This window comes from Streptomyces sp. NPDC107517 (assembly GCF_055582645.1).
Genome location: NZ_JBVJPM010000001.1, coordinates 226,744 through 284,012, shown reverse-complemented (window position 1 = coordinate 284,012; position 57,269 = coordinate 226,744). Strand labels below are relative to the sequence as shown.

Annotated in this window: 48 protein-coding genes (2 of these 48 only partly in view); 18 read left to right on the top strand and 30 right to left on the bottom strand. The window is 72.0% G+C overall.

The features are described 5' to 3' along the window. Positions 1-525: the 3' portion of a prolyl oligopeptidase family serine peptidase gene (locus tag ACZ67T_RS01195; RefSeq protein WP_469980832.1), read on the top strand. The gene continues 1,557 nt to the left of window position 1, outside the view; the window shows 525 of its 2,082 coding nt (coding positions 1,558-2,082); the start codon falls outside the window, past its left edge; it ends in the stop codon at positions 523-525. 45 nt (positions 526-570) lie between these two features. Here the strand turns inward: ACZ67T_RS01195 and ACZ67T_RS01190 are convergent, their stop codons facing one another. Beyond that, positions 571-1,356 carry a pentapeptide repeat-containing protein gene (locus tag ACZ67T_RS01190; RefSeq protein ID WP_469981348.1) on the bottom strand — a complete coding sequence of 262 codons (786 nt, stop codon included), beginning with the start codon at positions 1,354-1,356 and terminating at the stop codon, positions 571-573. Between the two features lie 314 nt (positions 1,357-1,670). Here ACZ67T_RS01190 and ACZ67T_RS01185 point away from each other — a divergent pair, with 314 nt between their 5' ends. From ACZ67T_RS01185 to ACZ67T_RS01175, 3 genes are all read left to right on the top strand, one after another. Then, positions 1,671-2,462: an alpha/beta fold hydrolase gene (locus tag ACZ67T_RS01185; RefSeq protein ID WP_469980831.1), complete on the top strand. Its 792-nt coding sequence runs from the start codon at positions 1,671-1,673 to the stop codon at positions 2,460-2,462. Then, complete coding sequence (locus tag ACZ67T_RS01180) at positions 2,459-3,769, top strand: cytochrome P450 (RefSeq protein ID WP_469980830.1); 1,311 nt, start codon at positions 2,459-2,461, stop codon at positions 3,767-3,769. Before ACZ67T_RS01185 ends, ACZ67T_RS01180 begins: the two co-directional genes overlap by 4 nt. Before the next feature lie 109 nt (positions 3,770-3,878). Further along, complete coding sequence (locus ACZ67T_RS01175) at positions 3,879-4,340, top strand: hypothetical protein (protein WP_469980829.1); 462 nt, start codon at positions 3,879-3,881, stop codon at positions 4,338-4,340. Between the two features lie 19 nt (positions 4,341-4,359). Here ACZ67T_RS01175 and msrB read toward each other — a convergent pair whose 3' ends face one another. The 4 genes from msrB to ACZ67T_RS01155 form a co-directional block, all read right to left on the bottom strand. Continuing rightward, positions 4,360-4,767: a peptide-methionine (R)-S-oxide reductase MsrB gene (gene msrB / locus ACZ67T_RS01170; RefSeq protein ID WP_376251070.1), complete on the bottom strand. Its 408-nt coding sequence runs from the start codon at positions 4,765-4,767 to the stop codon at positions 4,360-4,362. Between the two features lie 13 nt (positions 4,768-4,780). Next, positions 4,781-6,175: a UDP-N-acetylmuramate--L-alanine ligase gene (gene murC / locus ACZ67T_RS01165; protein WP_469980827.1), complete on the bottom strand. Its 1,395-nt coding sequence runs from the start codon at positions 6,173-6,175 to the stop codon at positions 4,781-4,783. Positions 6,176-6,290: 115 nt separating this feature from the next. Next, positions 6,291-6,764: an indole-3-glycerol phosphate synthase gene (locus ACZ67T_RS01160; protein WP_469980825.1), complete on the bottom strand. Its 474-nt coding sequence runs from the start codon at positions 6,762-6,764 to the stop codon at positions 6,291-6,293. 144 nt (positions 6,765-6,908) lie between these two features. Next, a complete protein-coding gene (locus tag ACZ67T_RS01155) occupies positions 6,909-7,682 on the bottom strand; it encodes a pyrimidine reductase family protein (RefSeq protein WP_469980824.1) in 774 nt (257 codons plus the stop codon). 37 nt (positions 7,683-7,719) lie between these two features. Between ACZ67T_RS01155 and zapE the strand changes: the two genes are divergently transcribed. Further along, complete coding sequence (gene zapE, locus ACZ67T_RS01150) at positions 7,720-8,811, top strand: cell division protein ZapE (protein ID WP_469980823.1); 1,092 nt, start codon at positions 7,720-7,722, stop codon at positions 8,809-8,811. A gap of 16 nt (positions 8,812-8,827) precedes the next feature. On the opposite strand, the gene ACZ67T_RS01145 is transcribed toward zapE, so the two are convergent. Then, entirely contained in the window at positions 8,828-9,370 is a 543-nt protein-coding gene (locus ACZ67T_RS01145; RefSeq protein ID WP_469980822.1) for a hypothetical protein, read from the bottom strand. Positions 9,371-9,548: 178 nt separating this feature from the next. Here ACZ67T_RS01145 and ACZ67T_RS01140 point away from each other — a divergent pair, with 178 nt between their 5' ends. The 3 genes from ACZ67T_RS01140 to ACZ67T_RS01130 all read left to right on the top strand — a co-directional run bounded on the left by ACZ67T_RS01140 (position 9,549) and on the right by ACZ67T_RS01130 (position 13,029). Continuing rightward, positions 9,549-10,949 carry an alkaline phosphatase PhoX gene (locus ACZ67T_RS01140; RefSeq protein WP_469980820.1) on the top strand — a complete coding sequence of 467 codons (1,401 nt, stop codon included), beginning with the start codon at positions 9,549-9,551 and terminating at the stop codon, positions 10,947-10,949. Between the two features lie 154 nt (positions 10,950-11,103). Beyond that, positions 11,104-11,976 carry a polyphosphate kinase 2 family protein gene (locus ACZ67T_RS01135; protein ID WP_469981347.1) on the top strand — a complete coding sequence of 291 codons (873 nt, stop codon included), beginning with the start codon at positions 11,104-11,106 and terminating at the stop codon, positions 11,974-11,976. A 189-nt stretch (positions 11,977-12,165) separates the two neighbouring features. Beyond that, on the top strand, positions 12,166-13,029 hold the full coding sequence (locus tag ACZ67T_RS01130) for an ABC transporter substrate-binding protein (RefSeq protein ID WP_469980818.1): 864 nt from the start codon (positions 12,166-12,168) through the stop codon (positions 13,027-13,029). 248 nt (positions 13,030-13,277) lie between these two features. On the opposite strand, the gene ACZ67T_RS01125 is transcribed toward ACZ67T_RS01130, so the two are convergent. The 20 genes from ACZ67T_RS01125 to ACZ67T_RS01030 form a co-directional block, all read right to left on the bottom strand. Then, the gene (locus ACZ67T_RS01125) at positions 13,278-14,171 is read right to left on the bottom strand and encodes a peptidoglycan-binding protein (protein ID WP_469980817.1); all 894 of its coding nucleotides are present in this window, start codon (positions 14,169-14,171) and stop codon (positions 13,278-13,280) included. Next, positions 14,171-15,730, bottom strand: a complete 1,560-nt coding sequence (locus ACZ67T_RS01120; RefSeq protein ID WP_469980815.1) for a DUF6519 domain-containing protein — start codon at positions 15,728-15,730, stop codon at positions 14,171-14,173. Before ACZ67T_RS01120 ends, ACZ67T_RS01125 begins: the two co-directional genes overlap by 1 nt. 53 nt (positions 15,731-15,783) lie before the next feature. Next, positions 15,784-17,943 carry a hypothetical protein gene (locus tag ACZ67T_RS01115; protein ID WP_469980813.1) on the bottom strand — a complete coding sequence of 720 codons (2,160 nt, stop codon included), beginning with the start codon at positions 17,941-17,943 and terminating at the stop codon, positions 15,784-15,786. Then, entirely contained in the window at positions 17,943-21,710 is a 3,768-nt protein-coding gene (locus tag ACZ67T_RS01110) for a putative baseplate assembly protein (RefSeq protein WP_469980812.1), read from the bottom strand. Before ACZ67T_RS01110 ends, ACZ67T_RS01115 begins: the two co-directional genes overlap by 1 nt. Then, a complete protein-coding gene (locus tag ACZ67T_RS01105) occupies positions 21,707-24,820 on the bottom strand; it encodes a putative baseplate assembly protein (protein ID WP_469980810.1) in 3,114 nt (1,037 codons plus the stop codon). The genes ACZ67T_RS01110 and ACZ67T_RS01105 overlap by 4 nt, the downstream gene beginning before the upstream one ends. Next, positions 24,817-25,209 carry a GPW/gp25 family protein gene (locus ACZ67T_RS01100; RefSeq protein ID WP_469980809.1) on the bottom strand — a complete coding sequence of 131 codons (393 nt, stop codon included), beginning with the start codon at positions 25,207-25,209 and terminating at the stop codon, positions 24,817-24,819. The genes ACZ67T_RS01105 and ACZ67T_RS01100 overlap by 4 nt, the downstream gene beginning before the upstream one ends. After that, a complete protein-coding gene (locus ACZ67T_RS01095; RefSeq protein WP_469980807.1) occupies positions 25,206-25,541 on the bottom strand; it encodes a hypothetical protein in 336 nt (111 codons plus the stop codon). Before ACZ67T_RS01095 ends, ACZ67T_RS01100 begins: the two co-directional genes overlap by 4 nt. A 19-nt stretch (positions 25,542-25,560) precedes the next feature. Next, entirely contained in the window at positions 25,561-26,097 is a 537-nt protein-coding gene (locus ACZ67T_RS01090) for a phage baseplate assembly protein V (protein WP_469980805.1), read from the bottom strand. Between the two features lie 30 nt (positions 26,098-26,127). Then, the gene (locus tag ACZ67T_RS01085; RefSeq protein WP_469980803.1) at positions 26,128-27,267 is read right to left on the bottom strand and encodes a hypothetical protein; all 1,140 of its coding nucleotides are present in this window, start codon (positions 27,265-27,267) and stop codon (positions 26,128-26,130) included. After that, the gene (locus ACZ67T_RS01080) at positions 27,260-27,613 is read right to left on the bottom strand and encodes a hypothetical protein (RefSeq protein WP_469980802.1); all 354 of its coding nucleotides are present in this window, start codon (positions 27,611-27,613) and stop codon (positions 27,260-27,262) included. The genes ACZ67T_RS01085 and ACZ67T_RS01080 overlap by 8 nt, the downstream gene beginning before the upstream one ends. A gap of 11 nt (positions 27,614-27,624) precedes the next feature. Beyond that, positions 27,625-28,311, bottom strand: coding sequence for a hypothetical protein (locus ACZ67T_RS01075; protein ID WP_469980800.1), 687 nt, complete (start codon positions 28,309-28,311; stop codon positions 27,625-27,627). After that, entirely contained in the window at positions 28,308-28,859 is a 552-nt protein-coding gene (locus ACZ67T_RS01070; protein ID WP_469980799.1) for a hypothetical protein, read from the bottom strand. Before ACZ67T_RS01070 ends, ACZ67T_RS01075 begins: the two co-directional genes overlap by 4 nt. Before the next feature lie 99 nt (positions 28,860-28,958). After that, a complete protein-coding gene (locus tag ACZ67T_RS01065) occupies positions 28,959-35,636 on the bottom strand; it encodes an eCIS core domain-containing protein (RefSeq protein WP_469980798.1) in 6,678 nt (2,225 codons plus the stop codon). Further along, the gene (locus tag ACZ67T_RS01060; protein WP_469980796.1) at positions 35,633-35,953 is read right to left on the bottom strand and encodes a hypothetical protein; all 321 of its coding nucleotides are present in this window, start codon (positions 35,951-35,953) and stop codon (positions 35,633-35,635) included. The genes ACZ67T_RS01065 and ACZ67T_RS01060 overlap by 4 nt, the downstream gene beginning before the upstream one ends. Then, positions 35,944-37,905 carry an ATP-binding protein gene (locus ACZ67T_RS01055; RefSeq protein ID WP_469981346.1) on the bottom strand — a complete coding sequence of 654 codons (1,962 nt, stop codon included), beginning with the start codon at positions 37,903-37,905 and terminating at the stop codon, positions 35,944-35,946. The genes ACZ67T_RS01060 and ACZ67T_RS01055 overlap by 10 nt, the downstream gene beginning before the upstream one ends. A gap of 33 nt (positions 37,906-37,938) precedes the next feature. Next, positions 37,939-38,772, bottom strand: a complete 834-nt coding sequence (locus ACZ67T_RS01050) for a Pvc16 family protein (RefSeq protein WP_469980794.1) — start codon at positions 38,770-38,772, stop codon at positions 37,939-37,941. A 60-nt stretch (positions 38,773-38,832) separates the two neighbouring features. Next, positions 38,833-39,558 (bottom strand): hypothetical protein, encoded by a 726-nt coding sequence (locus ACZ67T_RS01045; protein WP_469980792.1) that lies wholly within the window; start codon positions 39,556-39,558, stop codon positions 38,833-38,835. Next, positions 39,551-40,279, bottom strand: coding sequence for a T4 family baseplate hub assembly chaperone (locus ACZ67T_RS01040; RefSeq protein ID WP_469980790.1), 729 nt, complete (start codon positions 40,277-40,279; stop codon positions 39,551-39,553). The genes ACZ67T_RS01045 and ACZ67T_RS01040 overlap by 8 nt, the downstream gene beginning before the upstream one ends. A gap of 80 nt (positions 40,280-40,359) precedes the next feature. Further along, positions 40,360-40,884 (bottom strand): phage tail protein, encoded by a 525-nt coding sequence (locus tag ACZ67T_RS01035; RefSeq protein ID WP_469980789.1) that lies wholly within the window; start codon positions 40,882-40,884, stop codon positions 40,360-40,362. A gap of 34 nt (positions 40,885-40,918) precedes the next feature. Further along, on the bottom strand, positions 40,919-42,784 hold the full coding sequence (locus ACZ67T_RS01030) for a phage tail sheath subtilisin-like domain-containing protein (protein ID WP_469980787.1): 1,866 nt from the start codon (positions 42,782-42,784) through the stop codon (positions 40,919-40,921). 641 nt (positions 42,785-43,425) lie between these two features. On the opposite strand from ACZ67T_RS01030, the gene ACZ67T_RS01025 reads away from it, so the two are divergent. From ACZ67T_RS01025 to ACZ67T_RS01000, 6 genes are all read left to right on the top strand, one after another. Further along, a complete protein-coding gene (locus ACZ67T_RS01025) occupies positions 43,426-43,620 on the top strand; it encodes a hypothetical protein (RefSeq protein WP_469981345.1) in 195 nt (64 codons plus the stop codon). A 57-nt stretch (positions 43,621-43,677) separates the two neighbouring features. Beyond that, the gene (locus ACZ67T_RS01020) at positions 43,678-44,460 is read left to right on the top strand and encodes a peptidyl-tRNA hydrolase (protein WP_469980785.1); all 783 of its coding nucleotides are present in this window, start codon (positions 43,678-43,680) and stop codon (positions 44,458-44,460) included. Between the two features lie 372 nt (positions 44,461-44,832). Further along, positions 44,833-46,158 carry an MbnB/TglH/ChrH family RiPP precursor modification enzyme gene (locus ACZ67T_RS01015; protein ID WP_469980784.1) on the top strand — a complete coding sequence of 442 codons (1,326 nt, stop codon included), beginning with the start codon at positions 44,833-44,835 and terminating at the stop codon, positions 46,156-46,158. Between the two features lie 103 nt (positions 46,159-46,261). Then, on the top strand, positions 46,262-47,005 hold the full coding sequence (locus ACZ67T_RS01010; protein ID WP_469980783.1) for a DUF4142 domain-containing protein: 744 nt from the start codon (positions 46,262-46,264) through the stop codon (positions 47,003-47,005). Positions 47,006-47,117: 112 nt separating this feature from the next. Continuing rightward, on the top strand, positions 47,118-47,888 hold the full coding sequence (locus ACZ67T_RS01005; RefSeq protein ID WP_329569393.1) for a TIGR04222 domain-containing membrane protein: 771 nt from the start codon (positions 47,118-47,120) through the stop codon (positions 47,886-47,888). Between the two features lie 150 nt (positions 47,889-48,038). After that, complete coding sequence (locus tag ACZ67T_RS01000) at positions 48,039-49,631, top strand: alpha/beta hydrolase (RefSeq protein WP_469980781.1); 1,593 nt, start codon at positions 48,039-48,041, stop codon at positions 49,629-49,631. Positions 49,632-49,706: 75 nt separating this feature from the next. On the opposite strand, the gene hemQ is transcribed toward ACZ67T_RS01000, so the two are convergent. Together hemQ and hemG are read right to left on the bottom strand one after the other, a co-directional pair. Then, the gene (hemQ, locus tag ACZ67T_RS00995) at positions 49,707-50,426 is read right to left on the bottom strand and encodes a hydrogen peroxide-dependent heme synthase (RefSeq protein ID WP_469980780.1); all 720 of its coding nucleotides are present in this window, start codon (positions 50,424-50,426) and stop codon (positions 49,707-49,709) included. A 4-nt stretch (positions 50,427-50,430) separates the two neighbouring features. Continuing rightward, positions 50,431-51,897: a protoporphyrinogen oxidase gene (gene hemG, locus ACZ67T_RS00990; RefSeq protein ID WP_469980778.1), complete on the bottom strand. Its 1,467-nt coding sequence runs from the start codon at positions 51,895-51,897 to the stop codon at positions 50,431-50,433. A 148-nt stretch (positions 51,898-52,045) separates the two neighbouring features. On the opposite strand from hemG, the gene ACZ67T_RS00985 reads away from it, so the two are divergent. Beyond that, positions 52,046-53,038: a DUF4349 domain-containing protein gene (locus tag ACZ67T_RS00985; RefSeq protein ID WP_469980776.1), complete on the top strand. Its 993-nt coding sequence runs from the start codon at positions 52,046-52,048 to the stop codon at positions 53,036-53,038. 27 nt (positions 53,039-53,065) lie between these two features. Then, a complete protein-coding gene (locus ACZ67T_RS00980) occupies positions 53,066-54,445 on the top strand; it encodes an FAD-dependent oxidoreductase (protein WP_469980775.1) in 1,380 nt (459 codons plus the stop codon). An 86-nt stretch (positions 54,446-54,531) separates the two neighbouring features. Here ACZ67T_RS00980 and ACZ67T_RS00975 read toward each other — a convergent pair whose 3' ends face one another. Together ACZ67T_RS00975 and hemE are read right to left on the bottom strand one after the other, a co-directional pair. Then, positions 54,532-54,888: a hypothetical protein gene (locus tag ACZ67T_RS00975; RefSeq protein WP_469980773.1), complete on the bottom strand. Its 357-nt coding sequence runs from the start codon at positions 54,886-54,888 to the stop codon at positions 54,532-54,534. A gap of 136 nt (positions 54,889-55,024) precedes the next feature. Then, the gene (gene hemE, locus ACZ67T_RS00970; protein ID WP_469980772.1) at positions 55,025-56,092 is read right to left on the bottom strand and encodes a uroporphyrinogen decarboxylase; all 1,068 of its coding nucleotides are present in this window, start codon (positions 56,090-56,092) and stop codon (positions 55,025-55,027) included. A gap of 152 nt (positions 56,093-56,244) precedes the next feature. Between hemE and ACZ67T_RS00965 the strand changes: the two genes are divergently transcribed. Both ACZ67T_RS00965 and ACZ67T_RS00960 read left to right on the top strand, forming a co-directional pair. Next, positions 56,245-56,880, top strand: coding sequence for a DUF3000 domain-containing protein (locus ACZ67T_RS00965; protein ID WP_469980770.1), 636 nt, complete (start codon positions 56,245-56,247; stop codon positions 56,878-56,880). A 385-nt stretch (positions 56,881-57,265) separates the two neighbouring features. Further along, positions 57,266-57,269: the 5' portion of a response regulator transcription factor gene (locus ACZ67T_RS00960; protein ID WP_100591261.1), read on the top strand. It continues 659 nt past the right edge of the window; the window shows 4 of its 663 coding nt (coding positions 1-4); the start codon lies at positions 57,266-57,268; its stop codon lies off the right edge, out of view.

Sequence of the window (57,269 nt, the reverse complement as noted above, 5' to 3'; positions counted from 1 at the left end):
CGCGGCGACATCCTGACGCACGCCCTCGACGACCAGGTCTGTGCCGTGCAGGCGGCCGGGGCGCAGTTCCCCGACCTCGATCTGACGCGGGTCGCGATCCGCGGCTGGTCGTTCGGCGGGTTCCTGGCAGCGGGCGCCGTGCTGCGCAGGCCCGACGTCTTCCACGCGGCGGTCGCGGGCGCGCCGCCCACCGACCAGCGGCTGTACGACACGCACTGGAAGGAGCGCTATCTCGGCCACCCCGACGAGGAGCCCGAGAACTACGAACGCTGCTCCCTGATCGCCGACGCGCACCTGCTGCGCCGGCCGCTCCTGCTGGTGCACGGGCTCGCCGACGACAATGTGGCGGTCGCGCACACCCTGCGCCTGTCGGCGGCGCTGCTCGCGGCGGGCCGCAGCCACCAGGTGCTCCCCCTGCCGGGCGCGACGCACATGGTCACGCAGGAGAGCGTCGCGGAGAATCTGCTCCTGTTCCAGCTCGACTTCCTGAAGAAGTCCCTGGGGTCCGACGCTCCGGGGCTCTGATCCCTGCTCCCCCAGGACTGCGACGACTCGCCGAGAGGCGTGCGCCTACCAGTGCGCGGGGCGGCTCAGGGTGGCCGGGATCCTGGTCGAGCCGTCCCCGCGGGCCGCGTTGACCTGCGCCTGCGTGAGGAAGATGCTGCCGGTCAGATCGGCGCCCTGAAGGCGCGCGTCGCGCAGGTCGGCCCCTATGAGGTCGGCCTCGCGCAGGTCGGCGCCGCGCAGGTCGGCCGCTATCAGGTAGGCGCCGCGCAGGTTGGCACCCCGCAGATCGGCGCCCTTGAGACGGGCGCCCATCAGGTCGGCGCCCCGGTGGTTCTTCTTCCGGCCGGGCACGGCCGCCCGTACGAGTTCGCTGACCTTCAGGAGGGTCTCGCTGACCTCGCCGCGGAGGGTGGGGACGTCGGCCGCGGAGAGGGTGGCGGCGTCGGCGCGGGTGAGCTCCTCGATCCCGTCGAGGGCGCGCCGCACGTCCACGTGCGCCGGGCGGGCCCGGTCGAGCTCCAGCGCCTCGGTCAGGTACCAGAGCAGTTCGTGCAGTTGGCGCATGACGGGGAAGACGTCGAACATCGTGCGCGCGGTCCCGCGCGACGTACGCCAGTCCTCGCCGCCGAACGTGACCTGTGACACCTGCTGACCGGCGCCGAAGCAGTCGAAGACCGTGCAGCCCGAGTAGCCCTTGTCGCGGAGCGTGGTGTGGATGCCGCAGCGGAAGTCGTCCTGGAGGTTGTGGCACGGCCGGCCCGCGGCCTTGTCCGCGGCGAAGTCGGAGGACTTGGCGAAGGGCAGCGCGACACAGCACAGCCCGAAGCAGTTCCCGCAGTCGGCGCGCAGATCGAGCCGGCGCCGGTGCCCGGCCTCCGCAACGGCGCCGGTGCCCGGGGCGGAAGTGCCCTGGACGGTTGCGGTGCCCGGGACGGCCGCGTCGGACGCCACGGCCTCAGGACGGTTCTCGCGCTTCTGGGACAACGGGCCCGGTCTCCTACGTGGTGTCTGTTCGACGGGTACGGCGTCGTCGCCCGTGCCCGGATGGAGCCTCATTGTCCCCGGTGCCGCCGCGCGCCCTTGTGCGCCCCTGGGGTGGCGGGCCACGGTGGTGCGGCGCAGGCAGGGACCGCTCGTCCCCTCACCGACCGTCAGGAGTCACCGTGGCCTCCTTCGTCCTCCCGCATGAGCTGCACGGCACGGGACCGCACAAAGTGGTCGCCGTGCACGGCTGGTTCGCCGACCGCGGCGCCTACACCCCGCTGCTGGCCGACCTCGACCGCTCCGCCTTCCAGTACGCCTTCGTGGACCTGCGCGGCTACGGCGAGGCCAGGGACGCGGGCGGTGCCTACACCACGGCGGAGGCCGCCACCGACGTGATCGCACTTGCGGACCGACTCGGCTGGGAGCGGTTCTCGGCGATCGGCCACTCGATGGGCGGGAGCGTCGCCCAGCGGATCCTGGCCGCCGCGCCCCACCGGCTGCGCAGGCTGGTCGGCGTCTCGCCCGTCCCGGCGTGCGGGCTGCCGCTGCCGCCCGAGCAGTGGGACCTCTTCGCCGGCGCGTCCCACGCCCCGGAGAACCGCCGCGCCATCCTCGACATCACGACCGGCGGCGCACGCCCGGCCGCCTGGCTCGACCGGATGGTGGAGCGGTCGCTGGAGGTCAGCGATCCGAAGGCGTTCCGGGCCTGGCTGGACTCCTGGGCCGGCGAGGACTTCCACACCCGGGTGGAGGGCACCACGGTCCCCGCGCTCGCCGTCACCGGGACGCTCGACCCGGCGCTCTCGGCCGACCTGATGCGGGCCACCTGGATGAGCTGGTACGCCCGCGCCGAACTGACCGAACTCCCCGCGTGCGGCCACTACGCGATGGACGAGACACCGCTCGCCCTGATCCGGACAGTGGAGGACTTCCTGAGGGCGGACGGGCCGGACGACGAGGCGCACGTATGACGGAACCGACCAGTGCGCCGCCCACCGCGGACGCCTCGGACACTCTGGATGTCCCGGCGGATGTCCCGGACATCCCGGACGTCTTCGACCCGCGCCGGTACGCGCGGGGCATCCCCCACGACAGCTACCGCACGCTCCGCGACCACCACCCCGTCGCCTGGCAGGAGGAGCCGGAGGTGCTGGGCTGGCCCGCGGGCCCCGGGTTCTGGGCCGTCACGCGCCATGCCGACGTGGTCCGCGTCCTCAAGGACACGGCGACGTACTCGTCGTGTCTGGGTGCCACGCAGATCCGCGACCCCGACCCGGCGGACCTGCCGTTCATCCGCTCCATGATGCTCAACCAGGACCCGCCGGACCACGGCCGGCTGCGCCGCCTCGTGAGCCGCGCGTTCACCCCGCGGCGCGTGGACCGCTTCGCCGCGCTCGCCCGCGACCGGGCCCGTGCCCTGCTCACGGCGGCCGTCGCGGCCCCCGGCCCCACCATCGACCTGGTCTCGGCGGTCACGGACGACTACGCCCTCCTGAACCTCGCCGACCTCCTGGGGGTCCCGGACTCCGACCGCGGCCTTCTGCTGCACTGGACGCAGCGCGTCATCGGCTATCAGGACCCGGACGAGGCGGACGAGCCCGTTCTCGACGCCGACGGCAGGCCGGTCAACCCGCGCTCCCCCGCGATGCTGCGCGACATGTTCGCCTACGCTCGCTCGCTCGCCGCGCACAAGCGGACCCACCCGGCGGACGACGTCATGACGGTCCTGGCCACCGACCCCGACCTGGCGGCGGCCGAACTGGAGATGTTCTTCTTCCTGCTCACGGTCGCCGGCAACGACACGGTGCGCAGCGCGGCCCCCGGCGGCCTTCTGGAGCTGGCCCGGGCGCCGAAGGCGTACGGTCTGCTGCGCGACGGGAAGGCCGACCCGGCGACGGCGGTGGACGAGCTCCTGCGCCGCCACCCGCCGGTCCTCACGTTCCGCCGCACCGCCGCCCGCGACACGATCCTGGCGGGCCGCCGAGTCCGCGCGGGTGACAAGGTCGTCGTCTTCCACGCCTCGGCCAACCACGACGAACGCGTCTTCGACGACCCGCACCGGCTCGACCTCGCCCGCAGCCCCAACCCGCACGTCTCGTTCGGGGACGGTCCGCACGTCTGCCTGGGCGCGCACTTCGCGCGCCTGCAGCTGCGGGTGCTGTACGAGGAGACCTGTCGGGCCCTGCCGGTGCTCGAGCCGGCGGGCCCACCACGGCGGCTGCTGTCGAACTTCATCAACGGTGTGAAGGAGCTCCCGGTCGCCACGGCCCCCGGCTGACGTCTCTCCCCGGTCTCTCGTGGCCCGGTCACCCGCCGGGCCCGGTACCGTGGGGGAGGAACGATCTCGTGGGCCTCCTGGCGGGCTGCGTGAACCCAGGAGGAACCAGATGACGACGAACCGCGGACGCAAGCACGTGATCCGGAGCCGGATGACGTCGACCGGAGAGTCGTACGTCGTCGCCGCGAAGAACCTCAAGGCGATGAAGGACATGGGCGCCACCGCGGAGGCCGTGCGCACCCAGCGCTGGCGGCCCGCGGACTCCCTCGACGTCCCCTGCCCCTGCGGCGGCACGTGCGAGCCCGGCGAGAAGTGCGACCGCTGTCACGCCCGCCACCGCCACGTGGGCCGCGCCCCCGGCAGCCTCACGGACGTCGAGACGTGGATGGACAAGTACGACTGCATGGGCTGCGCGTCCTCGTACACGCTGACCGTCGTCCTGCCCGGCCGCCCGTGGGGCATCGCCGAGACGGTGGTCCAGGGCGGCTCCGCGGAGCCGGAGGTCCGGGCCCGCGTCTTCCCCGGCGTCGTCCACCCGATGATGCGCCCGGAGACGCCGGCGGAGGACTGAGCCTCCGCCGGGGCCGCGGTCAGCCCGCTTCCGGCGCCAGCTTCAGCGAGATCGAGTTGATGCAGTACCGCTGGTCCGTCGGGGTGGGGTAGCCCTCGCCCTCGAAGACGTGGCCGAGGTGCGAGCCGCAGCGGGCGCAGCGCACCTCGGTGCGGACCATGCCGTGCGAGCGGTCCTCGATCAGCTCGACGGCGTCCGTGTCCTTCGGGTCGAAGAAGGACGGCCAGCCGCAGTGCGACTCGAACTTCTCGCCCGAGGTGAAGAGCTCCGCGCCGCACGCGCGACAGGAGTAGACACCCTTGGTCTTGGTGTCCGTGTACTCACCGACGAAGGCGGGCTCGGTGCCGGCCTGGCGCAGTACCGCGTACTCCGCCGGGGTCAGTTCCGCGCGCCACTCCTCGTCCGGCTTTTCGACGTCGTACGACATTCAGCTCAGTCCTTCACTTGGCGAGGCGGTCCAGGATCTGCGGGCCGAGCTCCGTGACGTCACCCGCGCCCATGGTCAGAACAAGGTCGCCCGGCTTGACCATTCCCGCGATCACGTCGGGCACGGTCGCCTTGTCCTGAACGGCGTCCACGTCGGCGCCCGCGGCGCGGGCCGCGTCGATGATGAGGCCGCTGGTGATGCCGGGGATCGGGTCCTCGCGGGCCGGGTAGATGTCCAGGACCACGGACGCGTCGGCGAGGGCGAGGGCCTCGCCCATCTCCTTGCCGAGCTCCTGGGTGCGGGAGAAGAGGTGGGGCTGGAAGACGACGAGGATCCGGGAGCCCCCCGCGGCCGAGCGCATCGCCTCGAGGTCGGCGGACATCTCGGTGGGGTGGTGCGCGTACGAGTCGATGACCTGTACGCCGTTCTCCTCGCCCTTGAGCTGGAGGCGGCGCTTGACTCCGGTGTACGACTTCAGGGCCGCGGCCAGGTTCCGGGAGGGGATGCCGAGCGCGACGCCGGCGGCGAGCGCCGCGACCGCGTTGTGCGCGTAGTGGCGGCCGGGGACCGAGACGGTGAAGGTGAGCAGCTTGCCGTCGAGGAGGACGGTGACCTCGCTGGTCAGACCGCGCGGAGTGACCTTGTGGATGCGGACGTCGGCCGCCTCCGACTCGCCGTACGTGACGACCTTGAGGGACGTCGTGTCGCGCAGCCGGCGGGTGAGCTCGACGGCGCCGGACTGGTCCGCGGCGATGACGAGCGTGCCACCGGGGACGATCTTGGAGGCGAAGGTCTCGAAGGACTCGTAGATCTCGTCCATCGACGCGTAGTTGGCGTGGTGGTCGAGCTCGACGTTGAGGACGATGGCGACCTCGGGCGCGTACTTGTGGAAGCTGCGGTCCGACTCGTCGGCCTCGGCGACGAAGATGTCGCCCTCGCCGTGCAGCGCGTTCGAGCCGGGGGCGTCGAGGTCGCCGCCGATGGCGTACGAGGGGTCGAGGCCCAGGGAGGACAGCGACACCGCCAGCATCGACGTGGTCGTCGTCTTGCCGTGCGTGCCGGCGACCGCGATGGGGCGCAGGCCCTCCATGAGGGAGGCGAGCGCGTCGGAGCGGTGGACGACGGGAATGCCGAGCTCGGCGGCGCGAACCAGCTCGGGGTTGTCGGCGCGGATCGCGGAGGAGACGACGACGCAGGTGGCGTCCGGCGCCAGGTGCCCGGCGTCGTGGCCGATGTGGACGGTGGCGCCGATCGAGCGCAGCGCCTCCGCCGTGGCGGACTCCCGGGAGTCACTGCCGGCGACCTGGGCGCCGCGCTGCGTGAGGATCTTCGCGATGCCCGACATTCCGGCGCCGCCGATGCCGATGAAGTGCGGTCGGTCCATGGCGGTGGGCAGGCCGGGTGCCATTGATTTCTCCCTGGGACGGTGTGCTGCTGCGTGCCCACTGCGGCGGGCAGGCTCAGCCTACTTTCTCCGTGCACCCCGCCCGCGCAACCCTGCACCGCCCCGGCGGCGAGCGGGCCTAGGCCTTGCTGTACGAGAAGAGCTTCAGCACCGGAACGCCCACCTTGTGCCGGGCGCGCGAGGCCCAGTCGCGGTGGAAGAACTCCTCCACGTAGTGCGGGTCGGTCAGGACGATGACCTCGTCGGCGCCGATCTCGTCGACGAGGGACTTCAGGGCGTCCAGGGGGTGGTCCTCGACGAGGCGGCCCACTGCCTCGCAGCCGGCCTGGTGGAGTGCGGTGAGGGAGACCTGGAGCGCTTGTTCGCCGGGTTCCGTGGCGTCCTGGCCCTCGGGTACGTCCCCTTCCTTCGCCGCGTCGTCGAGCTCCCCCATGGCGACGTCGTCGATCGCCCGCAGCAGGCGGTCGGCCTGGTCGCCGCGGGGCTGGAGCAGCACATGGAAAGCGACTTCCTCGTCACCGTGCAAGGTGGTGACGAACTCCACGTCGGCGGACGTCAGGGCCTTCTCGATCATCAATACGCTCGTGAACACGACAGGCGCCCTTCTTCTCTCCTCCGTGGGCCGTCGACTCTCGACCGGTCCCTGCGGAAACCATCCTGCCCCGTGGCCGCACGGGGTCTGCGAGATTTAGTGTGCCCAGCGGAAGGTAAACGGAACGGCACATTCCGCTGATTGTCAGCTCCGACGGTATCGGGTGAACAGGAACCCGGCCTCTTCCAGCACAGAAGCCATCTCGAAACGTTCAGGGACGCTCAGGGACGGTCCGCCGGCAATCCGCTGGGCGTCTCCGGCGGCGAGCATCGGCGACAGCGTGAGGCAGAGTTCGTCGAGCATCTGTGCGGCCACGAACTGGCCGAGCAGGCGGGGTCCGCCCTCCGTGAGCAGCCGGGTCAGCCCGCGCTCCGCGAGCGCCCGGACCGCCCGCTCCGGCTCGACGGTGGTGCCCTCGCCTGCGATCAGCACCTCGGCGCCCGCCTTGCGTGCGGCGTCCAGCCGGTCGGGCGGCGCTCCGGCGCCGGTGACCACGAACGTGGGAACGAGGGGGGAGGTGAACAGCGGAAGGGAGAAGTCGAGGTTCAGGCTCCCGGTGATCACCGCGATGGCCGGGGCGGGTGCCTGTCCGGCCGCCTCCCTGCGCCCGGCGAAGGCCTCACGCGCGCGTGCCGGGCGATAGCCCTCCAGGCGGACCGTTTCCGCACCGACGAGGACGGCGTCCGCGAGCCCGCGCAGGGTGCCGAAGATCCGCATGTCGGCGGCGCTCGAGATGCCCTGCGAGCGGCCGTCGTGGTGGGCGGCGCCGTCGAGCGTGGAGACCATGTTGGCGCGCAGCCAGACGTCCTGCCCGGCGGGGTAGGCATAGGCGTCCGCGAGCTCGTCGAGACTCCATTCACGGGCTTCGTGGGCCGCGTGATCTGCTGTTTCGTACGTCACAGGGAACAGGCGTCGCATGTCACGCAGTGTCGCACGGCGTCTAGAGTTGGGTGCTGTGTCGTCCTCCACCACCGCCCCGGCCCAGAGTCCGATAGCCGACGCGGCCCCGCTGTCCCTGTGCGCCCGTGAGCCGCTCGTCCCGGCGGACCGTCTGGTCGCCGAGATGGTGCCCCCGCCGCGCTTCGACTCGGTCCGCTTCGAGACATACATCCCGGACCCCCATCAGCCCAGCCAGACCGAGGCGGTGCGGGTCCTGAGCGGCTTCGCGGCCGGGCTCGGCGGCGCCCACGCGAGCGGCTCCGGCAAGCGGCGGTGGTTCGCCAAGAAGCCCGCGGCCCCCACCGGGCCCCGCGGCGTCTATCTGGACGGCGGCTACGGCGTCGGCAAGACCCACCTCCTCGCCTCCCTCTGGCACGCCACCCCGGCGGCCCCCGAGCAGAAGGCGTTCGGCACGTTCGTCGAGCTGACGAACCTGGTGGGCGCGCTCGGCTTCCAGCAGACCGTACGGACGCTCGGCGAGCACCGGCTGCTGTGCATCGACGAGTTCGAGCTGGACGACCCGGGCGACACCGTCCTGGTGTCGAGCCTGCTCGGCAAGCTCGTCGACGCCGGCGTCGCGCTCGCCGCGACCTCGAACACGCTGCCGGGCAAGCTCGGTGAGGGCCGGTTCGCCGCCGCCGACTTCCTGCGCGAGATCCAGGGCCTGTCCGCCCACTTCCGCCCCCTGCGGATCGACGGCGACGACTACCGCCACCGCGGCCTGCCCGAGGCGCCCGCCCCGTTCTCCGACGAACAGGTGACGAAGGCGGCGTACGCGACCCCGGGCGCCTCGCTCGACGACTTCCCGCATCTGCTCGACCACCTCGCGCGCGTGCACCCCAGCCGCTACGGCGCCCTGACGGACGACCTCAGTGCGGTCTGCCTGACCGACGTGCAGCCGGTCCCCGACCAGTCGACGGCGCTGCGCCTCGTCGTCCTCGCCGACCGGCTCTACGACCGTGAGATCCCGGTGCTCGCCTCGGGCCTCCCCTTCGACCGGCTGTTCAGCGAGGAAATGCTGAACGGCGGCTACCGGAAGAAGTACTTCCGTGCGATCTCCCGGCTGACGGCGCTCGCGCGGGACTCCAAGGGGCTGGTGCGCGCGTAAGGGCTTCGGCCCGGGGTCACCGGCGGCGGCGCCTGCCGGCCACAAGCGCGGCCACAAAGCCCACCGAGCTGACGAGCACCGTCAGGACAGCGGCGCACACCGCACTGACAAGCCAGTCGGCATCCCTGCCCTGCCTCGCGTCCTCGCTCCACCACATCACCGTCAACACCACCCACGTACCACTGATCCAGGCGACAGCGCTCCTGACCGATGGCGCCTTGAACGGCGCTGCGCGGTCGATGTGCTCAAGGGCCTCCTTGGCCATGCGCTCCCACCGCAGCGTCAAGGCGAAGAGAAGGCCGACCCCCGTCCCGACGGCGACGAGCGCCAGGGCATCGGCCGCCCCCGTGAACCGCCACCCCGCGACTGCGCAGATCCCCACCATGAGCGCCGCCGTCGCGGCCCCCAGCAAGCCACCCGCGCGCACCGGATGCCGATGGCCGTAGGCCTGGACCCGGCCAGGACGCCGCGGCGCACGGGCAAGGCTCCGGTCGCGGTCCACCAAGGACCGGACCACCACCCGGTCGATCGCGCGCCCCGCCCCCAGCAGCACCTTCACGTCCCCTCCTGTCCTAGCCATCCGCCCAGCCCCCCGAGCCGTACGCACGGGACAGTAGATCGGTTACACGAGCAACCGCCCCCCACCTGGCGCTGTTACGTGCGTGGTTCCCGTGACGAAACGCCCGTGATAGACACAGCCGGGTCACAGTTCCTGTCCGCCAACAGGAGGTTGCCCCATGTCTGAAGCACGTACCTCACGTACCGCTCGGTCCTCCGCAACACGACGTCAGGTCCTCGCGCGCAGCGGCGCTTCCGTCGCGGCGATCGCCTTCGCCGGAAGCCTCTCCGAGCTCTTCGCGGGCACCGCCGCCGCGCAGAGCCTCGGCCGGAAGGGCTACGGCCCGCTGATGCCCGACCCCGCCGGGCTGCTCGACCTGCCCGCGGGGTTCCGCTACAAAGTCCTCTCGCGCGAGGGCGACCCGCTGCGCTCCGGCGAGGGCAAGGTGCCCAGCAACCACGACGGCATGACGGCCCTGAAGGGCAGACACGGCCGGGTCCACCTGGTCCGCAACCACGAGAACCGCGTCACCGCGAAGATCGCCGTGCCGGCCGTCGAAGGGCTCACCTACGACCCGATGGGCAAGGGCGGCTGTACGGCGCTCACGCTCGACCAGCACAACAACGTCCTGTCGGAGCGCGTCGCCATCGCCGGCACGGCCGTCAACTGCGCGGGCGGGCACACGCCTTGGGGTACCTGGCTGACCTGCGAGGAGACCGAGGACAAGGCCGGCACGAACGGCTACACCAAGGACCACGGCTTCATCTTCGAGGTCGACCCGGCCGACCCGCACCGCTCGGGCGCCGTGCCGCTGACCGCGATGGGCCGCTTCCAGCACGAGGCGATCGCGATCGACCCGAAGCGGGGCGTCGTCTACGAGACCGAGGACGCCTTCCAGAAGCCCTTCGGCCTCTTCTACCGTTTCCTGCCGGAGAAGCCCGAGGGCGGCCTCGGTTCCCTGCGGGCGGGCGGAACGCTCCAGGCGATGCGGGTGCCCGGGGTGCCGGACCTGTCCGTGATCCAGGAGACGGGCGCGGTCTTCGACGGCATCGAGTGGGTCGACGTACCCGACCCGCTGGCCGCGCAGACCCCCGTCCGCCTGCAGGACTTCGGCCCGAAGGGCATCACGCACGCGCAGAAGCTGGAGGGCTGCTACTGGGGCGGCTCGTCCGTCTACTTCGTCTCCTCCTTCGCCCACAGCGCGGAGGGCTCGGCGGCCGACCACTTCGGGCAGATCTGGCGCTACGACCCGAACAAGCGCCGTCTCACGCTGGTGATCGTGTTCGGCCCGAGCACCGACGTCCAGCTGCCGGGCGAGGAGCCGGACAACATCTGCCTCGCTCCGAGCGGCGGCCTGATGGTGTGCGAGGACGGCGAGGGCGCGCAGCACGTCTTCGGGGTGACCCGTAAGGGCGACGTGTACGCGATGGCGCGCGGGCGACAGAACATCGGCACGGCGCAGGAACCCGCGTGGGGCGAGTTCGCCGGCGTCACGTTCTCCCCGGACGGCGACACGATGTACGTCAACTGCTACACGCCCGGGACGACCTTCGCCGTGACGGGGCCCTGGCAGCGGTAGCGCAGGCGCCCGGCACGTCGCACGATCGAGGGACCTGACGGGAAGGGGTTGCGCGGTGGCCAAGGCCGACAAGCATGCGAAGCGGAAGGGCAGGGACGAGGCGGCCGAGAGCGCCGGGAAGTCCCGGGACGAGGCCGGACACGGGTCCGCGAAGGTGCCCGGGAAGACCTCCGGCGCGAAGGCGCCCCTCCCGCTTCGTGAGCTGCTGCGCATCCCCGCGGGCAAGCCCGTGGATCTCGCCTCCTACGACGCGCGGGCGACGCCCGCGGGCCCCTCCGGCAAGGCCGCCGGTGTGGAGGCGACCGCCCGTATGGGGGAACGCCTCGCCGGCCTCCAGGAGCGCCTGTGGGCCTCCGGTACGGCGGGCGACCGGCGCCGGATCCTGCTGATCCTCCAGGGCATGGACACCAGCGGCAAGGGCGGCACGGTCAAGCACGTCATCGGCCTCTTCAACCCTTCCGGCTGCCGCATCAAGGCGTTCAAGGCGCCGACCGCCGAGGAGCGCGGCCATACGTTCCTGTGGCGCATCATGCGGGCGCTCCCCGAGCCCGGCGAGATCGGCATCTTCGACCGCTCGCAGTACGAGGACGTCCTCGCGGCCCGCGTCCGCGGCCTCGTCCCGCGCCGCCAAGTGGGCGGCCGCTACGGCCAGATCAACCGCTTCGAGCAGTCGTTGGCCGAGGACGGCGTGACGGTCGTCAAGTGCTTCCTCCACATCTCGTACGAGGAGCAGCGCGAGCGGCTGCTCGAACGGCTCGACAACCCGGACAAGCACTGGAAGTTCAGCATGGGCGACATCGAGGACCGCGCCCTGTGGCCCGCCTACCAAGAGGCGTACGAGATCGCGCTCGAGCGCTGTTCGACGGATGCAGCGCCCTGGTACGTGGTGCCGGCGGACCGCAAGTGGTACCGCAACTGGGCCGTCAGCAAGCTGCTCCTGGAGCATCTGGAGGCGCTCGGCCCGACGTACCCGAAGGCGGACTTCGACGTGGCCGGGGCACGGGAGCTGCTGCTCGCGCAGGGGTGAGGCGGGCGGGGGTTCCGGCCCGGCCCGGGCAGTGTCGCGTCGTGGACGCCTCGCACCGGCGCGCCGCCGTCAACTGCGGCTGATTCACCGAGCGTGCCGACCCCGCCCCTTGGGCAGGGTCTTATGGGTCCTGCCGGGCCCGTAGGACCCTTCAGGACGCCACCCCTAGGGACAAAGGACACGGGACACATGGAGCGACACGCAGCCTGGGAGTTCACCGACGACCGCGGGCATGTGGCGGCCGCGGGGGACGTGCCGTTACGGGTGGTGGCCTACATACAGGCCGGCGCCACCCTGTGGGATCACGGGATACGGCCGGTGGGGATCTTCGGCTCGTTCCACGACGGGGATCTCGCCGACCCGGCCAAGGCGGGGACGCTGCCGCTCGACGATGTCCGGTACCTGGGGGCGGGCCACAGCGTGGGGCTGGAGGCGGTCCTCGCGGCCGAGCCCGACCTCGTCGTCGCCGTCACCTACGGCGGCGGTCAGGTGTACGGCGTCGATCCGGACGTGGCGAAGCACCTGGAGGAGCATGTCCCGGTCGTAGTGGTCGACGTCGGTCAGGGCCGTTCGCTCACCGCGGTCAGGGAGCGCTTCGCCGAGCTGACGCGCTCGCTCGGGGCGCGGGACCGGGGCGGGGCCGAACTGGAGCGCGCCATGCGGGAGTTGGAAGAGGCCGCGCGGGACCATCCGGGGCGGGTGCTGGCCCTTTCGCCGGGTGGCGCGGACAGCGTCCATCTGGCACGCCCCGCCAAGTGGCCCGACCTGAGCGCGCTGACGGCTCTCGGCGTACGGACCGTCGAACCGCCGCAGGGGCCGGGCGCCAACTGGAACACGGCCGGGTGGGCAGAGGCCGCCGCGCTCACCCCCGGCATCGTGCTCGTCGACTCCCGCGCGAACGCGGCCCCGCGCGAGCAGTACGCGGCGAACCCTTACTGGCAGCAGGTCGCGGCCGGGGCACGCCTGCTTCCCTGGAACCCCGAACTCCCCGCGAGCGAGTCCGCGCACGCGCGCTTCTTCGACCAGGTGAGCGGGGCGCTGCGGGACACCTGAGCCCTCACCCCTCGCCCACCTGGCCCGGCGCCGCATCGCACACGCGGCACGGTGCGCAATCAGAGGAGTACCCGGCCGAGGCGATGTCGATCGGCAGCGATCCGCTCTTCGAGGTGGCCGACCACTCGTACAGCCGCTACGCCTTCACGGCTGAGTGCCGACCACCTCGCTGTGCCCCCGCCGCACCTGCCCGCCCGCACCTGCCCGCCCGCGCCGGTCCGGCGCGGGCGGGCAGGACGGTCAGGCTCTCAGGACGCCGGGACTTTCAGCTTGTCCCAGCTGGTCTTGCCCGGTATGCCGTCCGCGTCCTTGCCCTTGAAGCCGAGCTTCTGCTGCCAGGCCTTGTAGGACTTGCGGTCGGCATCGGTCCACTCGGGGCTGGGCCCTTCCTCGTAGTGGTCGCAGCCCTCGGCGACCAGGCGGCGGCCCATGGCCGTGATGACCGCGGACTTCTGGCCGTTGTGGAAGAAGCCGCTGCCCGGGAACGGAGCGTGCGACGGCTTGGACGGCGTGGGATTCGGGCCGGGCCCGGGGTCGGAACCCTGGGACTTTCCGGCGAGCCGGTCGGCGATCCGCTTGCGCATGCTGTCCATCGTGAAGCCGCGCGGGTCCTGCTTGCCCGGCTGCCACTCCTTGTGGCCGATGACCGACCGCTCGCTCCAGCCGTAGTGGCGGCAGATCGCGGCGGACACCTTCTCGATGGCCTCCTTCTGCGCCTCGGGCCAGGGGTCTTTGCCGTCACCGAGGTTGATGCACTCGAAGCCGTAGAAGTGCCGGTTGCCGTCGGTGTCGGCCTCGTTGTCGTGCGGCAGCGTCGACTCGTTGACCACGGCGCGCAGGACGTCGCTGTCGCCCAGCCCCGCGTGATTGGCACGGCCGTTGCCGACGAGGTGGATCTCGCCCTTCTTGTCGATGACGCCGTGGCACAGCGGCCCCGGCAGACCCGAGTAGCCGTTGTAACAGATGTTCACGGAGGCGTCCGTGCCCGAGGTGACGGTGTGGTGGATCATCACGCCGTTCACCGGGCCCCAGGGACCCTTCGTATTGCGGTTGTGCGTACGCCAGTTGCGCACCTCGTGGACCGTCAGACCCTCTTTACGCAGGATCTCCACCAGCTTGGACGCGCTCAGAGGTGTGGCCATCACTCGTCTCCTTCCACGGCGGACTCCGCCTCTGCGGTGGTCTGCGACCTGCTGTGCGAGGGGCTTTCGGCCGCGAGCTCCTCACGGTGTGCCTGTTCCTCCGCCGCGAGGGTCGCCTCGTCCGCGGCCGGGATGCTGATCGCGAGCGGGCCGAAGGCCAGGCGCAGGTCGACGGCGCTCTCCTCGCCCTTGACCAGGGCCAGCGGGGCGAAGTGGCGGACGATGCCGGCGGGCCCCTGGAGCAGCGGGCGGCGCGCCGGGTCCGTCGGCCACTCGACGCTGCCGGTGGCGGTGCGGGCGGGGACGAGCCAGTGGTCGCCGGTCCGGTAGGTGCCGTCCTTGGCGAAGTACACCTCGACGCCGTCCTCCAGAGGCAGCCACTCCCCCTCCGTGACGGGGACGGCGCCGCCCTTAAGGGCCGCGGTGCGGCCCCTGCGCTTCGGGCCCTCGCGGTGGTCCCAGCGGCGCAGGAACGGGTGCAGACGGGGCAGCCGGCCCACGCCCGGCCCGGGCTCGGCGGAGAGGCGGACGCGGCGGCCCGGCAGGTCGAGCTCCTCGACGCGCAGCAGGGGCAGGGCTTCCAGGCGGGAGGCGCCGGCGGTGTCCGTGAACTCGACGAAGTCGCCGACGTCCAGGTCGAGCTTGTCGTCGTGACCGAGGGACGCCAACTGCACCCAGGTGCCGTCCAGTTCGTCGACCGGGAAGACGACCGAGCCGTTCTCGCGCGACCACTTGAAGGTGGCGTCCTTCGCCTCGCCACCGGCATGGACCTCGACCCGGTACAGCTGGTTCTCCGGACCGCGGTAGCGGGCATCGGGCCTGACCAGACACGGGTCCTCGTCGGCGTGGTCGGGCCGCTCGCTGCGGGCGGCCAGCCGGGCGGTGGCCGCCGCCCGGCTCTGTGCCCACTTGTCGAAGGCCGCGCGGACGACCTCCTTCGACGGGTCGGCGTCCTCGATCGCCAGCGCCGCGAGAGACAGCGGCAGCACCTGCCAGACCACCTTGACGCGGGCCGCGGTGTCCGGCATCGCCGCGCCGAGGGCGACCTCGCGCAGTGCCGGGTTCTCGGCCGCGTTCACCGACCGCTCCCACACGTTCAGGTAGACCACGAACGGCGACTGCGCGGGCGAGGGCAGCCGGTCGCCGGGCTTCTCCGCGTCGCGGTAGGCGTCGGGCTGGTCCCAGTAGGTCCAGTACGAGGGCGGAGTGGCCGAGTCCTGTGCGCCCTCCGCGCCCTCGGCGTCCTCGTCCGGCACGGGCGTGCCGGGGGCCGGGCGGTCCGCGTCGACCAGGATGCCGTCGACGTAGTAACGGCCGCCGTGGATGTGGAGGGTGTCGATGTCGTGCTTGCCGCCCACGTACTCGATGCGGAAGCCCGCAGCGTCGCGCGGCCCGCCGTAGCGGCCGATCAGGTCCGCGGTGAGGGTGCGGGCCCGGTGGAGCTGGATCGCGGTCTGCTCGTTGGCGTCGGCGTCGAGCTGGACGCGGCCCTGCTGGGCGACGACCGCGGAGTAGTGCCGCTCCGGGTGGAAGGTGAGACGGGAGAGATCAGCGTGCATGAAGGGGGTCCCCCTGGTTCAGAAAGTGCGGGTGGGTCGTACGGCGGCACTGCTCAGGTCACGAAGTAGATTCCGGCGTCCGTGCCCGCGGGCGTGTAGTCCGAGAGCCGCGCGCGCAGACCGTCCTCGCGCTGCGGCCGGTACAGGTCGTGGAAGGCGCCCATCTCGGCAGCGTCGTCCGCGCCGCGCCGTATCTCCTCGGGGCAGCCGTCGGCCAACTGCCCGTACCAGGGCGTCCCGTAGCGCACGGCGGCGAACAACGGCTGTACACCGGGCGTGAGATCGGGCCGGCAGCGGTGGCGTCGTGGTGTGCGCGAGCCGGCGGGGACGTACGAGTACCGCAGGCAGCCGATGCCCCGCCGGGCAACGCGCAGCTTGCCCGTGAAGACCGAGTTCTCGGCGATCTCCACCGCGTGCGTGTGGACTTCTCCGATGACGGTCGCGCGGTGCGCGTGCAGCACGGCGTGAGCGAGGCGGCAGTCAGGGGCGGACAGGGCCTCACGGTCGTGGCCGGTGGCGTCGAGGATGCTGTCGCGGAGGTGGATGTCGAGGGGGTCCTCGCCGACCTCGTCGCCGATGACCTCGACGGTGCCGAGGACGCTGTGCTCGATCTGGAGGCAGGCGGTGGTGCGGTCCAGGACGATGCTGGGCTCGTCGGGCGAGTGCGGCTCGCACTCGGGCTCCAGTGACCAGCCCGGGACGAGGGTCGCGTGCCGTACGACGACGGCTCCCATCGGCCCGGTGACATTGATGCCGCGCCCGGCGACCAGCAACCCGTCGAGGACGATGCGCGGCCGCTCGTGCGGGGCGCAGTCGTCCGCCACGGCACGGATGTTGAGGGCGTCGGGACGGTTGCTGTACCAGTCGAGCAGGCGCAGCACCGGCCGGGTGCCCTCGGCCGCCCGGAGCTCCAGCCGGTCGCCGGGGTCGAGGTCGAAGTCCAGCTGCTCCTGGTACGCGCCGCTGTGCGTGATCTCGATGATGCCGTCGGGCCCGGTGCGGTCCGCACGGCGGTCGTGCTGCCAGGCCCGGTACGCGTCCATGATCTGCCGGTACGGCTGTCCCGGGCCGACCCGGTAGAAGGCGGCGTCGGGCCGGTCCACGCGGTCGGGCCGCTCGTACTCGCCGCCGCCCATGTCGGCGCCGGACGCGTAGTGGTAGTCCACCCACACGCCCTGCCGGGGCGCCGACCGCGCCCCGAACGCGATCCGCCCGAGCTCCGGGTCGACGGCTACCTGACCGCGCTTCGGCCGGTAGCGCCAGTCGGACAGGTCGGCGACCACGATGTCCGAGGGCGGTACGGGCCTGTCCTCGCCGTCGCGCCGGATGACGAAGCTCTTGCCGGGACCGTAGTAGTCGAGGAGACGGTCGTGGAGCAGGCGGCGGGTGATGAACGCGGGGACGTTGTCGACCGTGGCGATGTGGGTCGGCGACGGTTCCGGGACCGGCTTGGTGACCAGGGGGCTGTCACTGCCGAGGATCGAGAACGTGTAGAGGTTGCGGGCGCGGTCGATGCAGTACGCCGGAGAGGACGTCAGCGGGTACGCCTTGAGCCGCCAGACGAAGAGGCCGACTCCCGCCGGAGTCCAACCGCCCTGCCTCTTGGACGAGTTGGCACGCCGGATGTCGACGGTGCGGGCAGTGCTGTCGAAGGGGCCGCCGGCGAGCGCGAGCGCGGAGCCGTCCCGCAGGTCGAGGAGACGGCCCCTCTGTGCGGCCGTCTCCCGGAACAGCTTGACCGACTGGTGGTGAGCGACCAGCCGCGACAGCTCGACGGCCCGGGCGGGCCAGCCTGCGACCTGCTCGGAGATCTCTTCCAGCAGGTGCAGCGTTCCCTTCCGGCGCCGGTTGGCGACGGTGGCGGCCACGTCCGCGCGCGGCGCGACGGCGTCGGCCAGCGCGGCACGCCCGCCCTCGTGCAGGCCCGTGGTGAGGACGCGTTCGTAGCCCGGCAGGGTGCGGTAGCCGACCAGATCGCCGAGGTACGGCAGTACCCAGGGGGCCGCCGTCTCCACGAACAGATCCTCGTAGCCCTGCTCGACGCCGTCACGGACCCGGTCGAGCTGCTCGGAGATGACCGCGAGCAGCGCGCGCAGCGGCTCGCCCTCCTCGGCGTCGCGCAGGAGATGCCAGCGGGGCAGCAGGGCGGCGAGGCCGTCGGGTTCCCGGTTCGTGGTGCGGGCCGTCGAGTCGAACTGGACGTCCGGGGACATCACTTGACCTCCGTCAGGATCAGGGTGTCCGCGGCTCGCGGGGACAGCAGGGCGAGCTGCGCCGGGCGGATGCCGCGGAAGACGAACACCGACCGGCCCTTCGCCAGGCGCCGGGTGTCGGTGATGTCGGGATTGAGGCGCAGGAGTTCGGCGAGCGGAATGCCGTAGCGCGCGCAGACCGCCGACAGGGTCTCGCCGTCGGCGTCGCGAACGGTGTGGACTCTCTCGTCGTACGTCGCCTCGTGCGCGGGAACACTCGACCGCGGTGCGCCGGGGTCGGTGAGCAGCTCGGCGAGCTCCTCCGGGGTGGCGGACGCGGGGACGCCGTTGAAGACGTCGACGTCGACGTAGTCGACACCGGGCACCGTGTGGGCCGCGGCGAGGAGGTCGGAGAGCCGGGCTGCCTGCCCCAACTCCCGCCCCTCATAGCCGAGTCGGCGCAGCAGCGCTTGCCGCAGCCGTGGTTCGACGGATTCCCAGGCGTGGTCCGGAGCGACCTTCACCTTGGCGGCGACGAGCAGCAGGACCAGTTCGCGCACGTCCACGCGGACGGACAGGCCGGCGTCTCCGTACTCGGTGAGGGCCCCGCGCAGGGCGCGCAGGGTGGCTGATCCCGCACCGTCTCCGTCCAGGGGCACGTCGTCGGTGCCCGCTACCGTCACGTGCAGTACGCGCCGCCGCCCGTCGAAGAGTTCGCGCGCGGCGGCCCGGCCGATACCGGCGCGGGAGCGGGCGAAGTCCTCGTAGTCGGCCGCCGAGACGAGACGGTCGAGGGCGGAGACGGCCAGCGGGATCGTCCGGCGTGTCAGGCCCGGGCCGTCCGCGTCGGCGCCGCCCGTGGCCGGGCGCAGGTTGGTGACGGCGGTGACACCGAGCGGACGGGTGAGGGGCTGGGTGAGCCGGTCGGCCGGGACGTTGGCGGCCTTGCCGGTGCCGAAGCGGTAGCGGGCGTGGACGTTCTCGTGGCCGCTGGGCAGCCGGGCCCCGTGCACGCCGTCGCCGAAGGTGACCGTCGTCCGGCCGTCGGAGGCGGTGCCGGTGATGTAGATCCGCTCGTGCGGGCCGCGTCCGGCGAGGCTGTCGACCTCGTGCCACAGGACGCCGTCGACCCGGATCTCCAGCACCGGTGTGGCGCCGAGGGGGTTGTCGTCGGCGAGCCAGGTCAGCGGGGACTGCCACAGGGCGAACGTCTGGTTGACGCGGTCCGAGTCGCCGCTGCCGATGGCCTCCTCCCGGCTCTCGCCGTGCGTGGCCTCGACGACGTTCCCGAGGATGCGGACCGTCTCGCGGCGGTAGCGGTGGGCGAGGTCGGTGGTCAGGGTGAGGCGGGTGTGGACGCGGTCGCCGGGCAGCTGCGGATCCACTGTCTGGTCCGCGGCGGCGATCGTCACGACCTCCCCGGCCGTGACGCCGGCCGTCCCGGGGATGTCGCTGCGCTCGCCGGTCACGATGAGCGTGCGTCCGGCGCGCAACCCGTCGTACAGCTCCGCGAGTTCGATCGCGTTGCCGTGGACCTCCTCGCCGAGCGGCTCGTCCGCCAGACGCAGCGGTTCGCCCGCCGCGTACACGGTCGTGTCGCGGATGTGCGAGAGCAGGACGTCGAACTCGTCCATCCAGGGGTCGGCGAGGGTGAGTTCGGTACCGCGGCCGGTGATGCCGTAGTTGGTGTACGCCGCCGTACGCGCGGCCACGACCTGGGTGGTGACGAACGCGAGCGCGGCGTCGCCGGGTGTGCCGTCCTCGGCCCCCTTGGCGGGGCGCCGGATCGCGACCCAGCTGCCGACGGTGATGCCGGTGTGCACGGTGTCGAGCTGCAGCACGCGCCGGTTGACGGGCGCGGGCTTGCCGGCGATGACGATCTCGACGTTGGGCTCGGTGCCGCCCACCGTGTAGCGCAGGCTCACCTCGTACTCGGCGTGGGTGAACTGCTGGGTGGCGCCCGGGCGCAGGGAGATCTCCTGTGCGGTGCCGTTGTTGATGCCGATGTGGATCACGCGGTCCTGGTCCGGACGGGACACGAACAGGGTGCATTCGGGCAGACCGTCGCGGAGGCGCACGGTGACACCGGGCTCCTGGGAGTCGGCGGGGCGGCGTACGAGCCAGCTCAGGTCGCGGTCCTGGGCGGAGCGCGTCGACAGGTCGACCTGGCCGGGGCCCAGCGCGAAGGTGACCTGCCGGGTGACGGGCAGCGGCACTGCCCGCTGGTCGGAGCCGTTGCCCTCGACGTACTGGAACTCCGCCCGGATCGGCGCCTTGCCCGCGGTGTCGTGGACGACCCGCATGCTGGTCAGCACGGCCCCCGTGAGCGGCCAGTCCGCACTGCGGATGACCCGGCCCTTGTCGTCCTGGACGGGCTTGAGCGGGGCCGTGGCGCCGAAGGGGGACGCGGTGACCCGCATCGCGATCAGGTCGCGCAGGAGTTGCGCGCCACCGGGGGCCGCGTCCCCCGCCCTGCGCCAGGCCGGGTAGAGAGCGGTGAGGCCGGGGTTGAGGGCCGCGAGGAGGCGGGCCGTGTCCGTGCCGGGGCGCTGGGGGCCGGTGCCGGAGGGCGGGGCAGGGGTCTGGGTGCGGAGGGCGGGGAGGACGGCGGCCAAGGTACGGAAGGCGGCATCGCGCGGGTCGGCGGCGCCCTTCGCCCCGGTGGCCACCCGGGTCCCGGGGCTCTGCGCGGGCGCCAACTCCATGGCCCGCTCGGCAAGTTCGGCGAGGACCGCCTCCAGCTGCTCGAACCAGGCGGTCACGTCCTCCCACGGAGCGGCCAGCACCTGCGCCTCGCCGAGGCGGGCGACGGGCTCGGCGAGGGCGGCCGCGAGGCTCTCGGGGGTCTTCACGTCGTCCAGGGCCGCACGGAGCGACGCCAGAACCTGGTCCTCGAAGTCCTCGATCAGCCGGCTGACGGGGCGGGGGTTGGGCACCTCGGGCGTGGGCGGCTCGTCGCCGGGCTCGCCGGGGGCCGCGGGCTCGGCGGTCCACCGCCGCACCCCCTCGACCAGCTCCTTCAGCGTGGGCGGTGCCGACTTCTGCAGGGAGATCGCCGTGATGTCGTCGTCCCGGTCGATGCGCACGCCCGCGACGGGCAGCAGCTTCCGTTGGCCTGCGGCCTGTTCACCGAAGACGAAGAGCAACTGGTCGCCGGTCTGCAGGGAGTTCGCGGTGCCCTCGACGAAGAGCCCGGAGCGGCGCTCCAGATCCTCCGGGGTGACCAGGGACGGCCGGCGCCTGCGCACCTTCAGCTCGTTCCAGTCCCAGCGGGCCGTGAGGTCCCGGCTGGTCTCGAACGTCACGGACTCCTCGTCGGCGGAGGCGGGCACGCCGTGGGTGCGCGCGCCGCGCGGGATCAGCACGGGCAGCGCCTCGGCACGCGGGTCGCGTTCGAGGGTGTACGCGAGGTGGGTGGTGGCGGCGACGCCGGGCCGGGGGCGGTGACCGACAAGGCGCCCCAGCAGGACCAGCGAGCGGTGCTCGCCGGCCGTACGGATGTAGGCCTCGTCGGCGATCCGCTCCGAGTGGAAGGTGAGCAGGTCGCCGAGGACGGCGGTGGCGTCGAGGAGGCCGACCGCCGGATCGTCCGGGGTACGGACGGTCAGGCCGCGGAGCGCCGGGTACGCCGGTGAGGCGAGCCGGTCGAGCAGGGCGGCGAGGAACGAGCCGTACTCGCCGACGCGGTAGTCGAGGGCGGTGCGGCCGGGCGGGTTGTGCAGCGGGGCGGGCACGAGACGCTCGTCGTGGCCGCCGCACGCGCCCCCGCAGGAACAGGCCCGGCTCATCGGGCACCTCCCAGGGATATCTCCAGCAGGCCGTTCTCCGGCCGGTCCGGGTCGTTGTCGCAGGTGGCGATCTCCAGCGGGCCGAGCCGCAGCACGCCGTCCTCCCTCTCTCCTCGGTCCTGTTCGAACAGCCGCCGCAGCCTGATGACTTGGGCGCTCCGCACGCCCGGTACGGCGGCGGCGACGGCGATCAGACGGCTGAGCCGTACGGGTTCGCCGAAGGTCAGCGCGTCGGGGTGGAAGAACCCGAGCCGGCCGCCCGCGAGGCGGCCGCTGCCCAGCACCCGGTACAGCTCGGCCAGGATCTGCCCGTGCTGGTGGCCTGGCGCGGCGCACACGCTCAGCGCGATGTCGAGGGGCACCGGGCGGGCGGGGCCGACCACGAGGTCGTGGCCGATGCGCCGGTAGGCCTCCAGAGACTGCTCGACCCGGGCGAGCAGCTCGGCCGACGGCTCCGCGCTGCCGACCGCGTCGATCGCGACGTGGGCCTCCTGGACGCTGCCGGACCAGCGGATCTCCGCGGCGGCGCGCTGCACCCCGGGCAGTTCCGCCGCGAGCGCGGCGTAGTCCTCCGCCGTGACGGCACGCAGGCGGGTGCGACGCAGGTCGAGCGGGGCCAGCTGGCGTGCCTGCTCGACGGGTTCGGGCTCGATGCCGCCGGTGGCGGGCAGCGGGTTGCGGACCGCGGCGGCCGGCGGATGATCGCAGTCGCTCTGGACGACCAGGTGGTTGATGGCCTCCGCGCCGACGTTGCCCGCGATGCCGCCGCCGAGCCGGTGGCGCAGGGCGAGCCGGCTGCCCGGCGTGGGCTTCGCCCCGTGCCGCCCGTCGCCGAAGCGCAGGGCGAGGCGGCCGTCGTCCTCCAGTTCGCCGACGAAGTGCCGGTCGCGGGGGCCACTGTGCAACAGGTCGCGGCGGGGCTCCCAGGTCAGGTCGCCGTCCTCGACCTGTACGGCGGGCAGGGCCTTGCGCGGGTCCTGGCCTAGCGCGGCGGTCGCGGATCCGCGCAGTACGGGTTCGTCGGGGTGCAGCCCGGCCGCGTGATCCGGACCCCAGCTGTGGGCGATCTCCCAGGCGATGTGCCCGTCGAGAACCGTGCCCGCGCGGGCGCGGGAGGCGAGGATCTCCACGCGCCGGAGTTTTGTGTCGAGCAACTCGTCGTTCCTGTGCAGGAGTTCACGCAGGGCACGGACGGGATGCGCCCGCAGTTCGTACCGCTCGATGACCTTCAGGCCGTAGATCAGGGTGAGTTCGTCGATCTCCGCGGCGGCGAGCCCGTCACGGTCGCGGGCGCTGCGCCACAGCTCGACGAGCCGCTGCCGCACCCGTCCCGGAATGGCGGCGATCCGCTCGGCCTGCCCGGCGGCGACGGCCTGTGCGTCCGGGAAGGGCACCGCCTGGACGACCGGGGAACGGCCGAGCACCGGGCGGAAGCGGGGCGCGATGCCCGGGTAGACGGACTGCGCGAGCAGGGTGCGCAGGGCGGCGGCCTGGGCGTACGCCGTGCCGGGCACCACGCGTTCGTGCCGCTGCCCGGCGCGCTCCAGGCCGAGTCCGGCGCGTACGGTCGCCGCCTCGCCCACGACCTCGAACAGCTCGCGGACGTCGTCGGGCGCGAGGGCATCGCCGCTCTCCGCCTTGTCCGTCAGGGAGTTGACGAGCCGGGCGGGCGCGTTGCCTTCCTTGCGGTCGTGGCAGCCGAAGGCGGGAGGGTCGCAGGGGGCGACGACGGCCGGCTCGGGCGGCACGGTGGCCGTCCGGGGCAGTCCGGTGAGGGTGCGGCCGTGGTCGACGAGGACGACGTTGCCGCGCGCCAGGGTCACATCCTCGACGGGCAGGCAGTCGCGGCCACCGCGCGTGGTGAGGCAGAACGGGAGGCGCAGCGCGTCCTCGGCGGCCCAGGTGACCTCCAGGACCGGCTGGTCCTCGATGCGGTCGACGCCCGGGGTGACGGAGGTGAGCCGTACGGCCTGACGGTGGCTCGGGTCCTGGTCTCCGGGGGTGCCGGTGCGCGGGCCCTTCACCTCCTCCAGGATCAGCAAATCACCCGGATTCAGGTCGAGTTGACGATCCCGACAGGTCTCCGGGTCGTCCCATTCGTCGCGCAGGGTGGCGGAGGTCGCGCCCTTCGGCAGCGTGCAGACCTCGCCGCCCCAGGTCCACAGGCGGATCGCGTTGTGCGCGACCTTCAGCTCCAACGGGTCGGCTGTGACGACCGGTTCGAAGACCTCCACCGAGCCACGCTCGTCCAGGTCACCGAGGTCGTTCTCGTCGATGACCGTGCCGGGCTCGGGCCGGTCGTGCGGGTCGAGGGTGCGGACGTCGACGGAGGCGAAGCGGAAGGTGCCCGGGGCGAGCGTGGTGTCGCCGCCGGTCCGGACGGTGACGTAGGCGCGCGCCGTGCAGCCGTCGTGCATCGCGTAGTCGATGAGCCGGACGTGCCGGCGTACGGAGACGCGGCGGCGCGCGGTGTCCAGGTAGGCCTCGGTGGCGACCGCGTCCTGCTGGTAGCTGATCTGGTCACCCGTGTACGCGAGCAGTTCGACGAGCGTGACGCCCAGGTCGGCGGGGTTGCGCTCGACCCAGTCGGGGGTGGTGAGCGCGAGCCGGTCCAGGAGGAGCTTGCGGATGGTGTCGTAGTCGCGGGCCGTGTAGTCGACGACGGGAGCGGCCGGGAAGTCCGGCACCTCCTCGCCGTCGCCCTTGCAGTCGAAGGGAGTCGGGCAGTCTGGCCGGAAGGAGAAGGACGCGCGGTGGTAGCGCTGGTCGAAACCGCGGAAGGGCTCGGTGCCTGGCCGCCCGTACGGGTCGGTCTCGACGAGCGAGAACACGTACTCGGAGGTGTCTCCGGCCCGGTCGAGGGTGACGTAGAGCCGGTCGTCGAGCTCCGGGTCCTCCTCGCGCTCGACACTCACATCGACGGCGGTGATGCCGGTGATCCGGCGGCCGCCGTCGATCCGGACGTTCTCCGGTCCGAGTCCGTGCGGTGCCTTGCCGAGGAAGGTGACGGTGAGCAGCAACCCGTCGTCGCCCACCTCGACGGAGTCGACACCATTGAGCTGAGCGGCTCTTACCTTGACGCGGCGGGAGGTGGTGGTACCGGTGGTCACGCCGCCCTCCCTTCGAAGACGTCGTCCGTACGGGTTCCGGTGGCGCGCAGGACGTACGACAGGTAGACCCGTACGGCGTCGTCGGCGCTCTCCACATCGAGGGCCACCACGTCGATGAGGTCGCCGAGCCAGCGCTGGAGCGAGGCCTGCACGGACAGTTCGAGCGTGCTGACGAGTTCGGGGCTGTTCGGGGCGAAGACCAGGTCGAGGAGCCCGCAGCCGAAGTCGGGGCGCATCACCCGCTCGCCGGGGCTGGTGAACAGCAGTTGCTCGATGAGGTCGTGGACGTGCTCGCCGTGGTCGGCGTGCGCGGTGCGTCCCCGGCGGTCGGCGCGCAAGGGGAACGCGATGTCGCTGCGCGGGCGGGCTCCCCGGCTCGTCTGGCTCATCGGACGATCACCTTTCGCTGAGCGGCCTGGACGACGGGCGGCCCCTGCGGCACGAACGCCGCGGTGAAGCACTGGCCCGCGGAGGTGTCGAGCAGCACAGGGGCACCGTCGACCGTGACGCCGGCGCCGTCGGCGGTCCAGCGGACGGAGACGCAGGGCTTGTGCACACCGTCTTCGGTGTGCGAACAGCCGGTGACGACGTACGCGTGGGTGGCCGTCGCGACGGCCACTCCCCCGATGCGTACGCCGCCGGAGGGTGTGGTGGCGGCGGTGACCCGGCCGCCGTGCGGGCAGCCGATCACGGCGCCGGCGTCGAGCAGACTCCCGGACACTTGGTGCTTCCCCCGTCTTCTATCGCTTCGAGAGCACGGTCAACTGGCCCTCGTTGATGGTTACTTCCTTGCCGCGGAGCACGATCTCGGCGCCTGCGCCGGTCGCGATGACCACGGCCTCCTTGGTGATGCGGATGTACGCCCCGCCCTGGGCCTGGAGCAGAATCCCCTGCTCGGCACCGGCGGTGTCGCTCATGACGATCTTGTGCGCGGCGGGTGTCTGTACGACGACCGGCTTGCTGGGCGAGTTCGCCGCCAGCTCGCGCCGCGCGTCGGGCGGCAGCTCTTCCGCAGCCCCGTACCAACACCCGGTCCACACAGGGAAACTGGGATCCCCCTGCTCGAACTCCACCCACACACCGGCGCCCGGCGGCGGCACGACGAACTGCCCGGCCTCGGGCCCGGTGAACGGCAGGCACGGAAGCGCCCAGGTGGATGCCTCGTCACCGAGGACGTCGGGCACCTCGACGGTGATGCGGCCGATGCGCAGCGGGTCGTTGTTGTCGACGACCCGGCCGCGGAACTTGCCGAGGTAGCGATTGCCGTCTGCCGCCATGCTGAACTGCTCCTGATCAAAGGGTTGTTATTACGGTCGGACGTAGTCGCTGCGCGCCTCGAGCCCCTCCCTGGAGAGGGTGAAGTTCTGATGGAAGGAACCCGGCCGCAGATTGTGCGTGACGGACTTGACGTAGTAGTCACCGTCGTACGCCCGCCCCGAGCCGCGTACGCCGACCAGTTGGCGGGGCTGCAGGATGTAGCCGTGCCGGTTGACGTCGAGCGACCCGGACCCGGAGACGACGTCGGCGGACACGGCGGCACGGGCGAGGAGTTCGGCCTCGGCCTGCTCGCGCTGCTGCTTGGCGGTACCGGAGAGGGTCTTGCGCTTGAGGGCCGGAGTGGGCCGGCGCCCGAGGGGCGGCCGCAGGGGGCTGATCGGCGGCTGCGGAAGAAGGGTCGACTGCCGGGTCCCCGGATCCTGCCACCGCGCCTGCGGCTCTTCCCGCGCCGTCCCGTCGTAGGCGAACGTCAGCTGGTCCACGGTGCTGTTGACGTCCATATTGACGTTGAGGGCGTGCTGACGGATGCCGAGCCGGACCTCGGGGCCCCAACGGGCGGCGGACTGACCGGGGTTGGGGCCGGGCTCCAGGTAGAAGGTGTAGCCGTTGGCACGGGCGAGGTCGGTGACGTACTGGAGGTCGGTACCGGTCTGGTAGTGGACGCGGAGATCCTGGTGCGGGGGCTGCGTGATCTTCTCGGCGTAGACGTCGGGCCGGATGCCGTAGTCGGAGTAACGGCGCAAGATGTCGAGGACGCGCTCGGAGGGCGGGAGATTGGGGTACCGGGCGGTGCGCTCCTCCAGGTCCATCAGCAGCGTCAGGTCCTCGCCGGTGACGGTGAGGGTGGAGTGCCCCGGCTGATTGCTGGCACCGACTTCCTGACGGACGATGAGCCCGTCGAAGAGAACATCGGTCGTCCCCCGGACGCTGACGGTGACGATGAGCCGCGTCTTGGGATCGAAGAACCCTTCGGGCAGCAGCTGCTTGTTGATGATCCCGCTCTTGGTGAGGTCGAAGGCGAGCTGGAACCCGCTGCGTTCACCGGCGGTGGCGGTGATCTGGGCGGACAGCAGGGCTTCGGTCACCTCGGCGGGCACCGGGCGGGCAAGCTTCGGCCCCATGAGGAGCGTGATGTGGACGGGGCCCTGCCCGACAGGCTGTTCAGACACGCCGACGTCCCCCCGGCTCGGGGATCTCGACGACCCGCCCCGCCTCGTCCGTCAACTCCCTCGGATCGAGTACGGGATTGGCGTCGGCGATCCGCCACCACTGACCGGGGTCGCCGAAGAAGCGCTGGGCGAGCAAGTCGGGGCGCTCGCCGGCACCGACGACGTGGGCCTGGGTCTCCTGGACGTCGAGCGGGGGAAGCAACCGGCGCTTGGCGTACCGCACTTCACTCCCGTCGGGCAGCCGGTGGATACCGATCTCGACGTCGTGGTACCGACTGCTGCGCGGATAGGGATGGGCCCCGGGTATCGCGCTGAGGGCACTCTCGTAAGACTCGATGTCAGCCATGACGGTGGCCGTCAACCCCTTCCACTCATCACGTCGGCACCCGGCAGCCCGAGGGCCCCAAGACTCCCGCCACGCGCGGCGGCGGCGAGCCGCTCCTTCTGCGCGAGGTGGGCCATGTACAGATCGGCACCGCGGTGCCCGGCCGGCAGATCACTGACGGTGAGGATCTTCATCCCGATGCTCAGCGAGGCCCGAATCGGATTGAGATTCACGTCAAAGGCAGACTCATTGACGGAAAGCTCGGTGAGCCGCACGGGCATGACCCGCTTGCTTCCCCATGTGAACAGCGTCAACGGCATCTCGATCGGACTGATCTCGATGGTCCCGTTCTGCGCGAGCCGACTCGCTGCGCGCAGCTGGGCAGTGGTCGGCTGCACGAGCATTTCGAGGGTGGCGAGTTGGGGGTGGATCCCGTCGGGCGCGGCGATCTCCAACTGATCGGTGGAATCGATCTCGGCGGTAAATTTCCAGGTCTCTTCGGCGGGGCCCTTGAGGCGGAGCGCCTCATTTCTGTCCCCGTTCCCCGTGCCGCCGCTGCCGCCGTCACCACTGTCCCCGGCGGACTGGGGCGCGATGCTGCGCTCCAAGGTGTCCGGGTTGAACTGGAGCACGATGATGCGTTGGGGGGTGCCGCGGTCGGGGTCGACGACCACGATGCCGGAGCGGATGGGTTTGGGTATGTCGGCGTAGCGAGTCACTGGTCTGTCTCCTCGGCCCGGTCGAACAGCTCCGTGGCGCGGGCGGCGGCACGAGCGACTTCGGGATCGCTGTCCGTCTCGGCCATGCTCGAAAGGAGTTCGCGGAACACCGGCCATTCCGTGTAGACCATCGCCCACACGGCGGCCAGGCGCACCTGTCCACTCTTGTGCTGGACCGACTCCCGGACCCGTAGGGCGACTTCCTCGTTCTCCTCGATCGGCGCACCCGCCCCGAGGCGCAGCAACGCCTTTTCCCAGGCTGCGGGATAGATGTTCACATCGAAATTGTGCAGCAATTCCTCAACGGTCCACGACGGCAGCTGGATCGCGATTTCCTCGCCGAGCCGCTCGGCCGTCGCACGGTCGTCGTGACGGGCGACGAGATAGATACAGTCGAGGACCTCGTCGATGATGTAATGGGCGGTTCCGCCTCCCGGCACGTCCCACCTGACCTCGTAGAAGACTCCTCTTTCCGGATCGCTCTCGATCTGCGCGTAGAAGTTCCATCCGTTCTGCTCCGCGACGGCACGAACGGTGGCCGGCTGCACCTCGTCACGCAGGACTACGTTCCGACTCCGATATCGAGGGACGGGCATCTGGCGGATTTCCCTTCAGGGCTGTTCTCTCTGAAATGTCACACGTTGACGTCACACGTTGTAAATTCTCTTGATCTCGTTTTCGATCCTATCGAAGAGAGCTTTCTTGGGGTCACCCTCGTTGGAGAAGTCAAGCTCCAGCGAGGCAGCCCAGCCCTGCAGGAATCTCACTTCTTTTCGCGCCATGACCGTGGCGTCCTGCGTAGTGTTGACCGATCCCTGGTGCGCCGCTTGGGTCCACGCGTCCTGGGCGTACGCGTTGTTCCACCCACGTATCTGATTGCGCGCGGCTTCCCGCTCGTGATCCGGGAGGTCCTTGTCGTTGGACCTGTCCCGTGCCTCCTTCCGCATCTGGTCGGTTACTCCCTGGGAAGTGAGGTGCTTCTCGTAGTCCATGCCCGTGAGCTTCTGCAGCTCGGTGGGCGTCAGTCCCTCGTCCCTGCCCATGCCCGCCAAGCGCCGGGCGACCGCCTGGCCGCTCATGCCCTGCGACATCGCTTCCTCGAAGGCGTAACGGAAATTGAGTTGGCGGCCGCGGCTCTGCGCGCCCTTGGGCGCCATGGGGAGCTTCATCATGATCCGCTGCAGACTCGCCATTCCGCGCCGCCGCTGGTTCCTGGTGATCTCCTGCGGATCGCGGCTGCCGAGGCTGTAGGCGAGAGCCCGGTACACGAGGTCGCTCTGTGACCTGTTCTCCTCCACGGCGCCCAGAGTGTGGAGGAAGAGACGCTGGGTCTGCGGAACTCCCGTCCCGCCACCTCCCCTGCCCGACACGTCCCCGAGCATGGCCTGCGCGAGTTTTCGCTGCTGATCCTCGGACAGCCGCGCGAACATGTCGATGTAGTCCTTGTTGAGCTTGTCCTTCTCCGCCGCGCCGATCTGCTTGGCGATCTGGTTCCTCGGGGAGTCCGGTCCCTGGTTGCCCTGCTGGATACCGGCTGCCCCACCGTCGGAGGTGTTCACCCTCCGGTAGCCACCGGCCTGCATGGGACCGGCGGCGCGCATGCCCGCGGCCAGGACGGGAGACTGGCCGAACTCGCCGAGGTCGGCCTGCTTCCCGTCCTCGTCGAAGAGCCGGTTGGCCCCAGGGGAGTTCGCCTTCGCGTTCTGCACGGAACTCGCGACCTGCCGGATGTGCTGGAGCAGCTCGTCCCGGTCGAGCTTGACGCCGGCCACGACGGCCTGGCCGGGGTTGAGGACGGCCTCGATGTCGAAGTGCTCACCACCCCGGATGGCGAGGCTGGTCAGCCGGTTCCAGACGCGGAGGCCGGCGAGGGTGGCGTTGAGGAGCGTGTGCCGTACACCCTTGCCGAGGAGCCGGCGCAGCTGGGGGCGCATACGCGCGACGATCTTCTGTAGCCGCGCCTCTTTGGATTCCTTGGACTTCTCGTCCTTCTTCCGCTGGTCCTGTTTCCTCCTCTTCTGCTCCTGCTGCTGCCTCTTGTGGTCCCGCAGCCGCTCCTTCTTCCGCTTGAAGAAGTTCCGCAGCTTCGTCGCACCGTTCTTGAGGGCCTTACCGAGCTTCGACTTCTTCAACTTGCGGCCGAGGGTCCTGGCCGCGTTGCCGACCTTCTTGAGGGCTGACTTGACCGTGCCCTTGGCCTTCGACAGGGCCTTGCCGACAGGCGATTTGGGCTTCTTGGACTTGGTCGGCTTGGGGCCCTCGATCTCCTTCTTCTTCTTTGGAGACGGCGTCCTGGACTTGCTGTCGGGAGTCCTGTCCTGGCTGGGTTTCGCGGATTCCGGCTTCGTGTCCTTTGGCTTGGTGTCCTTCGGCGCTGTGTCCTTCGGCTTACTCTCGGCCGCGTCCGGCTTCTTCGCCGACGACTTCGGCGTGGCCGTTTCCTTCTCCTTCACCGGCGACTTCGGCTCCGGTGACGGCTTACCCTTCGGCCTCGGCTCGGCGCCATCCCTGGACAGCGCCTGCCTGGCCTTCCGCATCGCCCCCCGCGCCGAATTGACCGCAGCCCCGGCCGCTTTCTTCGCCCCGCCCCCGACCTTCTTCAGGCCGTCCATGATCTTCTGGGCCATGCCCTTGAGGCGCTTGCCGACGCCCTTCGTCGCCGAAGCCAGCTTCTGGAGGAGGAAGTTGGTGATGAAGTCCAGGAGGGCGACCACGCCCGCGGCGACCGCTTCCGCGAACAGGCACGCCGCCGGGCCCGCCTTCACCGCCTTCAGGTAGGCCCAGAACTTGCCGAACGCCGACAGGATCGAGCTGACCGTCGACCACGCCGCCATCAGGCCCTGGATGATCGTGAGGATCGCGCCCGCCGCCGGGACGATCATCGAGACGACCTTCTCGATGACCAGCGTCGCGATCATCATCGGGAGGGAGGCGATGATCGCGTCCCAGGCCATCTTGCCGATCTGCTTGATCGACACGCAGCCCTTCACCAGGACGTCGATGACCGCCTTGCCGAGGCCGAGGATGCCCTCGACCTTCGTGTCGAACCATCCCTTGACCGCCACCTTGATGGCACCCCAGAGGTGGTCGGTGATCCCGGTCTTGGCCGAGCTGCCCGCCTTGGAGATCCAGCCGCCCGGGTCGGGCGCGATGTCGGCGACCAGCGCCGCGAACTTGCCCAGCGCCTCGATCGCCGCCTGCGCGAACTTGATCGCGCCCACGATGACGGCCTGGTAGGCCTTGATGACCGCCTTGACGCCCGCCTCAAGGACGTCGAGGAGCTTGTTCAGGCCGGCCGCCAACGCGTCCAGCAGCGTGTTGACCGCCTTCTTCAGGCTGTCCGCCAGCTGGTTGACCTTCGCGATCGCCGCGTCCCGCAGGCCCTCGATCGCCTTGCGGAAGCGGTCCCGTAGCTCCGGGAAGGCCGCGAGGAGTACGTCCCCGATCGCGATCAGCGCGTCGGCGAGCGCGTTGATCGCGTTGACCGCCAGATCACGTACGAAGTCGATGGCCTGGTTGGCCCACGTCTTGAACGTGTCGATGATCCCGTTGACGGCCTTGCGGGCGGCGTCGAAGACCGCGGTGACCGCCGCGAGCAGGCCCTTGAAGAAGTCGGCGACCTTGTCGGCGATCCAGCCGAACAGGCCTCCGGAGGGCTTCTTCTCCTCCTTCTTCTTCTTGGCCTCCTTCTCGGCGTTCTCGCGCTCGGTGTCGATCGAGGAGTTGTCCTTGTCCTTGCGCTCGCTGACCTCCTTGTCCTTGTCGTCGCGCGCCTTGACGATCTCCTTGTTCTTCTTGCCGTGTTCGTCGTCGGACTTCTTGTCCGCGTCCTCGACCTTCTTGTCCTGCTCGCCGCGCCAGTCCTCGCGCTGCTTCTGCGTCTCGCGCGCGACCCGGCCCCTTTCGGCCGTCTGCTGCGTCGTGTTCCGCTCGACCTCGCTGTCGATCTCGGTCTGCTTGTCCTGCTTGGCCCGCTGCTCGCTCTGCTGGTGTTCCTTGTCCTTGGCATCGAGGTCGCCCTGCGCCTTGCCGGCGCCACCGGTGATCTCGGTGCCCTTCTCCTGCTTGGCGACCGCGCCGACGCCGGCCTTCGGCGCGGGAGTGGCCTCCAGCGCGCCCGCCTTGCCGCCGCCCGCGCCGCCGGAGGCCTTGCCCCGGAGCTCTTCCCGGGGAGCGTTCGGGAAGATCTGGTCCTCGCCGAGCGGCTTGGCCGCGTCGTCGCGGCCCGTCGTCTGCAGGTCGGACTGCTTGTCCTTGAGCGCCTTGGCCTGGTCGTCGGTGCGGGTGGGGTCGCTGGCGCCTTCGAGACGGATCTTGGGCGCCGGGCCCACCGTCTTGTTCTCCAGCTCCGGGTCGGTCGTCGGGACCGCGTCGGCCGCCGCCTCGACGTTCTTCGCCTCGGCCTCGCTGAGTCCCTTGTCGGGCACGGCGGGGGCCGGCGGCGGCGCCACGTCGGCGGTGGCCTCCTTGCCCTGGGCCTTGTCGCCGCCCTTGGCCTTCTGCTTGTCGGCCTGGTCCTCCGGGCCGATCCGCTCCACCTTGCCGGTGACCTGAGCGGCCTCGGGCGCGGCCTCGGGCGGCGCCGAACGCGTCTGCGGCGCCCCCGAAGGCCGCTCCCGCGACGGCGGGGCCGCGTCGAGCCGCTGCTGCTCCTCACCGATCTTCTTGTCCGCGGCCCTGTCGACCCCGGGCATCGCGGCGGCCGCCTGGTCGGGCGCCAGCTTGCTCACGGTCTGTACGGCGGCCTTGGGGTCCTGCCCCGAGACGTCCGGCGGGTCCTGCTGCTTCTCCTCGGGCGCGGCCTCGCCGCCGCCCCCTCCGCAACTCCCCTGCCCCTCTTCCTTCTCGGGCGCGGGCGCGGGCGGCGCGCAGCCACCGCCGTCCTTCTCCAGCGAGGCCTCGGGCCGGGGCGCGTCCGTCGTGGCGGTCTGGCCGGGCCCGTCGGTCTGCTCGGCGGCCGGGCTCACCGCAGCCTGCGCGACGGACGGCGCGGCACCGGGTCCGGCAGCGGTCGTCGGCCCGGTCTTCTCGGCGGCACCCACGGGTCCGCGCGGCGCGGCGCCGGGACCGCTCTCCTTGGGCACCTGGCTCTTGGCCTGCGGCGCCTCGCGCTCGGACCGGGGCGGTTCGGCACCGCGCCGGGCGGCGGGCGAGGGATCGCGGTCCTCGACGGGGGTCTTGGGGGTCTGCGCACCGGCGGGCTTGGTCACGGCCGCGGCCACTGGGCTCGCCACCGACGGTATCGCCCCCGCGGCAGCGGCGCCCGTACGGGACTGAGCAACCGTACGATCCCGCTGCTCGCTCTTCTCCGCCTCCGCGTCCTCGGCGTCCGGCTTCTCGTCGTCGTCCGCCCCGTCACCGTCGGCGGAATCCGGCTCCTTGTTCTGCTCCTTCTCCTGCTGCTGCTCCGGATCGGGCTTCTCGGCCTCGGTCTCGGGCTGTTCCTTGTCCTGGGTCGCCGGGTCCTGGCCGACCTCCTGGTCGAGCGGCTTGTCGGTCTCCTGGAGGTCCTTGGTGCCACGGTCCTGGGCCTGTGCGGCGGGCCCGTTCTCGGGCTGCGGGGCCTCGCCCTCGACGGGCCCCTCGTCCTGCCCGGGGGCCTTCTGCTCGGTCCCGGCGCCGTCCTCGTCCTGCTCCCCGTCCCGCTTCTCCCGCTCCTGCTCGGTCTTCTCGGCCTTCGTCGGCGGAGGGGTGGGGAAGGAAGGCAGCGACGGTTCGGCGGCACCCGGCTCCAGCTTGTCCGCGGTCGGTACGGCGGACAGGTCGAGGTCGGCGTCCGGCAGGTAGTCCTCGGGCTTGAGCGCAGGTTCGTCCTGCTCGCCCGCTGCCCGGCCGCCCTCGTCCTCGCCGCCCGCGACCTCCTGGTCGGCGCCCGCTTCGAGGCCGAGCGGCCGCTCCTCCTCGCGCGGTTCGGCCTCCGCGCCGCCGTCCTCGTCCTTCTCGTTCAGGCCGTGCTCGGAGAGGGCGGAGTCCGGCTGCTCGCCGCGCTCGTCCACCTTCTCCGGGCGTACGGGGCCGGGCTGGGCCCTCTGCTTCGGGTCCGGCTCCTCGCGCTTGGAACCGGCGCCCGGCTGCGTCTGGTCGTCGCGCTGCTTGCGCTTGTCGGCGCCCGGCGCGCTCGCCTGCTGCGGGTCCGCCTCCTCGCGCTCGCGCTGCTCCTTGCGCTCCTCCTTGGCCTGTTCGGTGCCCTGCAGCCGGCCCTGGGTGCGTTCGTCGGCTTCCTGGTCGGTGCGCTCGCGGTCGCCGGCCGCCTGCTCCTCGCCCTGCTGCTCCTCCTCCTTGGCCTGCTGCCGGGAGGCGTTGCGCTCGTCCTCCTGCTCGGCGCGCCGAGCGGAGTCCTGCTCCTCGGTGGCGGCGTCCGCGGTGGCCCGGCTGCGGTCGCTGCTGCTCTTCTGGTCGCGGGCCTTGGCGTCCTGCTGTTCCTCGCGGGTGTCGGAGGCACGCCGGTCGGCGGACCGGTGGTCGGACTGCTGCTTCTTCTGCCACTGGGTGCGCTCTGCGCCGAGCTCTTCGAAGAGGTCGACCTCGGGCAACGGCGTCTCGGCGGGCTGGAGTTCGACCGGGCCGGGGCGAGCCTGGTCGGCGATCTCCAGGAGCCGGTCGTACTCGGGCGTCAGCAGCCGGTTCTCCAGCCGGTCGACGACCGCATCCTCCAACTCCTCCGACATCCGGGCGAGTTGGAGCCGTACCCGGCCGGAGGCGTCGGTCGGGTCGCCGCGCAGGCTGCGCAGCACGTTGCCCGCGAGCCGGTCCACGAGGGTCGCCGGGTCGACGGCCTCGGCGCGCATCCGGTCGGCGTCGACGGTGGCATAGCGCAGCCAGCCGGGGGTGGCCTGGCCCTCCTCGACCTGCGGGGCGGACTCCTCCCGAACGGTCGCCTGAGCAGCCGCTTCCGCCTCCCGCTCGATGGCCTGCTGCGGCAGGCTCACGGCGCCGAGCTCGCGGCCGGCCCGCAGCGCTCCGAGGCCGTGCGGGTTCTGGACCGTGTGCTGCAGTTCGTGGGTGAGCAGCCGGCGGCCCTCGTCGGTGCCGGGCCGGAAGGCGCCCTCGCGGAAGAAGACGTCCTGGCCGACGGCGACGGCGTCCGCGCCCAGCAGCTCGGTCAGCTGCCCGGCGTCCCGGCCGGTGTGCAGCCGTACCCGCCCGAGGTCGTGGCCGAGCTGCTCCTCCAACTCCCGTCTGAGGCCGGGGTCGAGGGGCTGTCCGGCACCGCTGACGATGTTCTTCGGTTCGGGCGTGCGGGACGTGGCGGCCTTCTCCTTGCGCTTGCGGCGCCGCTGTTCGGCGGCCTGCTCCGCGCGGGAGTCCTGGGTCTGGGCGCTCACCGGTCCGCCTCCCCGTGTCCGCTCAGTCCCTCGTGCACGGCACGCGCCAGCTCCTGCCCGAGCCGCCGCGCGGACAGCCCGGCGGGCAGGGGCGGCAGCCCGGACAGCGCGTCGATGGTGCGGGGGCCGTCCGCCGCCAGGGGCACGCCGTGCAGCCGGACCAGCCGGGTCAGCTCACTCTCGAACGCGGCCGACACGCGCTCCGGGTCGACCCGGAAGCCGTCGAGCACCAGCTCCCCGATCTCCACGCGGATCGCCGAGGGTTCCCTGTCCCGCGAGAGGTCTCGTGAGAGGCCCCGCGATCGACTCACACCCATCCGCGCACCTCCGTGGGCGTCAGCGAGCGCTCCAGCTTCAGGTACTCGGTGCGGGCGGCGGCGAGCATGTGCCGCATCTGCAGCCGATCGCCCTCCTCGGCGGCCAAGAAGGCCCCGGACAGGGCGATGTTGCGGATCGATCCGCCGGCGACGGTGAGCTGGGCGAGCAGCGACGCGTCGATGTCCTTCACCGGGGCCTGCGGCGGCAGCACGCGCCGCCAGATCTCGGCGCGCTCGTGCTCGGCCGGGAAGGGGAAGTCGACGACGAAGCGGATGCGCCGCAGGAAGGCCGTGTCGAGGGCGTTCTTCATGTTGGTGGTGAGGACGGCCAGGCCCCGGTAGGCCTCCATCCGCATCAGCAGATAGCTCACCTCGAGGTTGGCGTACCGATCGTGGCTGTCCTTGACCTCGCTGCGCTTGCCGAACAGCGCGTCGGCCTCGTCGAACAGGAGCAGCGCGCCGCCGCGCTCGGCGGCGTCGAAGACCCGGCGGAGGTTCTTCTCGGTCTCGCCGATGTACTTGCTGACCACCTGCGAGAGGTCGATGACGAACAGGTCGAGGCCGAGTTCCTTCGCCATGACCTCGGCGGCCAGCGTCTTGCCGGTGCCGGAGCCGCCCGCGAACATCGCGGTCACGCCGAGGCCGCGGCGCAGGGTCGCCGCAAACCCCCACTCCTGGTGGACGGTTGCCCGCTGCCGCACATGCGCGACGATCTCGCGCAGCACGCTCGTCTGCCGCTCGTGCAGCACCAGGTCGTCCCAGCCGGCCTGCGGCGCGATCCGCCGCCCCAGCTCGTCCATGCCGATCCGCGCCTCGTCGAGTCCGGCCCGCCAGGCGAGTTCTGCGGCGTCCAGCTCGTCCTCGTGCGGCAGCCGGCGGTGTACGGCGGTGGCCGCGGACCGCACGACATGCGGCGGAAGCTGGAACTGGGCGACCAGGGAACGGAGTTCGCCCTCGTTCAGGTCCACTCCCTCGAACGCGCCCGTCCACAGTTCGAGTTGTTCCTCGTCGTCCAGCCGCGGCACGGCCACCCGGGCCCCGTACGACCGCTCCGTGCGCAGCGGATCCTCGCTCGACACCACCACCGGTACGGCGGACCCGGCCAGGAACGATTCGGTCGCCGCCCGTTGGTCGCGGTCCAGTTCGCCCACCTCGACGAGCAGCGCCGAGGGCAGCAGAACCGCCTCACGCTGCCACAGCCGGGCGAGCCGGTCGCGCTCGACCGGGTCGGACGGCACGTCCTCGGCGCTCATCGAGTAGAGCCCGAGTCCCGAGCGTGCTGCCGCCGCGGCGGCGAGGTCGGCCCGGCTGCGCAGGTCCCCGCCGGTCACCTCGACGAGGGGCGCCTCGGAGTCCGCCGCCGTCGCCCAGCCCTCGGCGAGCCGGCTCGCGGCCAGGTCGTACGACGGCGTCAGCTCCCGGGGCGCCGGCGTGCGGCGCAACTGGCCGTGCAGCCGTGCGTCCAGATAGGGCGAGCCCAGCAGGAAGTGCAGGATGCGCTCGTCGAGGCGCAGCCGGGAGGTCGTCAGCCGCGACGCGTCGTCCAGCTCGACGATCCGCCAGCGCCTGAGCGGCGCCACGGGCGTCAGGGCACTCCAGTGCGGCTCGGCCAGCGCGGCCAGCGCGAGCGAGAAGGTGGGGTACGCCCGCTCGGGGTCACCGCAGGCGGCGGCACATCGGGCGGCGGCCGTGGGCTCCAACTCGTGCGCGGCGGCGAGGAGTACGAGGTCGCGCTCGAAGGGCGTGATGCCGAAGCAGGAGACGAGGGCGTCGAGCGGGGCGCTGCCGGGGCCGCCGGGCGCGGTGGCGAGTTCGGCCCCAGGGGCACCGCCGCTCTCCTGCGTGACACGCGCCGCATGCGCGTCGACGCGGGCCAGGACACGCCGGATCTCCGCGGTCAGCGTCGCACTGCCCGGGTCGGTGTCCGCCGCGCTCTGTTCGTACGTCCCCATGTCCTCACCTGCCCCCGTCGTCTCCATGCCGTGTCACTCCTGCGTGGGTTTGGCGGCCCGGGGCGCTGTCTTGCGCGTGCGTGCCGGGGCCTTGGCGGGGGATTTCGCGACGGCCTTCGCCGGGGTTCTGGCCGTCTTCTTGGCGCTCGGGGCCGGAGGTTCGACGGCGGCCCTCTTCTGCGCAACATCTTCTGGAGCAGGTGTATTTGATGACACGTCAGGGGTCGGCTGCGCCCCCGGAGGGACCGGCGCGCCCGGCGCCCCGAACGGCAGCACCCGTACCTCCGGCCGCTCCACCGGCTTGCCCGCCACCGGGGTCTCCCGGCCGTCGATGAGGACGAGGGCCGCCTGGTAGACCACCGACAGGGTGTAGGGCGTCTGGTAGAGCATCCCCCACAGCTTCGACGTCTCGTCGACGTCCATCACCGTCGGAGTGAACCGCACGCGCTGTGCCGACTCGGCGAGGTTGCTGCCCGCCAAGTACGGCCGCTCACCGGCGAGTTCGATGATGTCCTTCGGCAGGACCGGTATCTCGTGCAGCGCGCGCACCACGGAACCGATCAGCCGCTGACCGACCAGTTCCGTCTCGTCGCCGTACGCGGTGATCAGGTAGTGCAGGTCGAGTGCCGCGACGGGCTGCTTGACCAGTGTGCCGTCGGCCGCACGCGTCGGCAGGTCGTTGTTGCGCTGCGAGGTGTCGGGCGTGACCTGGTAGAGGAACACGGAGATGGTGGGCTCGGCCGGCGGGTCGGCCGGCGGCTTGCGCGGCTCGACCTTGACGGCCATGTCGATCTCGGGCCCCAGGTTGGACTCGATCAGCAGGGCGAGGGCCTGGGTGACATGGGCGAGGGCAAGTGCGTTGCTCATGGCGTCAGTTCCTCGGTTCCTCTCGGCCTGCCGGTCGTCGTACTGGTCCGTGTTCGCGGTTCACTCGCGCCCCCGCGCCAGGTATTCCGTGAGGCTCAAGGTCGCCCCGGTCCTCCCCGCGGCGGGCGTCCGCGGCCGTCCGCCGCCGGGCGCCTCGCCCGCCGTCACTTCGAGCCGCCCGATCTGCACCTGCACCACCTGCTCGACGGCCCGTGCCGGTCGCCGGGCCGCGGCCTGCCGTACGGCGTCGCGCGTTGCCGCCGTATCGGCGGCGCTGGGGGGCAGCGCCGCCGATACGGCGTGGGGAGCGGCGTCCCTGCCCGGGGGGACGGGCACGGACACCACGGGCTGTGCGGCTCCCGGCTCCGCGCGCTCCCGGCCCGCCGCACGCCGCCCGGTCTCGGGCACGGTCCGCGGCGGCGCGACAGGCGCGGCGGGCCGCAGCAGCGGCGCCTCGGCCCTGACCACCGGCGCCGGACGCGGCACCTGCTGTTCCGCCACCCGTTCGCTGCGGACGACGGTCCGCTCCCGTTCCGTGTGCGTCCGTGCCGCCGCGGCCGTCGGCGACGGCGCATCCGGCGGAGGACCTGCCGACGGCGTGGCCGCGGGCCACAGCAGCGCGTCCTCGTCCGGTGCCGGTGCGGCGGCCCGTACCGCCTCGACCCGCTCGAACGGGCCGGGCAGCCGGGGCCGTACCCGCGCCACGGCCGGCCGCGGGGCGGTGTGCCGCGCGAGCAGCCGGTCGAGGAAGTCCGGCGAGCCCTCAGGGGTCTCGGAGTCAGACATCCGCACACAGCTCCAGGTAGTAGCGGCGCCGCGTCGGGCTGAGCGCCAGGATCTCCGGCTCGCTCCAGCCGTAGGCGGTGGCGAGCAGATGGACGTCGAGCAGCACGTCCCGTGCCCAGGAGTCCAGTTCGGTCCACAGGTAGGAGGCGATGTCGAGCTCGGCCCGGGTGGCCTGCCCGCACTCGGGGCAGGCCACGTTGAGCGCCAGGTCGGCCCCGGGGTCGGCCGCCTCGACGGCCTCGACGATCCGGCGCTGTACCGGCGCGGGCAGCTCCCCGGCCGTCACCGCCGTCCCGTCGTGCACCGCCGAGACCAGGCATTGCGCGAACAGTGCCGCACGCGGATCCGCCGCCCGGGCCGCCGCCGTCAGGTCGGCGACACCGGGCAGCCTGAACTCGACGTCCCAGCCGTCCTCTTGGACCCGTACGGCCGACTCGCCGCGCCCGCCCAGCGACCCGGAGAGCTCCCCGGCGTCCAGGTCGAACTCCATGTCCTGTCCGCACGCCACACACGCCAGGCGAACCTGCATCCGCTCGCCGAACAGCGCCCGGCGCAACGCGAACAGGTCCGCCTCGCGCTCGCCCACCGGCAGTGCCGGCAGCCGTTCCGCCCCGACGTCCGGTCGTGCCGTGCGGTGCAGCAGCAGCGCACGCCCGACCGGGGCCTCGCCGAGGCCCGCCTCCCAGGCAGCCAGCAGTTCAGCCGCCCCGGTGATCACCATGTCCCCCCCCGATTTCCGCGACCGGCCACGACGGAGCCGCTGACGAACGGCGGCCCGTCGCGGCACTTCCAGCGGAGCACTCAGGCCGGGTTGAGGTACGAGGGCTCCTCCGGCTCGGGCACCTCGTAGTCCCGCTCCCAGCCCTCGCACTCGAGCTTCAGCGACTGGATGGCCACCGCGTTGGCGTTGGCGTCCAGTTCACCGAGGACCTGGTACTCGCTGGGCCAGGTCCGGTACAGCTTGTGCGAGACGGCGACCTGGCCGGCCTCGTTGAGGACCTGGATGACGAGGTCCTTGCGGAAGTCGGCGAGGGACACCTCCGAGCCGAGGCCCGCGCCGACCTGCCAGACCTTGTTGGCCCAGCGGTCGAACTCCGGGTCGTGGGTCACCCCGCGTTCGAGGGTGACGCCCTCGAACTCCGAGCGCCCCGGCGACTTGCGCGGGGAGGAGGGGTCACCGCCGTGGCGGTGCTTGACGACCTCCGTGGTCCGCTTCAGCGGACTGATCTTGCTGATGCCGGCGACCGTACGTCCGTCCCACAGGACCAGGAACTTGAAGTTCTTGTACGGGTCGAAGCGATGGGCGTTGACCGTGAACTCAGCCATCGATTTCCTTCAGCTCTCCCTGGATCCCGGGCCGCTAGAGAGCGAACTGCCCGGACGTCTGCTGGATCTTGACGACCACGAACTCGGCCGGACGGACCGGCGCGATCCCGACGAGCACGTTGACGATCCCGTTCGCCACGTCCTCGTCCGTCGTGGTCTCGCTGTCGCACTTGACGAAGTACGCCTCCCGCGGAGTGCTGCCCTTGAAGGCGCCCTGGCGGAAGAGCGTGTGCAGATACGAGGAGGCGGACAGCCGGATCTGCTGCCACAGGCTCTCGTCGTTGGGCTCGAACACGACCCACTGCAAACCGCGCTGGAGGCTCTCCTCCACATGCAGCGCCAGCCGCCGCACGGGCACGTACTTCCACGCGCTGTCGAGGGCGTCGGAGCCCTCCAGCGTGCGCGCGCCCCACACCAGCGGACCGGCCATCGGGAAGGTGCGCAGGCAGTTCACACCGAGCGGATTGAGCAGCCCCGTCTCGCGGTCCGTCAGATCGACGGTCAGCGAGCGCACTCCGACGAGCTGCGCCTCCGTGCCGGCCGGCGCCTTCCAGACACCGCGCTCGGAGTCGGTGCGCGCGATGACGCCGGCGACCGCGCCGGACGGCGGGAAGGAGCGCAGCCGCCCGGTGAGCGGGTCGGTGAGCTGCAGGTGCGGGAAGTACAGGCCCGCGTGGTTGCCGCGCACGGCGTCGAAGGCGGACAGGCCCGCCCGCGCGGAGTCCACGCTCACCCAGGTGCTGGGCGCGTCGACCAGCAGGAAGATCCGCCGCTCCTCGCACAGCCGCTGAGCGGCGGACACGACGGTGAGCGCATCCTCGGTCTTCTCGTACGACGCGAGCTCCGGCAGCGACAGCAGGTTGACGTCGGCCACCCCGCGCAGCGCCTGGATGCCGGTCTTGTCGGCCTCGGAGCCGATGAGGTCGCGCGGGCCGGGGGCCTCGCCGTCCTCGCCGCCCTCCAGCGGGAACACGGGCGGGTTGACCGAGGCCTCCAGGCCGAGGTCGTTGGCGCACTCGCCCAGGAAGCGGACGACGTCCTCGGGGTCGGTGGAGCCCGCGACGACCTGGATGCGCCGGCCGAACGCCGTGACCTCGACACCCGCGAAGGCGTGCCGGCCCGGCGCGTCGGGCAGAGCCCGCAGCTTGCGCTCCAGAAGCAGTGCCAGCCCGGCCACGGAGGACGGGGCTTCGCCGTCGCAGTCGGCGTCGTAGAGCGTGAACTCACGCTCCACGTCACCGATCTTCACCGTCACGTCGACGGCCAGGTCGGGCAGTTCGTGGCCGAACTGCTTGGAGACGGTGCCGGACGGGTCGGGGCGGCCCTCGCCCACGGCGTCGACGCGGATGAGGCGCGACCCGGCGTTGATCACGGTGGGCGCGTAGGTTCCGCTGCCGGCGTCCGTCGACAGGCCGGTGAAGCTCTCGCGGGCGTCGCCCTTGGCGTCGTAGACCCGCAGGTTGAAGGTCTCGTCGCAGTCCGGGGTGTCGTAGTCGACGGCGACCCGCAGACCGTTGCCCCAGACGCCGGGTTCCTTGGCGTGGACCTCGAGCACATGGCTCTCGCTGCGGCCCTCGGTGGACTCCAGGACGACGCAGGCGGCCTTGCCGCTGCCCGCCTTGGCGACCCTGACGATCACGGCGACGGAGCCGCCGTTGCCGAAGAACTGGTGCACCGCGTAGGCGAGCGGGCTCTGCGCGCTCAGCCCTCCGAATCGCCGCTCGAACTCGGCGAATCCGGTGACACGGACCGCCTCGTTGAGCGGGCCGCGCCGGGTGTGCCCCACGAACGCGGTCACCGAAGTGGTCACGGCGGAGATGGCGCGGGTGCTGCTGGGAAGCTCTTCGACGTAGACGCCCGGGTAAGTCGGCCTCGCGGCGCTCACGGCATTCGTCGGCATTCCCCCTCCTATCCCTTCTCGGGCACCGGATGAAAGGCACCAAGAGGCGGCAGAGGGGGAGGTATCGGCACGGCGGGCGTGCGGCGGTCTCCGGACACGCCATTTCGCGCCGGTCCGCACAACCCGTATCAGTTCCCCCGTCAATGCCCCGGACGGACGGCCGCCCGGGTCAAGCACGCACGCTTGTGACTCCTGATGCTCAAGTGCTCAACCCACCTTGGGTAGTGGGGAGTTGTGGGAGCAAGGCATGTTTACGCCAGTCCGAAAGGCGGTTCGATGAAGGGAGCCGTGTGCGACCCACACACGATGCGCACGTGTCGGAACGGATAGTTCACGAATTACACACAGCGCATGGTGCAGCAGAAGGGAACTCATGTCCTGACGTACCTCACAATTCCGGCGGCAGCGTGACCCCGCCCCGTCTCACAAGCCCCGCTGCCCTTGCGGTCTTACGGAGACGTACGAAAGGTGCTGTGGCCGATTCCGCCGGGGTGAGGCCGCGTCGCGACCGCCCGGCCCCGCGCGCGGGCGTCGTGCGGCACACGGCCGGGGTGGAGCAGATCACGGAGGCCGTGGAGGCGATGCGCGGCATCGCTCCGGGGCCGCCCGTCCGTCCCGGGGTCAGGACTACGCTGACGGTCATGGCTGACTACCGCGACGATCCCGGTCCGCGTACGGGCCCGGACGTATCCGCAACGGCCGGCGCGATCACGGAACCGCTCGCCGAGTGCGTGCTGTGCCGCAAGCCCACCGAGTACCCGGAGTCCCACAAGGGTGTGACGCTCTGCCCCGTGTGCGCATGGCAGGAGGCACAGCGCACCTCCTGCTCGGGGTGATCACAGCTGCCGCGAAGGGCCGCGGGGAACCGATCACCCGCCTGGCAGACTGGTCCGGTGAGCAGTGACGACCAGCAGACCCACCCGAACGACGCCGCCGACGCCTCTGCCGAGGTGCCGCAGGACAGCCCCTTCCGGTCCGAGCGGACCTCGCGTGACGAGGCGCCGCAGTTCGTGCTGCCCCTCGTGGCGCGGATCGAGAGGGCAGCCGCTCCCCCGGCCCGCACCGACGCGCTGGAGACGGCGGCCCGCGCGGTCCTCGTGATCCTCTCCGACCCGCGGGCGACCGGCGACGGCGAGTGGGCGCAGGTCATGCGCGACTGGCAGGACGCCCGGATCCGCAAGGTGGTGCGGCGGGCCCGCGGCGCGGAGTGGCGCAGGGCGGAGGCGCTCGAAGGGATCACGGTGACGGGGAGGTCGGCCGAGGTCCGGGTGTTTCCCCCGGTCCCGCTCGACGGCTGGCCCAAGGATCTGGCCCGGCTGCAGGTCTCCGGCACGGAACTCGACGACCCGGAGCCGCCGGCCGCGCCGGACCCCCGGGCGCCCGTCCTGTGGCTGAACCCCGAGCTCGACATGACCGCGGGCAAGACCATGGCCCAGGCCGGGCACGGCGCCCAGCTGGCCTGGTGGGAGCTGTCGGACACCGAGCGCAAGGAGTGGCGCGAGGCGGGCTTCCCGCTGTCGGTCCGGGTGGCCGACCGCGACCGGTGGGGACCGCTGACGCGGGCCGGACTGCCGGTGGTGAACGACGCGGGCTTCACGGAGATCGCCCCCGGAATGACGGTGGTCACCGAAGGGGGCAGTCGCTTCTGTCCCCTCCCGGGCGGGCAGCGGGCGTAGCCACCCACGGGCCCTGGAGTCGCTTTCGGGCGACACCGTGCCGACGCCGCCTTCTCGCCGAACCGCCGGTCATCCGCCTGTTCTCCGTATCGCGCAACGGCTGCCGTAGCCCGGCCATGGCCCTCGGTGACGCACACCACAGAGCTCCATAGGCGCTCGACGCCGTCGCCGGACTGACCCGTGGCCCCCATATCGCCCGCGCGGAGATGGAGTTCGTCCGGCGCGGCCGACCCCGCGGCCGGCTGCTCCTCGGGGCGTCGCGCGGAACCTCAAATGAAGCTCTGAACGTCCCCTCTCCTGGGTTCGGCGGCGTCCGCCGGGGTCATGACACCGGCATCGCACGGCGAACGGCCGGGGTGGAGGAGGGGAACCATGCAGCGGATCGAGCGTCTGGGTACGGGCATCGGCTGGCGTCCGGAGATAGCGGAGGCCGTGGAGGCGATGCCCGGCATCGACTGGGTCGAGGCCGTCGCGGAGAACGTGTGCCCCGGGCACATCGCGGACTCCCTGCTGCGGCTGCGCGAGCGCGGCGTCACCGTCGTGCCGCACGGCGTCTCGCTCGGCCTCGGCGGCGCGGAACGGCCCGACGAGGGCCGGCTCGCCGACCTCGCGGCCCGCGCCGAGGCCCTCGGTTCCCCGCTCGTCACCGAGCACATCGCGTTCGTACGGGCGGGCGGCGCGCTCACCGCGTCGCAGCCGCTGGAGGCCGGCCACCTGCTGCCGGTCCCGCGCACGAGGGACGCCCTCGACGTGCTCTGCGAGAACATCCGCATCGCCCAGGACGCACTGCCCGTGCCCCTGGCCGTGGAGAACATCGCGGCCCTGTTCTCCTGGCCCGGCGAGGAGATGACGGAGGGGCAGTTCCTGTACGAACTGGTGGAGCGCACCGGCGTCCACCTCCTGATCGACGTGGCGAACCTGCACACGAACCACGTCAACCGAGGCGAGGACCCCGCGAAGGCGCTCAGCGAGCTGCCGGTCGAGGCCATCGCGTACGTGCATGTGGCGGGCGGCTTCGAGCGCGACGGCGTGTGGCACGACAGCCACGCGCACCCCGTGCCGCGCCCCGTCCTCGACATCCTCGCCGACCTGGCGTCCAGGGTCGCGCCGCCCGGAGTCCTCCTGGAGCGCGACGAGAACTTCCCGGCTCCGCAGGAGCTGGAGCGTGAACTCGCCGAGATCAGGGGGACGTTGGCGACCGCGCCCGCCGATGGGCGCACCGTGCGCTTCCCTTCGGGCAAGGCCGCTCAGGACACCGGCCCCGCCCGTCAGCGGCTCGCGCTCGCGCAGGCCGCGCTCCTGTCCGCCCTCGTCGCGGGGACGCCCACTCCGGAGGGGTTCGACCGGGTGCGGCTCAAGGTCCAGAGCCGGGCGCTGTGCGCCAAGCGGGCGGACGTCGTGGCCAAGGTGGCCCCCGAACTGCCGGAGATCCTCGGCGCGGCCGCGTACCGCCCGGCGTTCCTGTCGTACGCGCGGTGCCGGCCCATGACGGGCGGCTACCGCCGTGACGCCCTCGGCTTCGCCGAGCACCTGCTCGACTCCGGCGGGCCCGGGGACGCGGGGGTGCGACGGCAGCTGGAGCGGTGGTGGCGGGAGCGGTCGGGGCCCACCCCGCCGGCCCCGCACCCGGGGGCCCGCCTGGTACGCGCGGCGCGGTCCGCCCTGCACCGGGGGCGTCCGGCTCTCCGGTCCGCCTGAGCGTCGCCACCGCGCTCCCGTACCGCAGTTGGCGTATTCGCGGGGTTACCCGGTCCCTCGCCCGTGCGGCCCACTAGCGTGCGGTGCCGCACCAGGAGGCACCATGCGCACCCGATTCGTCAACGGCACCGGACTCATCGTCGCCGGGCTCGTCACCACACTCGCCGCTCTCGTGTTCCCGGTCTGGTCGTACGCCGACCGCTCCGGCACAGGCGTGGACCTGCTCGACGAGGGGACCGTGTCGACCAGATTCGGCCCGCTGTCGGCGCTGGACCGCGAGTTCGTCACGAAGGTGCGGCTCGCCGGCCTGTGGGAGCTGCCCGCGGGCCAGCAGGCCGAGGCGAGAGGGACGAGCACGGCGGTGCGGACGGCGGGCGAGCACCTCGTCGAGGGGCACACCTTCCTGGACGCGCGCGTGCGCGAGGTCGCCGCGCGGCTCGGCCTCGAACTCCCCAACCAGCCCGACAGCCGGCAGCGGCACTGGCTCTCCGAGCTGAGCGCGGCGCACGGCGACGACTACGAGCGGAAGTTCGCCAACATCCTGCGCCGGGCCCACGGGAAGGTCTTCTCGCTGGTCGCCCAGGTCCGTGCGACGACTCGCAACTCGCTCGTACGGGACCTGGCGGACGACGCGAACAAGACCGTCCTCGACCACATCAAGATCCTGGAGTCCACGGGCCTGGTCGACTTCGACGCGCTCGCGCGGGACGCCGCCGGTACGAGTACGCCACCGCAGACCCGCTCCCCCGCCCCGCCGGGCCCGGTGACCTCCCCCGAGCCCCCTGCGCCGCTGTCCCCGTCCCCGTCCTTCCCGCTGCCCCCGGCCGCCTCCCGGCCCAAGCCCTGACACGACCCGACTCAACCGGGCACGCCAAACGGAACGTCACATACCGACAACGCTCTGTCCATATGGTGAACAAGCCGTGGCGCCACCCGAACGCGTGACATAGAAAAACGCCATGTTCTGGCTCCTGTTCCTGCTCATGGCCTGCGCCGCGGCCTTTCTGTCCTGCGCGCGCCTCTGCCTCGCCGCGGTGCACGCCGCGCACAGCGAGCCGGCCGGCGGCGGCGCGCACGAACTGACGCTGTACGAGGCCGCGTTCCTGTCGGGCGGCCCCTTCCGGGTCGCCGATCTGACCCTCGTCTCGATGGCGCGCAGCCGGCGACTGCTGCTCGCGCACACCGGCTGGGCCACCGTGGTCGACCCGGTCGGCGGCGACGACATCGAGCGCTCGGTGATCGGCGCCATCGGGCCGGACGGGCAGTCGCGGATAGGGGCGGTGCGCCGGGCGACGGCGGCCGCGGACGCGGTACGGGCGCTGGCCGACCGGCTCGTCGCGGCGGGCCTCGCCGTTCCTGACGGCGCGCGCGGCGGGGTCGCGGCCGCGGTCCGCCAGGTGCGGGCCGCCGCGCTCGCCGTCGTGGTCCTGGCCGCCGTGTCGCTGACGATGCCGGGCGGTGAGCCGGGCGACGGCGTGCTGATCGCCGCGTGGTTCGCGCTGCCCCTGATCCTCACGCTGTCCTGTCTGGCGATCGCCCGCTTCGAGGTCCACCCCTACACGCGCTGGGCCTCACCCACCGGGCAGCGCCTGATCGGCGCCCTGCCGAGGGGCGTACGCGAAGGGGTCGGGGAGGCCGCCCTGCTGACCGCGGTCGCCGTGCACGGCGTCCGTGCGGTGTCCGACCCCGCGCTGCGCTCGGCCTTCGGGACGGCTCAACGGGGTCATTGAGCCGACACCGGCAGGCCGGTGCTTTACTTCGTCAACTGCCGCACGAAGTATCCCCTTTGTTCACGTCTGCTCCCGGCAGGCGGGTGACAGCCCCGAGAGGCCGTGCGAAACGGCCGTACCAGGGCCGGACGAAAGGGACCCGGAAGAGCGATGAGAGCAGCCCCCTCCGTCTACGCGGCCGCCGGATCCCTGGTCCTGACCGCCCTCGTCGCCGCCCCGGGCCGCGCCGACACCCAGGGCCCTTCCGGCACCGCCGAACTGCGCGGCACCGCCGTCGCCGCCGCCCGCGCCGCGGCCACCGGCATCACCTTCGGTACCTGCCCCGCCGCCGAGAGCCTCCCGGACCACGTCAAGTGCGGCACCGTCTCCGTCCCCCTCGACTACGCCCACCCCGACGGCAGGCACATCAAGCTCACCGTCAGCCGCGTGAAGGCCACCGGCACGACGGCGCGGAAGGGCGGCAAGCCGGTCCGCAGGCAGGGCGCCTTCGTCTTCAACCCGGGCGGCCCGGGCGCGTCCGGCATGTACTTCCCGCTGGTCGGGCTGATGCCGGAGTGGAAGCGCATCGCCTCCGCGTACGACCTCGTCGGCTACGCGCCGCGCGGCGTCGGCCGCTCGGCCCCGCTGTCCTGCGCGGACCCGAAGCGGTTCGCGAAGGCCCCCACGCAGGCGCCGACGCACCCCTCCGCCTCGTACAAGCTGGAGCGGATCGCGCAGGCCAAGACGTACGCGCGGGGGTGCGCGAAGAACGCCGGGGGCGCGCTGCGGCACTACACGACGCTCAACAACGCCCGCGACCTGGACGTGCTGCGCGCCGGGCTCGGCGAGCGGAAGCTGAACTTCATGGGGTCGTCGTACGGCACGTACTTCGGGGCCGTGTACGCGACGCTCTTCCCCTCGCATGTGCGCCGCATGGTCTTCGACTCGGCCGTGAACCCCGACCCGAAGCAGATCTGGTACACCAACAACCTCGTGCAGTCGGTGGCCTTCGAGCGGCGCTGGGCGGACTTCCGGCGGTGGGTGGCCAAGCACGACAAGACGTACCACCTGGGCGCGACCGCCGCCGATGTGCAGCAGAGCTACGAGAAGGTCAGGGCACGGCTCTCGAGCAAGCCGGTGGGCGGCACCGTCGGCCCCGGCCAGCTCCAGGCCGCTTACCTCAAGGCCGGGTACTACGACGACTACTGGGCGATGCGGGCGTCCGCGCTGTCCGCGTATCTGAAGGGCAACCCGAAGCCGCTCGCCGAGCAGGCCGCGCCGCAGACCGCTGCGGCCGCCGAGAACGAGAACAGCTCCGCCGTCTACACGGCCGTCGAGTGCAACGACGCGGCGTGGCCCACCGACTTCCGCGTCTGGGACCGCGACAACACCGAGCTCGCGCGCCACGCCCCGTTCGAGACGTGGGACAACGCCTGGATGAACCTGCCCTGCGCGTACTGGCCCGCCCCGCGCCAGCGCCCCGTCGACGTACGGACCGCGCCCGGCGCGCTGCCTCCGACCCTGATCCTGGCCGCCGAGCGGGACGCGGCCACCCCGTACGAGGGCGCCCGTGAGCTGTGGCGCAGGCTTCCGGGGTCGGTCCTGGTCACGGAGCGCGGCGCGGGCACCCACGGCATCGCCGCCGGCTCGAACAAGTGCGTGAACAGCCACCTCGACGCGTATCTGATGGAGGGGCGCATCCCGGTGACCCGCGCCGCGTCCTGCGCCCCGCACCCCGAACCGGCGCCGCTCGCCGTGGACTGACGGCGGGCACGGAACGCGAAGGGGCCGACCGGTCGTCGAACCGGTCGGCCCCTTCGCGTACGGACCGGGTGCGAACTACGCGAGACCCTCGACCAGTTCGGCGACGCTCTTGCGGCGGCCCGTGTAGAACGGGACCTCCTCGCGGACGTGCATACGGGCTTCGGAGGCGCGCAGGTGACGCATCAGGTCGACGATGCGGTACAGCTCGTCCGCCTCGAAGGCCAGAAGCCACTCGTAGTCGCCCAGCGAGAACGAGGCGACCGTGTTGGCGCGGACGTCCGGGTAGCCGCGGGCCATCTTGCCGTGGTCCGCGAGCATGCGGCGGCGGTCCTCGTCGGGCAGCAGGTACCAGTCGTAGGAGCGCACGAACGGGTAGACGCTCACGTAGTTGCGGGGCGTCTCGTCGGCGAGGAAGGCCGGGATGTGCGAGCGGTTGAACTCGGCGGGGCGGTGCAGCGCCATGTTCGACCAGACCGGCTCGAGGGCGCGCCCCAGCTTCGTGCGGCGGAAGAGGTTGTACGCCTCCTGGAGCTGGTCCGCGGTCTCCGCGTGCCACCAGACCATGACGTCGGCGTCGGCGCGCAGGCCCGACACGTCGTACGTGCCGCGGATCGTCACGTCCTTCGCGGCGAGCTGGTCGAAGAGCTCCTGGACCTCGTCGGCGTAGCCGGTCCGGTCCTCGGGGAGCACGTCTCGGAGCTTGAAGACGGACCACAGGGTGTAGCGGATGACCTCATTGAGGTCCTTGGCCTTCTTGCCTGCGTTCGGGATCTTGGCGGGGGCGTCGTCACTCATGTGGCTATTCTCCCGCGCCTCCGTGCAGACTCTGCACCGGGTGCTGGGTGAGCTCCTCCACGCCGGTCAGGTCGCCGTCCAGCTGGTCGACGGCCGCGTAGGCGCTCGCGATGCAGGCCGGGATGCCTACGCCGTCGTAAGCCGCCCCGCACACGGCCAGCCCGGGAATCCTGGCCACATGCCCGCGGATGCGGGCCACGCGCGCGTGGTGGCCGACGGGGTACTGGGGCAGGCCCTCGTGCCAGCGCGTGACGCGCGTGGCGACGGGGGTGGCGCTCAGGCCGGTGGCCTCCCGCAGATCGTGGCGCGACACCTCGACAAGCCCGGCGTCGTCGCGCGCGAGGTCCTTCTCGTCCTGGTAGCGGCCCACGGACGTGCGCACGACGACCAGGCCGGGGTCCTCGGCCGCGATCCAGCCCCACTTGTTCGAGGCGAACGTGGACGCCTTGATCGTGTGGCCGTCGACCGGCGGCACGAGGAATCCGGAGCCCTCGGGCAGGTCCGCCTCGTCGCGCCGGAACGCGAGGGTGATCAGGGCCATCGAGGCGTACTCGACGGTGCGCAGCTCCGCGGCGGCGGCCGGCGACTCGGTGTCGAGGAGCCGGGCGGCCTGCTGCGCGGGCACGGCGAGGACGACGGCGTCGGCCTCGATGACGCGGTCGTCGACCCGGACCTCCCAGCCGTCGGGGGTGCGGCGCAGCTCGTGGACTGGGCTGTCGAGGAGGATCTCGCCACCCCGCGCGCGCACCGACTCGGCGACGGCGAGCGGGAGCTGTCCGATGCCGCCCTCGATGCCCATGAAGACGGGTCCGGTCTGCTGGTTCCGCGCCGCGCGCTCTTGGATCGCGCGGACGGCCCCGGTCAGGGAGCGGTGGCTGCGGGCCTCCTCGAAGAGCTGGGGCACGGCGCTGCGCATCGAGATGCGGTACGCGTCGCCCGCGTAGACGCCGCCGAGCAGCGGCTCCACGAGCCGGTCGACGACCTCGCGGCCGAGGCGCTCGGCGACGTACTCGCCGACGGCGACGTCGTCGCCGAACTCGGTGGCGGGCAGGTCGCGGTCCTGCTCGATGCGGGCCAGGCCCTCGTCGGACAGCACTCCGGAGAGTGCGGCGGCGGTGCCGGGGACGCCCATCACATGGCCCTTGGGCATCGGGCGCAGCGCGCCCCTGGTCCAGAGCGAGGCCGTGGCCGTACCCGGCGGCTGGAGCCGGTCCGCGAGCCCCACCTCGCGGGCCAGGTCCACGGCCTCGGGGCGCCGGGCGAGCATCGACTCGGCGCCGAGGTCGACCCGTACGCCCGCGATCTCACCGGCGCGCAGCTTGCCGCCGAGCCGGCCCGACGCCTCCAGGACGGTGACCTGCGCGCCCGCCGCGAGCAGTCGGTGAGCCGCGGCGAGCCCCGCGATGCCACCGCCGATGACGACCGCCCTCGGGGCCTGTCCCGTTCCCGTACCTGTGTCCGCTTCGCGCATGCCCCCACTGTCTCAGACCGGCGAGTCCCGACCGTGACCGCATCGGGACCGCCCGGCAACCACCGAAAGGGGCGGCCGGACCGTCAAAGGAAGCGGCCGGGGGCTGTCCTTGGCCGACCCGTCCCACTCAACCTCCGGGGGTACGTCGATGCGGATATCAGGCACCACAGGAAAGCGGCAGGGGCGCCGCGGGACGCGGGCGGCCGGAGCCGTCCTGCTCGTGGCGGCGCTGGCGCTGACGGGGTGCAGCGCCGATGCCTCGGACATCGGGGCCTCCTCGAAGGCCGATGGCGGCGAGGCCGCCGCCGCGGACCGCGGCTCCGCGCAGGGGGCGGGCGGAGGGCAGTCGGACGCGAAGTCGTCGCGGCGTGAGCCGCCCGAAGTGGCGGGCGTCCACATCATCCGCACGGCGACGCTCACCGTGCAGGTCAAGGACGTCCCGCAGGCGCTCGACAAGGCCCGCACGGCGGCCGAGGACGCGGGCGGCATCGTCGGCAACGAGTCGACCGACCGCGACGGCAGCGGACATGAGCGTTCCCGTGTCGTCCTGCGCGTGCCGCAGGAACGCTACGAGGAGGTCCTCGCGGACCTCGCGGGCTCGGGCCGGCTCATCGAGCGGAACGTGAAGGCGCAGGACGTCACCGACCAGGTCGTCGACGTGGAGAGCCGCGTCAAGTCGCAGCGGGCGAGCGTGACGCGGGTGCGCGAGCTGATGGACAAGGCGACGAAGCTGAGCGATGTGGTCGCCCTGGAAGGGGAGTTGAGCACCCGCGAGTCCGATCTGGAGGCCCTGCTGGCGCAGCAGGCGTCCCTCAAGGACCGCACGAGCCTCGCGACGATCACGCTGTCACTGACCGAGACCCCGGTGAAACCGGCGGGGCACAAGGACGACGACCCGGGGTTCACCGACGCGGTCGCGGGCGGCTGGGGAGCGTTCGTGACGATGCTGCGCTGGCTCGCGGTGGCCGTCGGCGCCGTGCTGCCGTTCGCCGTGGTGGGCGGCCTGCTGGTCTTCCTGTGGCTGCGCCTGGTGCGTCCGCGGCTGCCGCGCAGGTCCGCCTCTGCCGTGCGGCCGGCCGCGACGGCGCTCGGCCCGCTGCCCGCGCATCCGCCGGCCGGGGAGCGGGGCGAGGAGGAGTGACGGGGAAGCGGACGTAGTTTGGTGGGCATGAGCCCTACACGTGAGCGAGTGGTGGTCATCGGCGGCGACGCGGCGGGCATGTCCGCCGCGTCGCAGGCCCGCAGGATGCGCGGCCCCGACGAGCTGGAGATCGTGGCCTTCGAGCGGGGGCACTTCTCCTCGTACTCGGCGTGCGGCATCCCGTACTGGGTCGGTGGCGAGGTGGCGGGGCGCGACGAGCTGATCGCGCGCACGCCCGAGGAGCACCGGGAGCGGTCCATCGACCTGCGCATGCGCACGGAGGTGACCGAACTCGACGTCGGGGGCGGACGGGTGAGGTCACGTGAGCTCGACACGGGGACGGAGGCCTGGACCTCGTACGACAAGCTCGTGATCGCCACGGGTGCCCGGCCGGTGCGGCCGCGGATTCCCGGGATCGACGCGCCGGGCGTGCACGGCGTGCAGACCCTCGACGACGGCCAGGCGCTGCTCGACACGCTCGGCGCGACGCGGGGGCGGCGGGCCGTCGTCGTCGGCGCGGGCTACATCGGTGTCGAGATGGCGGAGGCGCTGATCCGCCGCGGATACGAGGTCACGGTCGTCAACCGCGGGCCGGAGCCGATGTCGACGCTCGACCCCGACATGGGCCGCCTGGTCCACGAGTCGATGACCTCGATGGGCATCACCATGGTCGACGACGCCGAGGTCACCAAGATCCTCACGGACGGAGACGGGCGGGCGCGGGCGGTGGCGACGACCGCCGACGAGTATCCGGCGGACGTCGTCGTCCTCGGCATCGGCGTCCGCCCGGAGACCGCGCTGGCGCGCGCCGCGGGGCTCCCCCTGGGCGAGCACGGCGGGCTTCTCACCGATCTCGCCATGCGCGTGCGCGGACACGAGAACATCTGGGCGGGCGGCGACTGCGTGGAGGTCCTCGACCTGGTCTCGGGCCGCGAGCGCCACATCGCGCTCGGCACACACGCGAACAAGCACGGGCAGGTCATCGGCACGAACGCGGGCGGCGGTTACGCGACGTTCCCGGGCGTCGTCGGGACGGCCGTGAGCAAGGTGTGCGACCTGGAGATCGCGCGCACGGGCCTGCGCGAGAAGGACGCGCGGCGGGCCGGTCTGCAGTTCGTGTCCGCGACGATCGAGTCGACGAGCCGCGCGGGCTACTACCCGGGGGCGGCCCCGATGACGGTGAAGATGATCGCCGAGCGCCGCACGGGCCGGCTGCTCGGCGTCCAGATCGTCGGGCGCGAGGGCGCCGCGAAGCGGGTCGACATCGCCGCCGTAGCGCTGACCGCGGGCATGACGGTGGACCAGATGACGGCCCTCGACCTCGGCTACGCGCCGCCGTTCTCACCGGTGTGGGACCCGATCCTGGTGGCGGCCCGCAAGTCGAGCGCGGCGGTGCGCAGGGGCTAGGTCCTCTCGTGTGGATCGAGCTGGCCTCGCGGGATCTGGCACGCACCCCGATCCACCCTGATCCAACCCGAGCCGGACGAAAGACCCTAGGGCAGGTCCGGACCGGATGCGGTGGGCGGCATCGGGGTGGACGTGCCGTTGATCTTCTCTATGGCCTGGCGCGCCTGGTCGCCGGGGGCGCGGGGCGTGGCCGCGCTCAGGGCGGAAGCGGCCGTGGCCTGCGAGGGTTTGGCGTGGGCCGCGGGCAGGCGGGTGCGCAGGCGGTGGCTGACGGCCTCGTCGAGCGTGACCGGGCGGTGCGTGCGGGCGGCGATGCGGCCCGCCTCCTGACCGAGCGCGGCCAGGTCCTCCCAGGTGAGGCGCAGCACGACGGCGAGCTGGGCCTCACCGTCGGGCAGGGCGGTGAGGGGAGGGACGGGGGCACCCGGCTGTTGGTCGGTCATGGGCTGGTCTCCTCGCTGGGGGCGGCGGGACACTGCTCGGCATGACGTACGCGTGGCGGGCGCCTCGCGTTCAGGAGGGCGGCGCTTTCGTCCGGCGGGGCGGGGTCGGTCAGGACCCCGCCGTGGCTGCCTGCCCCTAGCGGGCGGTCTGCGTGTGGACGTACTCCACGAGACGCGACAGGGAGTCCGGGTCGGTGGTGGGCAGCACGCCGTGGCCGAGGTTGAAGACGTGGCCCTCCAGGTCCGCCGCCGCGTCGAGCACCTCGCGGGCCTTGGCCTCCACCGCCTGCGGCGTGGAGAAGAGGACCGCCGGGTCGATGTTGCCCTGGAGCGCCTTGCCGGGGCCGACGCGGCGCGCGGCCTCGTCGAGCGGCACGCGCCAGTCGACGCCGACCACGTCGGCGCCGGCCTCGCCCATGAGGCCGAGGAGCTCGCCGGTGCCGACACCGAAGTGGATGCGCGGCACGCCGTACTCCTCGACGGCCTTGAACACCTTGGAGGACGCGGGCATCACGGAGCGCCGGTAGTCGGCGGGGGCGAGCGCGCCGACCCACGAGTCGAAGAGCTGGACGGCGGAGGCGCCCGCTTCGATCTGCACCTTGAGGAACGCGGAGGTGATCTCGGCGAGGCGGTCGAGCAGGTCGGCCCACAGCTGCGGGTCGCCGTACATGAGCGCCTTGGTGTGCTCGTGGTTCTTGGACGGTCCGCCCTCCACGAGGTAGCTCGCGAGGGTGAAGGGCGCGCCCGCGAAACCGATGAGCGGGGTGGAACCGAGCTCGGCCGTCAGCAGACCGATCGCCTCGGTGACGTACCAGACGTCCTCGGGCGTGAGGTCGCGCAGCCGCGCGAGGTCGGCCCGCGAGCGGATGGGCTGCTCGACGACGGGACCGACGCCCGGCTTGATGTCGAGGTCGATGCCGATGGCCTTGAGCGGCACGACGATGTCGCTGAAGTAGATGGCCGCGTCGACGTGGTGGCGGCGCACGGGCTGCATCGTGATCTCGGCGACGAGCTCGGGCATCATGCAGGACTCGAGCATCGGAATGCCCTCGCGCGCCTTGAGGTACTCGGGCAGCGAACGACCGGCCTGCCGCATGAACCACACCGGGGTGTGCGGCACCGGCTCACGCCGGCACGCCTTGAGGAAGGCGGATTCGTACGTCGCTGTCGGCTGCTGGCCCGTGGGGCGGAGGTTGGCACTCACGTCGGAAAGTCTCGCACGGGTGCGAACCCCGTCGGGCGCGGGGACATCGGGGCGGGGGTGCCGGGTGTCTCTCCCTGCGCGAAGGCCGCGTTCCCCTTAATCTTCCCCGCATGGCTGCGGCTGAGGGACGACTGTCGGACGGCGCTGAGGGAATGAGTGAATCGGAGCGGGAGGGGCGCAAGACTAAGGATCCGGTGGACTCGGCACCACCGCCGTTCCGGGCGGCGGTCGAGGCCCTGCAGGGAGCGCGGCTGCGCCCGGAGATCGAGGTGGACCCGACCAAGCCGCCGCAGCGCCTCGCACCCCACGCATACGCGCTGGAGGCCGCGGTGGTGGACGGCGACGACGACCTCGCGGACGGCCGCCTCGTCCTGCTGCACGACCCGGCCGGGCACGACGCGTGGCACGGGACGTTCCGTCTGGTGACGCTGGTGCGGGCGGAGCTGGAGCCGGAGATGGCGGCGGACCCGCTGCTCCCCGAGGTCTGCTGGTCGTGGCTGACGGGCGCGCTCCAGGGGCGGGGACTCACGTACGGGGAGCCGAGCGGCACGGTGACGCGGGCGAGTTCGCACTACTTCGGCGGGCTCAGCGAGCGTGCGCCGGCGTCGCAGATCGAGATCCGGGCCTCGTGGACACCGCGTGAGGGGCCCGCCGGGGTGCCGGACACGGCCTCGCACCTGGCGGCCTGGTGCGATCTGCTCAGCCAGATCGCGGGCCTGCCGCCGGCCGGTCCCGGGGACGCGTCCGTGGTGACGCTGCCCCAGCGCCGGGGGCCGCAGACGTCCTGAACGGTGATGTACGCGTCCTGAACGGCGGCGCAGAGGTCCTGAACGGCGGCGCGGGAGTCGTGACGGGCGAAGAGGTACAGCCATCGGTAGGCGATTTTCGGCCTTCCGCCGCCGGCGGCGACCAGGGGCAGGGGCAGGGGCAGGGGCAGGGGCAGGGGCAGAACGGATCGGGACCGGACCTCGAAGAGTTCCGGTCCCGTTGTGATTCGGTTCGATCTTCGGATGATCGATCGCGTGTCCGAATTGCACGAATTGTTACTCACTAAATCGTGATCTTTCTCTAAAGGCGGGCGGGTTTAGTGCCGAAGAGGTCTGTGACCTTGAAAGCACGGTTCGCCCCGGCTTCATCCCCGAGCCGGTCCCGTCCCGCACCCCAGGAGGCCTGGTGT

What these genes read in the sequence shown, in the direction of transcription:
- ACZ67T_RS01180 (WP_469980830.1), top strand. Translation starts at nt 2,459, where the DNA reads ATGACGGAACCGACCAGTGCGCCGCCCACCGCGGACGCCTCGGACACT.
- ACZ67T_RS01175 (WP_469980829.1), top strand. Translation starts at nt 3,879, where the DNA reads ATGACGACGAACCGCGGACGCAAGCACGTGATCCGGAGCCGGATGACG.
- msrB (WP_376251070.1), bottom strand. Translation starts at nt 4,767, where the DNA reads ATGTCGTACGACGTCGAAAAGCCGGACGAGGAGTGGCGCGCGGAACTG.
- murC (WP_469980827.1), bottom strand. Translation starts at nt 6,175, where the DNA reads ATGGCACCCGGCCTGCCCACCGCCATGGACCGACCGCACTTCATCGGC.
- ACZ67T_RS01155 (WP_469980824.1), bottom strand. Translation starts at nt 7,682, where the DNA reads ATGCGACGCCTGTTCCCTGTGACGTACGAAACAGCAGATCACGCGGCC.
- ACZ67T_RS01140 (WP_469980820.1), top strand. Translation starts at nt 9,549, where the DNA reads ATGTCTGAAGCACGTACCTCACGTACCGCTCGGTCCTCCGCAACACGA.
- ACZ67T_RS01130 (WP_469980818.1), top strand. Translation starts at nt 12,166, where the DNA reads ATGGAGCGACACGCAGCCTGGGAGTTCACCGACGACCGCGGGCATGTG.
- ACZ67T_RS01125 (WP_469980817.1), bottom strand. Translation starts at nt 14,171, where the DNA reads ATGGCCACACCTCTGAGCGCGTCCAAGCTGGTGGAGATCCTGCGTAAA.
- ACZ67T_RS01120 (WP_469980815.1), bottom strand. Translation starts at nt 15,730, where the DNA reads ATGCACGCTGATCTCTCCCGTCTCACCTTCCACCCGGAGCGGCACTAC.
- ACZ67T_RS01115 (WP_469980813.1), bottom strand. Translation starts at nt 17,943, where the DNA reads ATGTCCCCGGACGTCCAGTTCGACTCGACGGCCCGCACCACGAACCGG.
- ACZ67T_RS01110 (WP_469980812.1), bottom strand. Translation starts at nt 21,710, where the DNA reads ATGAGCCGGGCCTGTTCCTGCGGGGGCGCGTGCGGCGGCCACGACGAG.
- ACZ67T_RS01100 (WP_469980809.1), bottom strand. Translation starts at nt 25,209, where the DNA reads ATGAGCCAGACGAGCCGGGGAGCCCGCCCGCGCAGCGACATCGCGTTC.
- ACZ67T_RS01090 (WP_469980805.1), bottom strand. Translation starts at nt 26,097, where the DNA reads ATGGCGGCAGACGGCAATCGCTACCTCGGCAAGTTCCGCGGCCGGGTC.
- ACZ67T_RS01080 (WP_469980802.1), bottom strand. Translation starts at nt 27,613, where the DNA reads ATGGCTGACATCGAGTCTTACGAGAGTGCCCTCAGCGCGATACCCGGG.
- ACZ67T_RS01060 (WP_469980796.1), bottom strand. Translation starts at nt 35,953, where the DNA reads ATGGGTGTGAGTCGATCGCGGGGCCTCTCACGAGACCTCTCGCGGGAC.
- ACZ67T_RS01055 (WP_469981346.1), bottom strand. Translation starts at nt 37,905, where the DNA reads ATGGGGACGTACGAACAGAGCGCGGCGGACACCGACCCGGGCAGTGCG.
- ACZ67T_RS01050 (WP_469980794.1), bottom strand. Translation starts at nt 38,772, where the DNA reads ATGAGCAACGCACTTGCCCTCGCCCATGTCACCCAGGCCCTCGCCCTG.
- ACZ67T_RS01045 (WP_469980792.1), bottom strand. Translation starts at nt 39,558, where the DNA reads ATGTCTGACTCCGAGACCCCTGAGGGCTCGCCGGACTTCCTCGACCGG.
- ACZ67T_RS01040 (WP_469980790.1), bottom strand. Translation starts at nt 40,279, where the DNA reads ATGGTGATCACCGGGGCGGCTGAACTGCTGGCTGCCTGGGAGGCGGGC.
- ACZ67T_RS01035 (WP_469980789.1), bottom strand. Translation starts at nt 40,884, where the DNA reads ATGGCTGAGTTCACGGTCAACGCCCATCGCTTCGACCCGTACAAGAAC.
- ACZ67T_RS01030 (WP_469980787.1), bottom strand. Translation starts at nt 42,784, where the DNA reads ATGCCGACGAATGCCGTGAGCGCCGCGAGGCCGACTTACCCGGGCGTC.
- ACZ67T_RS01025 (WP_469981345.1), top strand. Translation starts at nt 43,426, where the DNA reads ATGGCTGACTACCGCGACGATCCCGGTCCGCGTACGGGCCCGGACGTA.
- ACZ67T_RS01015 (WP_469980784.1), top strand. Translation starts at nt 44,833, where the DNA reads ATGCAGCGGATCGAGCGTCTGGGTACGGGCATCGGCTGGCGTCCGGAG.
- ACZ67T_RS01010 (WP_469980783.1), top strand. Translation starts at nt 46,262, where the DNA reads ATGCGCACCCGATTCGTCAACGGCACCGGACTCATCGTCGCCGGGCTC.
- ACZ67T_RS01005 (WP_329569393.1), top strand. Translation starts at nt 47,118, where the DNA reads ATGTTCTGGCTCCTGTTCCTGCTCATGGCCTGCGCCGCGGCCTTTCTG.
- ACZ67T_RS01000 (WP_469980781.1), top strand. Translation starts at nt 48,039, where the DNA reads ATGAGAGCAGCCCCCTCCGTCTACGCGGCCGCCGGATCCCTGGTCCTG.
- hemQ (WP_469980780.1), bottom strand. Translation starts at nt 50,426, where the DNA reads ATGAGTGACGACGCCCCCGCCAAGATCCCGAACGCAGGCAAGAAGGCC.
- hemG (WP_469980778.1), bottom strand. Translation starts at nt 51,897, where the DNA reads ATGCGCGAAGCGGACACAGGTACGGGAACGGGACAGGCCCCGAGGGCG.
- ACZ67T_RS00985 (WP_469980776.1), top strand. Translation starts at nt 52,046, where the DNA reads ATGCGGATATCAGGCACCACAGGAAAGCGGCAGGGGCGCCGCGGGACG.
- ACZ67T_RS00980 (WP_469980775.1), top strand. Translation starts at nt 53,066, where the DNA reads ATGAGCCCTACACGTGAGCGAGTGGTGGTCATCGGCGGCGACGCGGCG.
- ACZ67T_RS00975 (WP_469980773.1), bottom strand. Translation starts at nt 54,888, where the DNA reads ATGACCGACCAACAGCCGGGTGCCCCCGTCCCTCCCCTCACCGCCCTG.
- ACZ67T_RS00965 (WP_469980770.1), top strand. Translation starts at nt 56,245, where the DNA reads ATGAGTGAATCGGAGCGGGAGGGGCGCAAGACTAAGGATCCGGTGGAC.